Raw genomic sequence first — 55911 nt, 5'->3', positions numbered from 1 at the left:
TGGAACCGCAATACCCGGTGACCATCAACAGCGGTCGCCCAAGCGACATCATCAAGATACAGCAACTCAGGTGGCACGGGTTTGTACACCGTGTCGATCCGGCTCTTCTGGGTCAGTGCATGTTTGCGTGTTTCATATTGATCTACCACCGAATCCCAGCGTGAAAGACGCGCGGCATCTGTCTGATCATCAACGGAAATAACGGCATTCGGCAAGTAATCAAACAGGGTTTCCATCTCGGCATGGAAGAATGGCAACCAATGCTCAACACCTTGATGCTTGCGCCCCGCGCTGACCGCCTCGTAAAGCGGATCGTCGGTGCCCGCCGCGCCAAATTCAATACGATAGTTTTGGCGGAACCGGGTGATAGCGGCCTCGTCCAAGATAATCTCGGATACCGGCGCCAGTTCTATCTCGTCCAACTTTTCCGTGGTGCGCTGGGTGATTGGATCAAACCGCCGCGCCCCATCCAGCACATCCCCAAACAGATCAAGGCGAACGGGACCAGAATCGCCGGGCGGGAAAATGTCGATGATGCCGCCACGGATCGCGTAATCTCCGGGTTCCATCACCGTTGGCGCCTGGGTAAAGCCCATGCGCACCAAAAAGGCACGCAACCCGGCCTCATCGATTTGGTAGCCAACCCGCGCTTTGAAGGCTGCTTCACGCAGCACATCGCGCGCTGGTACGCGCTGGGTGGCGGCATTCAGCGTGGTGAGCAACACAAATTGCTGTGGCATGCCATGCACTAGCCCTGCCAGAGTTGCCATGCGCGTGGCCGAGATGTCCGCATTAGGTGACACCCGGTCATAAGGCAGACAGTCCCAACCGGGAAAACTGATCACAGGCATATCGGGTCGGAAAAACGCCAGTGCTGCACGCAAAGCAGCCAACCGTTTGTCATCGCGCGCAATATGCACCACAGGGCCTGAGGTGCGTGCGACCTCATCCAAAATCAGTCGCGCATCATGGCCCTCGGGCGAACCGCCGACGGAGATGTGAGTCGTCTGTGTCATGCCACTCTAGCCCAGCGGCGAGGTATTGAAATTCTGGTACATACCCCAGAGGGAGGTCACGAAAATGGACACAACTCCAATGACTTGCGTGTAGACTCTGTGGCGGGTCAGCCGCTTGTACAACAAGAGTCCGCTGGCCTGTTCATCCTGAATTCGTGCTGCAGTAGACAGGCTGATCAAGCCGACCAAAGACAAGGGAAACAGCAGCAAGAAAACGGCCTGAGCGAATTCATTTCCGTAAATGAATCCAATCATCACAAGGCCTGTGTGCACGAAGCAGGCAAACCCCACCAGCCATAACCCAGAAACCCGCCCCACATAGAGCAGGCGATTGGTGTTGATCCGGACCATGTCTTCCAAATCAATTTCGCTCTGGCCGCCATTGCGGCGCGCGCGAAGCACCATGTCAAAAGGCACGCCAAGCACCCAGTGACTGGCCGACGACCACATCACCGCCAGCGCAATCCAGAACCAAAGATTCGAAAAGCTGCGCATATCGATGAGTTCAAAGACAGTTTGATGCCAGTCCACGCCCGGGCCCTTTTTGGTGTTTCATCCCACATAGCGCGGCTCTGCGGCAATTCCTAGCCTTGAGATGTGGTTAAATCCGTGGCACCTGAGGGGGGCATGTAAATGAGGTCACACATGAGCCATCAACCCGCTGCCTTTCCTGCCGCCCGTCTGCGTCGCACACGCCAATCCGCCGCCGTGCGCGGTCTTGTGCGCGAGAACACCTTGACCGTTGATGATTTGATCTGGCCGATCTTTGTACGCGACGGTGAAGGCGTCGAAGAGCCCGTGGCCTCGATGCCCGGTGTTGTGCGCCGCTCCGTCGACAAAATCGTCGAGGCAGCACGAGAAGCTCATGATCTCGGCATCCCGGCGATTTGCCTGTTTCCGTATACCGACCCTTTGAAAAAGACCGAGTGTTGTTCCGAAGCGTGGAACCCAAACAACCTCTCGAACACCGCCACCCGTGCGATCAAGGACGCGGTTCCAGAGATTGCGATCATGACCGATGTGGCACTTGATCCCTATAACATCAACGGTCACGATGGGTTCGTGAAAGACGGCAAAATCCTCAACGACGAAACCGTCGAAGCCCTTGTCAAGCAAGCACTTTCTCAGGCCGAGGCAGGCGCCGAAATTATCGGCCCAAGCGACATGATGGATGGACGTATCGGTGCCATTCGCACAGCGCTCGAGGCAAACGGACATTCCGAAGTGATGATCCTGAGCTACGCTGCCAAATATGCCAGCGCCTTTTACGGTCCGTTCCGTGATGCGGTTGGGGCCTCGGGCGCGCTCAAAGGCGACAAGACCACTTATCAGATGGACCCCGGCAACAGCGATGAAGCGTTGCGTCTGGTCGGGCGTGATCTGGATGAAGGCGCCGATATGGTCATGGTAAAACCCGGCATGCCTTATTTGGACATCTGCCGCAGCGTCAAGGATCAGTTTGGCGTGCCGACCTATGCCTACCAGGTCTCAGGTGAATACGCGATGATCATGGGGGCGGCGCAAAGCGGCTGGATTGACGGTGACAAGGCGATGGTTGAAAGCCTCTTGGGCTTTAAACGCGCGGGCTGTGATGGGATTTTGACCTATTTTGCACCCGCCGTAGCACGCAAGCTCTCCGGCGCCTGACCTGCGCGCTAAATTGCCAACAAAACAAAGGGGCTAGTGACAACACACGGCACTGGCCCTATAGTTCGCACAGAACGACCGGAAAACCGGCGGTATCAGAGCAGATAACAACAAACACGGGCACCGATCATGGATATGATGAACAGACGAAATTTCACCTTTGCAGCACTTGCAGGGGCGGGTCTTACTGCAGCATGTGGCAACGGGGTTGGCAGCACAGGCGGCGCGGAAATTGACGCGCGTGTCGATAACACGCTGAATTACCTCTACACGAATTACCCCAACACCATTGACCTTGCGAACAAATCGACCGGCATACTGGTTATGCCTTTGATCACCGAGGCTGGATTTGGATTCGGCGGTGGTTATGGACGTGGTGCGCTGCGGGTGAATGACACGACTGTCGACTACTACTCTGCCGCAATGGGCAGCTTTGGCTTGCAGATCGGCGCCTCACAGCACGCGCATGTTCTGTTTTTCATGACCGAAGGCGCATTGGCGGAGTTCCGCCGTGCAAGTGGATGGGCCGCGGGAGCGGATGTGAAGTACGCTGTTGCTGACGAAGGCGAAACTTTGGCGATCGACACGACCACAACGCTGGCGCCAGTGATTGCAGTGATCTTTGGTCAGGCTGGGTTGCATGTCGGCGCGACGGTTGAAGGTACCAAATACAGCCGGATCATTCCCTAATTGCCAAAAGGCACGGCGCAATTCTTTAAGAAACGCCCGCAAGGTCATGATAAATATGTTTTTTGGGGACAGATCGAATGTCGATCTGCCCCCATTTTTGTTAATCCAAGGCGCGCAATCGCTTGAGCAAGCTGGACGTGTCCCAACGACCTCCCCCCAGTTTTTGCACATCTTTGTAAAACTGATCCACCAGAGCCGTCAGCGGCAGGCTGGCTTGGGTTTCGTCAGCTGCATCAAGGCAGATCCCCAAATCCTTGCGCATCCAATCGACAGCAAAGCCGTGATCAAAGTGATCGTCCAGCATGGTTTCGTAACGATTTGACATCTGCCAGCTGCCCGCGGCCCCCTGGCTGATAACCTCAACAACAGCCCGACCATCCAGACCGGCTTTTTCAGCGAAATGCAGCGCTTCAGAGAGGCCCTGCACCACACCGGCAATCGCGATCTGATTGCACATTTTTGTCAGTTGCCCGGCCCCGCTGTCACCAATCCGGCGGCAAATACGGGCATAAGCATCAATGATCGGCTCGGCGGCGTCATAAGCGGCCTGATCACCGCCACACATAACAGAGAGGACGCCGTTTTCCGCACCTGCCTGCCCGCCCGAGATCGGACCATCGACAAAGGCGATACCCCGTCCCTGCGCATCGGCATATAGTTCCGTCGTGACCTTGGCAGACACCGTGGTGTGATCGACAAAGACTGCGCCAGCTTTCATACCCTGAAAAGCGCCTTCTTCACCGACGCAAACACCCCGCAAGTCATCATCATTGCCAACACAGGCCATAACGAAATCGCACCCCTCAGCGGCCTTTGCCGGTGTGGTGGCCATCGCGCCGCCGTGCTCTTTGACCCAGGCCTCGGCCTTGGCAGCCGTCCGGTTGTAAACCGTGACCTCATGCCCGGCCTTTTGCAGGTGTCCTGCCATCGGATAGCCCATCACACCCAGGCCCAGAAACGCCACTTTTGCCATTGGTTCTTCCCTCTCAGTAAACTGTTAGGGCGTTTGTCCCGTTCCGTGCGGCCCTTGGCAAGGGCTAAAGCTGTTTCTTGCCTTTGCGGATCATGTGGAATGGGGGTACAGGAGGGCGGAAAGATGGTTGTGGGCATTGCCAGAGCAAGCGATGATCCCCCGCAATCGGGACATGTCTTACGCAGGGATTCGGTATGGGGTTCGTCATTCAATGGTTGCTGCGTATTGCAGGCGGTATGCTGTTGGTCGCCGTTTTGGGCGTTCTTCTGGTGTATTTTCTCGCGTCCCGCAGCTTGCCTGACTATGACAAGACTCTGGCCGCTTCTGGCGTAAGCGCACCGGTCGAAATCGTGCGCGACAGTGCCAACGTACCGCATATCTTTGGCACCGCAGATGACGATGTGTTTTTTGCACTTGGCTATGCCCATGCACAGGACCGCCTGTGGCAGATGATCATGTTGCGACGCACCGCGCAGGGCCGCTTGTCCGAAGTCTTTGGCTCAGCCACGCTTGAGATCGACACGCTTTTGCGCAGGCTCGACTTTTATCCGCTCTCGGTTCAATCGGTACAACATCAGGATGCCCGCACTGCCAAGGTGCTGCGCGCCTATGCCAATGGGGTCAACACACGCATTGATGAGATCAATCGCGAGTCCCTCGGCCGTGGGGCACCGGAAATGTTCCTGTTTCCCAATGCGATTTCGCCCTGGCAACCTGCGGATTCTATCGCCATTCAAAAGCTGATGGCCTTGCAACTGTCGGGCCACCTGGAAGAAGAGGTCATACGCGCGCGCACCAGCCTGTTGCTGCCCGATGCGGACCGATTGGCAGACATCCTACCCGATGCGCCGGGCACAGGCGTTGCCGCGCTGCCAGAGTATGCCGCCATTGTCCAAGGCAATCCCCGCTTTGCCCAGGGCCGTGACCTGCCCGCGCACCCCCTGTCCCCTTTCCCGCGCCGTGCATTGGCTGGCGCATCGAATGGCTGGGCCGCCTCTGCCTCTCGTTCGGCTTCAGGGGGCACACTTCTGGCCAATGATCCGCATTTGGGCCTCAGTGCGCCGGCGATCTGGTATCTCGCCCGTCTGGAACTGCAATCCGGGGGGGTCATCGGCGGCACCATTCCCGGGATGCCCGTGGTGCTGACCGGTCGCAGTGACGCGCTTGGTTGGGGGCTGACATCCGCCTATGTCGACGATCAAGACGTATTCATCGAAGAGCTGAACCCCAACAACCCCGAAGAATACCGCACATCCGAAGGTTTCGCGCCATTCATCACTCGCAAGTCCATCGTCAATATCGACGGTCAGGATCCCGTCACGCTGACCCTGCGCTGGACTGAAAACGGGCCGGTCTTGCCGGGCAGTCACTATGACCTGGGCACAGTCACGCCTGAGAACCATGTGGCCGCACTTGGCTGGACCGCGCTGAGCGCGCAGGACACCTCGATGACGGCGGCGGTCAACCTGCTTTATGCCTCTTCCGTGACCGAAGCGATTGACGCTGCCGAAAACTACATCTCACCCGCACAAAACCTGACTTTGGCCGACCAAGATACGATCGCCCTTAAAGTTATTGGGGCAGTGCCGCGCCGTGACCGAAGCCACCAAAGCCAGGGACGTATGCCCACGTTGGGTTGGATGCCGCAAAACCAATGGCAGGGCCGCCTGCCCTATGCGTCTAACCCTGTGTTTCTGACGCCGGTTGGCGGCATCGTAGGCAACACCAACAACAAGACAGTCGAACGCCCCTTTCCGCTGCACGTGTCATACGTCTGGGGCGACACGCAACGGGTGCAACGTTGGCAGCGCCTGATGCAAGGGCGTCAGGTTCACACCCGTGACAGCTTTGTCGAGGCGCAGTTGGATACCGTCAGCTTTACCGCGCGTGCGCTCTTGCCGCTGGTGGGGGCTGATCTTTGGTTTACCGGCGAAGCGGCGCCTGAAGGGTCTCCGGAACGCCTGCGACAGCGCGCTCTGGAGTTGTTGTCAGAATGGAACGGAGAGATGAATGAGCATCTGCCGGAACCTCTGATCTATGCCGCATGGATGCGGGCGCTGCAAGAACGGTTGATCCGGGATGACCTCGGCCCGCTTGCCGATGAGTACACCCATGTTGAACCCTTGTTCATCGAGCGCGTGTTCCGCGATGTGGATGGAGCATCCGCTTGGTGCAACGTCATCCAAAGCGCGCCCGTCGAGACTTGCACGGACATGGCGCGTCTCGCGCTGAACGATGCTTTGCTTTGGATTTCAGAAGCTTACGGCACACAGCTTGAGTCCTTGCGTTGGGGTGATGCGCATCAGGCCACGCATGACCATCAGGTTCTGGGTGACGTGCCATTGCTTCGATACTTCGTTAACATCCGCCAGTCCACAAGCGGCGGCGACAACACTCTGCAGCGCGGACGCACCAGCGGCCAAGACCCGAACCCATTCCGCAACGTGCACGCCGCGGGGTATCGCGGTGTCTATGATTTTGCTGACCCTGACAGCTCGGTCTTTGTGATTTCAACCGGCCAATCAGGGCATTTTCTTTCACGGTATTACGACGACATGTCCCAGCTTTGGCGACGCGGCGAATATGTACCCATGTCACTAGAACCAGACCTTGCCCGCGCAGCCTCGGTCGGCGTAACAACACTGGTTCCGAATTCAGCATCAGAGTAGCCATCCCAGCCCTCTAAATGTGACCCCATTGTCAGCCAAGCCTTAAGTCGCCATGCTGGGAACGGGATTTGATTGGGGTTAAACTTATGAAATTTTTGTCTCTTGTATTTGTTCTATTTGCATTGTCTTCAAACTTATGGGCCGAAACCGCCTCAGACCGCTGGTCGTATTCAGATGGTGAGGCGGGTTGGGACCTCGTGCAGAACGGCGACCTAGTGGCACGGGTTTTCTTGGGCCGAGACTATGACACAGGCGGTTTTTACTATGGCTTTTACCGCGTGTCAGACGATCCGATGATCCATTTCATGGGCGTTTCGGTGGCGCATTCTGACGGCCGTGTTACCGAACTGCCTGCCGAAGGCTGCTACGCCCAAAACTGCATGACCGAGTATCAGGGCGGCGATGGCATCGCCAGCGCACAGGTGCGCATCCCGATTTCACCAAGCCTGCAAGCGGATGTACTGGAAGAGATGAAATCTGGCAAAGACATTACCTTTCGCTACCAATCCGAAGCCAACTATGCCGAAGACAGCTTTAAGCGCATGCGGCTGGGGTTGAAAGGATCACGCAAGGCCATCGAAGCCCTTGAAAGCGCACCAACGCCCGGCAATTGAAAATCCGGGTGATGGACTGGTTGCGTCGCTGGCCGCGTTACTTTTCTTTCCAGTCTTCTTCCATCTTGGCAAACAACTTCTCGAATATCTGTTTGCCGACATCGCTGACCTTGCCGTATTCGATCTGGTCGATGTTAGGTTCTGGCGTGCCCACAACGACCAATGCATACATGCCATGGCGCCCATGCACCTTGCAGCGAAAGCCGTAGATACCGGGTTTATCCAGCACGACTTTGGCTTCCGGTAGATGTTCGATATCGATATAGTCGGCCCCTTCCGGCCACATGCCCTCAAGCGACGTCACCGTGTGATTGCCGGTCGAGTTCAGAAAGCGGATCGAGTCACCCGGTTCGATCCACAGGTAGTCTGGCGCAAAGCGGTAGATTTCTTCCGGTGTCATGGCTGAGAGGTCTATCAACTGATCGATATCATAGGTTTCAGCATGAGACGCGGCCCAAGCGATGTCAGACACAAGGCCGTTAGCGCGGCGCCCAATATGTTGCGTTTCAAAGTCTTCATCCTTTTCGTGTTTCCAGCGCAGCACTGCGCCGGGACTACTGACCGGGGGCCAGCTCAGTCTTTACTTGCGTCATCAGAACGGCTTCGGGGTTGGTCAGGTCCGGGTATTGCTCGCGTACGATATCCGTGACGGCCTGCGGATAGGTGCGGAACATCAGCTTTACATCAACCGCAATCGGAAAGGCGGTGTCAGCCGGCAGTTCAAAGACCTCATCTCGATGCCCGCCTGCCGGTATCTTCGTGTCTTCCGGCATCTTCTCTTAGCGCCAGAATACAAACCCAACAGGGTCGCCGTATTTGTCACCAAAGACCTTGCGGAAGAAACGTGCAGAGGGGTCGAAAATACCTGCGTCACTCATCTTGCCGCTTTCCAGAACCACCGCGCCCGACGCATCGCGCACTGTAATATCCAGCCAGACCTGACGGAAATCGGCCACTCCGGTGGGCAGCGCATGTCCGGGGCCGGTATTGGCCACGCGCACGTTCAGATGGCCCTTGGGCGTAAGGTTGGTTTCAAACTCAGCTGCTGTTTGCAAAAGCTCGATGTTCATCTCTTTCAGCCGTTCGTTGCGTAGCCCGACAAGGTGGTAGTTCGCGCCCGTAAACTGATGGGCCACCATAGCCGTCATCAACATAGTCGATCAGGCCTTCGTCCAGGGGCCATGCGTTTACCTTGCCTTCCCAGTCATCCACGATGGCATTTCCAAAGCGATAGACCTCGGTCTGCTGATAAGGCACGCGTGCTGCGAGCCAGGCCGTCTTTGCCGCTTGCAGGTTGGTCTCGGTTGGCTCTGCAACAAGTGTGTTCACCGCAGCCTGAAGCGCTTTGGCAGTGGTCAGGCTGTCGGCGAACTTAGCCTCGGCAATGTCGGCATAGGTGCTCAAGACATCAGCTTTGGTGCCTGCCATTGCGCTCGTGCCCAAGCCAAGCCCGATGAGCGTGGTTGCGAGGAGTATACGTTTCATGTGTTTTCTGTCCCGTTAGTGTAGGTTTATGACGTTGTTTGTTTTGTGTGTCGTTTTTGGTGTGAGTGTTGTCAGGCGCAAGGCCGCGCCCAGGTTTGCTGCAAGTCCAATCATGCAGGGCGCAAAATCCGGGCGCACAATCAGCATGGCGATTAGCATTGCGTCTTCATGCGCGCCCTCACCTGCCGCGGCGACAAAGTTCGCGAAACAGCTTTCGTCTGCCCCAAGGCATTTGCAGGCTGCATGGTGTCGCGCCAAAGGTCTGCGCCCGTGGCGGAAACACAGATCGCACAGTTGGGCAAGCGTGTCGCCGATGGCCTCGGCGTTGTCCTTGCCAACCTGATACCCTAGGCGGTTCTGGAACGACCGCATGGACTCCGGACCGTCGCACCAGGCCCGCAGTCCTCGGACCGCACTCTCGGCAACCGGGTCGAGCTCGCTGACGAGCCCCACCGGAGCTGCCCCCCTTGTTTGCGCCGGGGATGTCATTTTGTCAGGATCAACTTTCCTGCGCGGGTGATGCGCAAGAAGTATGCCTGATCTCCCAGACGAATTTGGGCGAGGCTCCCGCCTTGGGTTAACTCTTCGGCCATCCAGGCCGGGACACTGCTGATGGTCGGAGTTTGTGCAATTGTCGCGCTCATTGCTGCTTGTCCTCTTGTCGGTTTGCGATCCTGTTGAGAAGCGTCTCAAAGCACCAGTCATTTGGCCAAGGGATCTCGGTCAACACGTCAACGAGGCAAAGCTGGTCCCGATCATTATTGCGGTCTCTACCGTCTAACTGTCTCATCATGCCCTGCGTCCGCCAGAATGGTGAAAATGCGAGTCGTTCTCGAATTCCCATAACCTGAGTTATTTAGTCAGTTATGTAAATCCGATTATTTTTGTCGGGTATTATTTTTTGCGAAGCGATAGGTTCTCATAATGTGAGTGCAGCGTCGTGATCCGAGTGGGGGTATTGCTATTGCCGTTCGACGCGACAGGCGATCCGCCTGATCGGCGGACACCTATCAGATACGCAATTGGGTTGTGTGGGGGGGGGCGCTATTTGGGAGGTCAGATTGAGGGCCAACTCCGGCCCGATTGCCGATAGCTGCTTACAGGCCCTCGAACTTGCGCGCTTGGCGGGCAGTCCAGCGTACCCGCAGGTGAAAGCCCGTCTCGTCCTGGATTTCTTCTTCAACAACGCCTTCCTTGAACAGCCATGCGCGCTGTTTGCCTTGGGCAAAATCGAGATCCAGGACCTCTTCGGTCTTATCCGCCGCCAGAGCCTTGGTAATGGCCTCAAAAAGGGCTTCGAGCCCCTCTCCAGTCACAGCGGACACGGCAAAGATTTCATCATCGCGGTCGGCCCGCGCCCGGATAGCCTCGCCCTGTTCTGGTTCCAAGAGGTCAATCTTGTTCCAAACTTCAATCTTTTTTGCGCTGGATCCAACGCCAAGCGAGTTCAGGATGTCGTGCACATCTTCGGACTGCATTTCTGTGTCCGGATGGGCAATATCGCGCACATGCAGGATCAGATCGGCGGCCAGCACCTCTTCGAGGGTGGCTCGGAACGACGCGACCAGTTCGGTGGGTAGATCGCTGATAAACCCAACCGTGTCTGACAGGATCACTTCGGGGCCGTCCGGCAGCTCGACCGCGCGCATTGTCGGGTCGAGCGTGGCAAACAGCATGTCCTTGGCCATAACGTCTGCGCCTGTGACATGGTTGAACAGTGTGGATTTCCCAGCGTTGGTGTAACCCACCAGAGCCACGATCGGGAACGGCACTTTGGCGCGGGCTTTTCGATGCAGCTCGCGCGTTTTCACGACTTTGGACAATTGCCGGCGCAGGCGTACCAGTTGGTCATCAATGGCGCGGCGGTCGGCCTCGATCTGGGTTTCACCCGGTCCGCCCACAAAGCCCAGACCACCCCTTTGACGTTCAAGGTGGGTCCAAGCCCGCACGAGGCGCGTGCGTTGATAGGACAATGCCGCCATCTCAACCTGCAGCACACCCTCGCGAGTGCGCGCGCGATCCGAGAAAATCTCAAGGATCAGCCCGGTCCGGTCGAGCAGTTTCACTTTCCACGCTTTTTCAAGGTTGCGTTGCTGCACAGGTGTGACGGGACCGTCGATCAGGACAAGTTCAACATCATTGGATTTGAACAATGCGCCCAGTTCTTCGATCTTACCGGATCCAAACAACATGCCCGGATGGGCCTTGGGCAGCTTCACAACCGTGGCGCCCACAACTTCCAGCTGGGCCAGTGCATCGGCAAGCGAAACGGCCTCTTCCAAAGCGAAAGAGGCCTCACGCCGTTGATCGGCGCCGTAAATATCGGGATGCAGAACCCAAGCTCGGGTAACCTGCGCTTCGTGCTCCATCAAGAGGCGTCTTCACCCTCATAAAGGCTGATCGGCTGAGCCGGCATGATGGTTGAAATAGCGTGTTTATAGACCAGCTGGCTTTGACCATCCCGGCGCAAAAGCACACAGAAGTTATCAAACCAGGTAATAACGCCCTGAAGTTTCACACCATTGATCAGAAAAATCGTTACAGGAACCTTCGTCTTACGGACGTGGTTTAGAAATGCGTCTTGGAGATTTTGTCGATCCGAAGCCATCGCGTTTGCCTTTGTTCTTGTTGGGTGCCACGGGTGCAATAGAGGCGATTATGTAATGCGCTCTGCAGAGTTTCCACCCCTAAAAGCGAGATCACGCCGCCGTTACCCCGAAAACCGCATCATTTGAGCAACAAAATTACCTAAACGCGCCGAGCACGACCGCTAAATCAGCCCGATGTGGCGGTTATCTGTTCCACAAATCAGTCGACATCAACGCGATAATGGCCAAGGTCTCTAGCCGCCCCAGAACCATCGCCGCACATAAGACCAGTTTCAGCCCACTGCTCTGTGACACCAGATCAATCGGGGTCTCGGCGGCGACCTCAACCAGCGGGCCCGTGTTGGTCAGGCTGGCAATCGCCATAACCAGCGCATCCTCGAAGCTGGCTCCAAAACCGGCCAGTGCAATGGTGACAAAGGCCAACGACAAGGCAAACAGCATGAAAAACACCCAAGCGATCTGGGCGCCCTTTTGGCGGATGCGGCGCGAGGCCTTGCTTTGGCCCACCACCATCGAGGGGTGCACAAGGCGCTGAATTTCGCCAAGGCCCTGCAAATACAGCACATAAACACGCAAAAGCTTGACCCCACCGGCCGTGGTCGCAACCCCACCTCCGACAATGGCCAGCCCCATCAGGATCAGGCCCGGCGTGTTCAATCCGGACCAGTTTTGCGCCGCTTGCCACTCGGCGCTGGCAAAGCCCGTCGTGCTCAGGAAACTCAAAACTGTAAAAACCGATCCCCAAGCCGCGCGCACAAAACTCGTGGCGTCCTGCAAGTCGTCAATCTCATAAGCTCCGACCCAGTGACGCAGGAACAGGAAGGTCGGAACAGCCACCACAATGACCAATCCCAAGCGAAATTCGTGATCTTTCAGCACTGACTCGCGCCGAACGGCACCGGTGTCTGCGGAAAATGTTGTGCGCGACAGGGCAAACAACATGAACAAGAACAACACCACTTCTCCGCCCGCGCCGGCCTTGGCGTTTTCCAAACCACCCACTGGTGAAATTCCGCTTGTTGCCATCACCGACATGGCGTGCATCAGGCCTGTCAGCCCCTCTTCGCCCAGCACCATCAGCATGATCCAGACCATCGCAGTCAGACCGGTATAGATTGGCACCAAGGCGACACAGCCACGCTGCCACCGCTTCATCGGATGCGCGGCCCCAACGTGCGCTTGCGTGCTTTCGTCAATCCCAGGGTCGGCGCGGGTCGTGACTTCGAAGCCGCCAAGGCTGAGGGGTGCAAAGACCGCCGCCGCCGCAATCCACATCAACAATCCACCCAGCCAGCCGACAAGACCGCGCCACAGCTGCAAAGGCGGTGACAGACGGCCGGGCGTGTCAAACAACGTGGCGCCGGTGGTGGTGAAGGACGACAACATCTCAACATAGGCGTTAAGGTATGTGGTGGTCGCCAGACCCCACCAGAACGGCAAGGCCAGGACAAGAGGCAACACGGCAAAGGCCAAGAACAGAGAGATCAAGAAATCTACGGTGCGCGGGGCGCGGCCCGTATCGCTGATCGCAAGGGCAATAAGCCCAAAGAAGAAGAGAACAAGGATCGCGCTGTATAGAAAGGCTCGCCCTTCATGCGATTCATGCAGCACCCCGGCATAAACAGCCGGGACCAGCATCGCCATACCTGCCAGTCCGAAGAACAGCAAAAACAGGGGCAATCGGGACAGGCGCGCGAACATCAGATCAGAAGAAGTCGATCGAGACCTGCAACAGGCGCTCAACTTCTGGAACGTCCTTGGCCATCGCAAACAGGGCGATGACATCCCCCTCTTCGATGCGTGTGCCGCCCTTGGGTTTCAAAACCTTGTCACCTTTGAGGATGGACCCGATCAGCACACCCTCGGGAAAGTCGACATCGCGAACCTGTTGACCTGCAATGGGGGACGTCGATAGCACTTCGGCTTCGATGATCTCGGCCTCGGCGTCGCCAATTGAATAGACGTCCCGCACCCGACCATGCCGGATGTGACGCAGAATCGAACTGACGGTGGTGGCGCGCGGGTTGATATAGGCATCAATGCCCAATGGCCCCATCAAGGGTACCAGCGTTGGGTCATTGACCAGCGCCACGGCCATCGGACAGCCGCGTGACTTGGCCCGTACGGCCGCCAAGAGGTTGACCTTATCGTCATCCGTGACGGCCAGCACCGCGTCTGTGCGGTCAATTCCAGCCTCAGACAGGATCGCGGCATCCAAACCGTCCCCGTGAAGGACGATGGTGCGTTCCAGTGCTTCGGCAGCGCGCTCGGCCACTTTGCGGCTGCGCTCAATCACCTTGGCTCGGATCCGAGTAGCGCTTGCTTCCAGTTTCTGGGCGACCATCAGACCGACATTCCCGCCCCCAATCAACAAGACTCGATCTTGTTTTTTCTGATCCTTGCCAAAGACTTCCAGTGTACGACTAATGTCTTCTTGGATAGTAAACACGTAGATCTCATCGTCGACAAACAACTGGTCACCCGGCTCGGGCGCAAACAGCGTACCCTTACGCCGCACGCCAACCACAACGGCCTGTAGGGTTGAGAAAAGGTCGGTTAACTGACGCAATGGCGTGTTCACCACAGGACACCCTTCGTCCAGTTTCAGGCCAAGCATCTGAACCCGGCCTTCCAGAAAGGTTTCCGTGTCAAAAGCCGCCGGTGCGGACAGGCGTTTTAACGCCGCCTCTGCAACCTCTTGCTCGGGTGAAATCACCACATCGATGGGCATGTGATCCCGCCGGTAAAGGTCAGAATAGATCGCTTCGAGATAAGACTGACTGCGCAATCGAGCAATTTTACGTGGAATGGCAAAGACCGAGTGCGCGACCTGGCAGGTCACCATATTGACCTCGTCGGAATAGGTCGCGGCAATGATCATGTCGGCATCATTGGCCCCTGCCCGGTCTAGAACATCCGGGTAGCTGGCAAAACCGGCAATCCCCTGTACGTCCAGTGTATCCGTCGCACGGCGCACAAGATCGGGGTTGTTGTCAACAACGGTGACATCGTTGCGCTCGCCCGAAAGGTGGCGCGCAATCTGCCATCCAACCTGACCGGCGCCACAGATAATAACCTTCATGACATGCCTCTTTGGATTGGGCCTCTTCGGGTGTTCCCAAGGCATGACAGAACCCCCCGCCAAGGTCAAACACAACCATTGACCGCACCCCCTGCAATGCGCTTTCATTCCCACAGTTAAAGGAAGTGGTTCATGCGGGTGTATCTGAGGTTTCTGAGTGTTCTAACGGTGTCTGCCCTGATTTTGACGGGCTGTACCAGCAATAGCTATCAAGCGTTTCTTAAGCCGGGCGCAAGTGTCGACCGTGTAAACCGGGACCGTGCGGAATGCGATGTCGAGGCAAATCAACTGTTTCCAGCTGCCAACTGGCCCAACACCTACCCCACTGCGACGGTGGGATACTGGGGCGGCGGCTGGGGTGGCGGTATCGGGATTGTCCATACGTCAGACGTCAATTCGGGGATGCGCAATCAGCATCGCAATCAGTGTATGCGGATCAAGGGCTATGAGCCTAATACATTCCCACGCTGTACGAGTGAGCAACTGGCAAGCGGCTCTTTCGCGCCAATCACGCGTTCTCCGCAACCCTCACCAAGTATTTGCGCTGTGACACTCGAAGGTGGTGGCTGGACGCTGATCGACCTTTCGAAACCTTTGTAAGCCAAGGATCATCTTTATGAAACGACCCCTTTCGATCTTGGCTATCTCGGCAATGCTGACGGGCTGTTTGGAATACACGCCAATGTACAAAGTCGGCGCAACAACACAAGAAACCAACGTAACTCGCGCTCAATGCAATACATTTGCCGCCAACACCGTTCCGGTGATTATCGTCCGCGATTGGATTCCCATCTTTGGCGCAAATGGTAGGGTCGTCGGAGGGTACTATGAGACGTACGATGCAAACGAAGGCCGTCGTTTCAGCGTGCAACGTCAATGCATGGAACAACAAGGCTACGAACGCGTGTCCATTCCTTACTGTAAGGAAGAACAGATCGCCGGGCGCGGCTACAAGCCGCTAACCACCTCACCGCCCATCGGGCCATCGATTTGCGCCGTTAAACAGGACGGTGGCGGCCGCGTACTGATCGACCTGAACCAACCCGCGAGCTAGGCCTGTATTAACTGGCTTCAGCTTCGGCGTCCGCCTCGTCCCCACCTTCGACGTGGGCGACACGCGCACCGGACTTGTTCGACGTCACCACACCCAGCGATTTCAGTTTACGGTGTAGCGCCGAGCGCTCCATGCCGACAAAATTGGCCGTGCGGCTGATATTGCCACCAAAGCGATTGATTTGGGTCAGCAAGTACTCACGCTCGAATGCTTCGCGGGCCTCGCGCAAAGGCAAGGTCGCCAAGGCACCAGACAGCACCACACGCCCCTCTTCGGCGTCGCCCTCGGTGTCACCGGGCAGCTCTCGTGCTTCAATCGGGCCGCTACCGTCGCCCAGGATCAACACGCGCTCAATCAGGTTCTTCAGCTGGCGAACATTGCCCGGCCACAGCATGGTCTGCATCAATGCCTCTGCCTCTTCCGACATCTCTCGCAATGGCAAGCCCTGGCTGGCGTTAAACATCTCGATGAAATGCGACGCGAGGACAGGAATATCTTCGCGGCGCTCCTCCAGAGAGGGTACCGGAATTGGCACGACGTTCAGTCGGTGGAAAAGCTCCTGACGGAAAGTTTCGGCCTCAATTTCGGCCTCAAGGTTGCGCGTGGTCGAAGAGACAACCCGTAGGTCGACGCGCACCTTGTCGCTGCCCCCAACCCTTTGAAATTGTTGATCCACCAGAACACGCAGGATTTTGGATTGCGTAGCCATCGGCATGTCCGCGACCTCGTCAAAATAGATCACACCACCATTGGCCTGTTCCAGCAGTCCCGGCTCGACACCGCGCTCACCGCTCTCACGCCCAAACAACAACTCTTCAACCCGGTCCGGCTCCATCCCGGCGCAGCTCACCGTGACAAAGGGCGCCGACGCCCGGTTTGACTTGGCGTGGATGTAGCGCGCGGCCACTTCTTTTCCGACACCCGCCGGTCCTGTCAGCATCACGCGGCCATTGGATTTGGTCACTTTGTCCAACTGGCTGATCATCGTGCGGAAAGCCGAGCTTTCGCCTATCATCTCAGTCGGGCGCGTGTCCTGACGTTTGAGTTCAAGATTTTCGCGGCGCAGGCGGGACGTCTCCATCGCGCGGCGAATGACCACCAGCAACTGGTCGATGTTAAAGGGCTTTTCGATAAAGTCGTACGCCCCTTGCTTGATCGCAGCGACTGCGATTTCGATATTCCCGTGCCCCGAAATAATCACCACCGGCACATCCGGATAGTCGCGTTTGACCACTTTCAGGATATCGATCCCGTCCATGTTGCTGTCTTTCAGCCAGATATCGAGGATCATCAGCGAAGGCTGTTCCGACGTGACCTCGTGCATGGCCTGATCGGAATTGCCCGCCAGTCGCGTGGAATAGCCCTCATCCTCTAGGATGTCCGAAATCAGTTCTCGGATGTCCCGTTCATCATCGACAATCAGAATATCGCTCATCTCAACACCTCAGTTCTTATTCTTGTTCGTCTGCATCAGGGCTCGCGGCCAGCGGCAAACGAATGACAGCCATCGCTCCGGCATGGGCATTGCCCTCAAACACCGGTGCGTCCTCAAGGATCAGGCTACCGCCATGTTCCTCAATTATTTTCTTCACGATCGGCAGGCCCAGGCCTGTGCCCTTTTCGCGCGTGGTGACATAGGGTTCAAACAGGCGTGCCCGATCCTGCGGCAACCCAATGCCGTTGTCTGCGATGCGGATCACGGCGCGCCCGTCCTCTACGGTACAGGAGACATGTACCATTGGAACGAGCCCGGCTGGCGCGCCCTTTTCCTCTAGGCTTTCAATAGCTTCACCTGCGTTCTTCAACAGGTTCGTCAAGGCCTGAGAGATCATTGTCTCATCCAGATCCGCCATAAGCGGACCATTGCAGATCTCTTTTTTAAACTGCACCTTGGGCTGTCCGGTTTCTTGCAGCAACACGATGCTGGACAGGGTTGGGATCAGATCAATAGTGCGGCGTTCAGGCTCGGGCATACGAGCAAATTTTGAGAACTCATCGACGATGCGGCGTAGATCGTTGGTCTGACGAACGATCACTTCGGTCATCTGCTCCAGCTTGTCACTCTCATCCCCCACACACGAGGCAAATTTGCGCTTGATACGTTCCGCCGACAGCTGGATTGGCGTCAAAGGGTTCTTGATTTCATGGGCAATCCGGCGTGCAACGTCGCCCCACGCGGCCATACGCTGTGCGCTGACGAGATCTGTTACGTCGTCAAAGGCCACAACATAGCCCTCAAGTGCGCCGTCCTGACCGCGGCGTGTGGCCATGCGCACCAACAGGTTTTCCAACCGCCCTGCCCGCGTCACCTTGATCTCGCTCTGAACAACTTCGTCCGTGCCGGTGGACAAACCTTCAAACAGCGCACCAAACTCTGGCACCGCCACACCGATGAACATGTCTTCGTGCGTTTCAGTCCAGTCCAACAGTCGTTCGGCTGAGCGGTTCACAAAGGCCACTCGCCCCTGAGGATCCAGCCCGACCACGCCCGATGTCACCGAACTCAGAACGGAATCAAACAATCGCCGGCGCCGTTCAATCTGGCTGGTGTTCTCCAAGAGCGTCGCGCGCTGTCCTTTGAGTTGACGCGTCATCTGGTTGAAGTAGCGGCCCAGCATGGCGATCTCATCATCACCATCCTCTTCGACCACCTGCACATCGAGATCACCCGATCCAACACGCTGCGCCGCCCCGGCCAAACGCCCGACAGGGCGCGCAAGACGTTCTGCGAACCAAAGCCCCATCCAGATTGCCGCCAGAATCAGGATCACCGCAAAGCCCAGATAGACAAGGCCGAACTCGAACAACAGACGACCGCGCTCACTCTCAAGTTGGTTATAGAGTTGCGCTGTGGCCTTGGTCTCATCCAACAACGCAAAAATCTGCCCGTCGACCGCGCGGCTTACATATAGAAACCGGTCCACAAAGGCATCTAGGCGCACCAACGCTCGTAGCTCATTGGCTTCGAGATCACGTATCACATGGCGTCCACTTTCTGTGGCCAGTGCGATTTCGTCTTCGGTTGGACGCGTGTAGTTGAACAGGTAAGACCGCTCGCCACGCGCCCGCAACTCACCCGTCCCGTCAATGACATAGGCCTCTTTCAGGCCGCGTTGAATTTGTCCCTGTCCAGCCGCCAAAAGCACGCGGAGATCGCCGTCATCCAGAAAGAACGTCTGTCGCCGGTTGCCGTCCAAAAACTGGGCCAACGCGTCGGCATCGGTCTGGAGGTCGCGAACATGCTCTTCTTCATATGCCTCGGCCGCAGAGACCGAGTTGCCAACGGCCAGGCTAACCCGGTCTGAAAACCACCCCTCAAGGCCAGTATTCACAGTCAGCACAGCAAAAATCGCGACCGTTACTGTCGGCAAGAGTGCCAGAATCGCGAAAGCCCCGGTCAGGCGCATGTGCAACCGTGACCCTGCAGAATGCGACCGGCGTGATGCCACGATGCGCACGACCTTTTGCGCCACAAGGGCAGCGACAGCCATCACGTAAACAAAGTCGATCAGCAGAATAAGCCGCAATGACGACGAAGACGGCCCTTGGTTCATCGGCCCCAGAACAAGGAACGTCGCAAGCACCAAAACGGGCCCCAACGCGACCAACGTCCAGGTGGCAATATTTTGCACACGCCGCTGTCTGCGCAGTCTGCGCAAACGGGTCCAATGACTGGTTTTTGCCAGGGTGTTCACCCGACTTCCTCAATCGATTCGCGCCCTCGAAAGAACGCACCGCCAATGTTTTTCGGGCCTTATCCTGCCTCACTGAGGCAAATCGGCCACGCTATGTGGCAGTTTTACATCAACTTGCGGCGCCGTGTCACGTGAATATCCAGATCGGTGATCTTTTTGCGCAAAGTATTGCGGTTGATGCCCAGAAGATCGGCACATTTAGCCTGATTTCCTCCGGTGGCATCCAGTGCAATTTCAATCAACGGCATCTCAATCTCGCGCAGAATACGCTGATACAGACCGGCAGGCGGCAGCATATTGCCATGCAGATCAAAATACCGACGCAAATGGCGCGCCACCGAAGCGGACAGTTTCTCGGTATCCTCTCCCCCCAAGAGCGGCCCAGCTTGTGGCTGCGAGCCCAAAACACCTTCGGCTTCGGGCAGCGAAACCTCTTCGGCGCGCGCGGTCAGCACCAGACGTTTCACTGCGTTTTCCAACTGCCGCACGTTGCCAGGCCAACTATAGGCACGGAACAGCTCAATGGCTTCTGAAGAAAAGACACGCATCGGCGCCCCGTCTCGTTCTGAACGAGACAAGAAATGTGCGACTAAAAGCGGAATATCATCAACCCGCTCACGTAAAGACGGCACATGGATCGTAGCGCCATTCAAACGGTAGAACAGATCTTGCCGCACAGTTCCTTTGTCCATCGCGTCCGCCAGATTGCTCTGGCTGGTCGCAATAAACCGAGGGGCATGTTCACCGGGGCCATCGATCATACGAACAATGCGCGCTTGCACCTCGTCGTCGATGTCACCGATTTCGTCGAACAGGATGGTGCCGCCCTTGGCCTTGGCCAGCACACGAGCAGGTCCTTCGATATCGGTCAAATCCGAAGCAGTCACCACGACAAACGGCAGCGTGCGGCGGTCTGAAAAATCATGAATCTCTTTGGAGATCAATGACTTACCTGTGCCACTTTCACCAGAGATCAACACGGGCAAGTCGGTATTCATCACCCGGGCAACCAGCCGGTAAAGCGCCTGCATGACCGGCGTGCGCCCAACCAAAGGCAACTCGTCCGGACGATCCCCATCCGCCTGTGGCGTCGTGGGTACACGCCGTTTAACCTCGAGCGCCTTGGACGTGCGTTTCATCAAGTCGGGCAGGTCAAAGGGTTTCGGCAGGTAGTCATAGGCTTCGGCCTCGGCCGCTTGAATGGCGGTCATGATGGTGTTTTGTGCCGAAATCACGATCACCGGCAGTCCCGGGCGGTCCTCGGAGATCTTGGGCAACATTTCCAAACCATTGCCATCCGGCATCATCACGTCGGTGATCACCACATCGCCTTTTCCCTCGTTCACCCATCGCATCAGCGTTGTCAGGGATGATGTGGCATGCACCTTGCAGCCGGCGCGCGTCAGCGCCTGCGTTAAAACTGTGCGGATCGTGCGGTCATCATCCGCAACAAGAACGGTGCCATCCATCAGAGGCTCTCCTTCGTGGGAAGTTCTGCCTCGCGAGGCAGACGTGGTAGGGAAATGCGGAACACGGTGCGGCCGGGCGCGGAATCCACCGTAATCAACCCGTCATGATCCGAGATAATTTTGCTGACCAAAGCCAGGCCTAATCCGGTGCCGTTCTCACGACCGGACACAAACGGGTCGAACACGTCGCCCCTGATGTCCTGTGGCAAGCCGGGACCGTCATCGATCACCTCGATCTGCAAGGGCAAGGCCTGCCCACTGCCATCCGATCGGCGCAGGCGAAACGAGTGTTCGTAGTAGGTTTTAAGCCTAATTAACCCTTTATCCCCAGCGGCTTCCGATGCGTTCTTCAACAGGTTCAAGATCACCTGCAGCAGTTGATCCGCATCGCCTTGCGCCAAGGGTAGCGAGGGGTCGTATTCTTCGACGATGGTCATATGCGCGCCAAACCCGACAACGGCCGAACGCCGCGCGCGATCCAGCACGTCGTGGATGTTCACCGCCTGTTTTTGCGGTGGCGACAGATTGCCGAACTGCTCAACCTGTTCCAGCAGTTTTACGATGCGCCGGCTTTCTTCAACAATCAGATCCGTCAGTTCAAGGTCTTCCGGCGAAAGGTTCATCGACAAAAGCTGCGCCGCGCCAGTGATCCCCGCCAGCGGATTCTTGATCTCGTGGGCCAGCATCTCTGCCATGCCGATGGCCGATTTGGCAGATGACTTCACCCCTTGTGAGCGCGTCAGACGCCCGGCCAATTCGCGCGAGGTGATCAGGATCAACATATGCCCTGCTTCGCCAGACACCGGGGCAATCTGCAAATTGCCCTGTACGGGCGGCCCTTCTCCTGTGCCGATATCTGCGTCATTGACAAAGATCGGGGTGCCGTGGTCGCGGGCGCGTTCCAAGGCCTCTTCCAACGGTGCATCTACGGTGATCTTGTCCCAGACCGGAACTCCACGCATAGATTTGGCTGAGGCGTTGAGAAAGCTTTCTGCCGCTGGATTGATTTCGGCAATCAGATCGTTCTCATCAACCAGCACCGCCGGGACTGGCAGTGAGTTCCAAATGGCTGGGGCGTCACTCATGCGGCATCCTTTCGGTCGTCATCACCGAACAGTGCATCGGGCAAAAGGGCCAGAACCTCCTTGGGTGAGCGCGACGTCTGAACCCTTCGACGCAACTCTTTCGGGGTTCGCGCATCATCCATGTACCATCCCAAATGTTTCCGCGCGACGCGGCTACCAAGGTCTACTCCGTAGAAGCTCAACATCGCTTCGTAGTGGCCTGAAACCATGTCCACGAAGTGATTTCCAATTGGAATGTCAGGGGCTTGCGTGCCAAAAACCTGATGCGCCACGTCAGCCAGCAACCACGGGCGGCCTTGAGCACCGCGTCCGATCATGACCCCGTCCGAACCCGATTGCGCCAAAGCTTTGCGCGCCGTGTCGACGCCCAGAATGTCGCCATTGGCAATCACAGGCACTGAAACAGCCTCTTTGACCTCGCGAATTGCAGACCAATCGGCGGTGCCTTTGTAAAACTGACAGCGGGTGCGGCCATGAATGGTCACCATCTGGACGCCCGCCAGTTCGGCCCGACGTGCGAGTTCGGCTGCATTGCGCATGTGATCGTCCCAGCCAAGTCGGGTTTTCAGAGTGACCGGGATTGAGATCGCCTGCACCACCGCCTCAATCAGGCTTATCGCGTGGTCGAGATCTTTCATCAGAGCTGAGCCTGAGGCCCCTGCGCCAGAGCTTGAGGTCACCTTTTTCGCAGGGCACCCCATGTTGATATCAATGAGCCGCGCGCCGTTGGCTTCGATCTGGCGGGCGGCTTCGGCCATCCAATAAGCCTCGCGCCCGGCAATCTGCACCGAGGTGTTGGCCTTGTCATATCCCAGTTCGGCACGCTCGCGCACACCGGGCTTTGACTGCACCATTTCCTGACTGGCGACCATTTCCGACACCACCAGACCCGCCCCAAAGGACGAAACCAACTCGCGGAACGGCAAGTCAGTGATTCCGGCCAACGGGGCCAGAAGGACCGGCAGGTCCAATTCTATGTTCGCAAGACTCAAGGTCACCTGCTCAATCCTTGTGCAATGCCCCTGTGCTAGCCGGAAACCAGACGAGCCTCAATGAATACTCGCCCCATTTTGTGGCAAATTTCCACCATTGCCTAATTTTTAATCAATTACCAAGGGTCGATTGCCTCTCAGACACGCAGGATTTAGATAGACCCCATGACTGAAACGCCCAGAAAAATCGCCGCGCTGCTTGTGGCCGCAGGCAGGGGAACGCGCGCTGGCTCGGGTGCGCCGAAACAATGGCGCCTTTTGACGGGGCGACGTGTTGCGGATTGGACCATTCAAGCTTTTGAGGACCACCCTCAGGTGGATGAGATTCTTGCCGTCACCCACGCCGATGATGAGGCTGAGGCACTCTCTCTAGACGTGCCTTACGTGCATGGCGGCGCGACACGAGATGCGTCAGTGCGCGCCGGGCTTGAGGCGCTAGAAGGCCGTGGCATCACCCACGTTCTGATTCACGATATGGCCCGCGCGGGCGTCACGTCTGCAATCATCTCCGATGTAATCACAGCGCTGGACACTACGCCCGGAGCAGCCCCGGCTTTAGGCGTCACTGACGCGCTTTGGCATGGTGAGAATGACCACGTGACCGGCACCCAAGACCGCACGGGCCTGTTTCGCGCCCAAACGCCACAAGGCTTTCATTTCAATGAGATACGCGCCGCACATGCGGCCTATACCGGCATGCCGGCCGACGATGTTGAAGTGGCGCGTGCAGCGGGTCTGCAGGTCAGCATCGTATCCGGTGATGAGGCCAACTTCAAAATCACAACGCCCGGCGATTTCGCCCGGATGCAACGCATTTTGCGAGGAACTATGGATATACGGCTAGGCAACGGCTTTGACGTGCACGCCTTTACGGATGGAGATCACGTGACGCTGTGCGGCGTTCAGGTTCCGCATACGCGTGCACTCAAGGGCCATTCGGATGCGGATGTTGGCATGCACGCGGTGACAGATGCGATTTATGGCGCCCTGGCCGAAGGTGACATCGGTCGGCACTTCCCCCCGTCCGAGATGCAGTGGAAAGATGCCGACAGCGCGATCTTCCTGCGCCACGCGGTTCAGTTGGCGTCGGATAAGGGCTATGCCATCTCTAACATCGACTGCACATTGATCTGCGAACAGCCCAAGATCGGACCGCATGCCGCTGCGATGATGGCGCGCATGGCAGACGTCATGGGTCTGCGACCGGATCAGGTCTCGGTCAAGGCAACCACAAGCGAGCGGCTGGGCTTTACGGGCCGCGAAGAAGGGATTGCGGCGATTGCCACCGCGACATTGGTGAAAACATGAGCAAACTGATCGCAACCGTCTTTGGTGTTGGCCATATCCGCCCTGCCCCCGGTACCTGGGGTTCAGGTGTCGGCGTTTTGATGGCGCTGGCGTTGCATTACATCGGCGGCTTTCCCTTGCTTGCCATTGCCACGGTACTGGTCTTTTTAATCGGGTGGTGGGCCACCGCCGAAGCAACGCGTGGCGCTGAAGATCACGACCCCAGCGAGATTGTCATAGACGAGGTTGCGGGCCAGTGGATTGCCCTGTTGCTGGTCAGCTACGGCGCCTGGCATGCAGGATTGGATCCGCTCAAACTCTATCCCGGGTGGATCGCCGGCTTTGCCTTGTTTCGCTATTTCGACATCACCAAGCCATGGCTTGTTGGCTGGGCTGATCGGCGTGGCGACGCGCTGGGTGTGATGCTGGACGATGTCATCGCGGGCATCATGGCGGCGATCTGTACCGGGTTATTGGCCTTTCTGTGGCACGGAGTCTTTGGTGTATGAGCCTTGCGCGCGACGTTCTAACCGCTTGTGAGGCCAAGGGCTTGCGCGTGACGGCTGCTGAAAGCTGCACAGGCGGCATGGTCATGGCTGCGCTCACGGACGTCGCCGGATCGTCTGCCGTGGTGGACCGTGGCTTTGTCACCTACACGAATACCGCCAAAACCGAGATGTTGGGCGTGCGTGAGGCAACCTTGGCCGCCGTAGGTGCCGTTTCCGAAGAAGTGGCCCGCGAGATGGCGCTTGGCGCGCTGGTCAACAGTGATGCTGACCTCGCCGTGTCCGTTACGGGCATTGCCGGACCCGGTGGGTCCGAGTTCAAACCCGAGGGGCGCGTGTGCTTCGGGATCGCGACACGCAACAGCTGCGAGGTCGAAACCGTCGAGTTCGGCGCGCCGGGGCGTGACAAGGTGCGCGAGGCCGCACGGAATCACGCATTGAAGCTTCTTCTCAGTGCCGCATCCGCCTAGCGGCGCGAAATCAAGCACTGCCCAAGCTTAGGCGCCCATTTTTTGGGCACTTTGCAAAACGCCCATGTTTCAGGCGCACTCAAAGCCGTTTGCATTTTTAATTCGCCATCCTTTTGCGCTTTGTGACGCTCAAATCATCACAAATACGGAAAGGAAGGGACAATGAACGGAGCGGACACCGCCTGGATCATCGTGGCGACAGCCTTGGTCCTGTTCATGACACTCCCAGGTCTGGCACTGTTTTACGGCGGGCTTGTACGAGCGCGCAACGTGCTCAGCGTCTTTATGCAAACCTATGCCATCGCCTGTTTGATGAGCATTCTGTGGCTGGCCTTTGGCTACACAATCGCCTTTGGCAGCGGTGAAACCGGCCTTTGGGGCGGCCTTGGCAAGATGTTCCTGATAGGTGTCACAGCTGACAGTCTGTCGGGCACCTTGCCCGAGGTTTTGTTCTTTGCCTTTCAAATGACCTTCGCGATCATCACACCTGCGCTGATCGTTGGTGCTTATGTTGAGCGCATCGGTTTTGGCTTCGTGCTGTTGTTCTCTGGGCTCTGGATGCTCTTGTGCTATGCCCCCGTGGTGCACTGGATCTGGGGCGGCGGAATGCTGGCTGATGGCGGTATCTTTGGCGAGATCGGCGTGCGCGACTTTGCAGGCGGCATTGTGGTGCATGAGACTGCAGGGATCGCGGCATTGATCGTGGCCGTGTTCCTTGGACCGCGCAAGCATCGCACGACACCGCCGCACGCGCCTTGGATGGTGATGATCGGCGCAGCCATGCTGTGGGTCGGTTGGTTCGGCTTCAATGGCGGCTCGCAACTGGCAGCCGATGGTGGCGCGGCAATGGCGCTGACCGTCACACATATCTCGGCCGCGACAGCCTCGCTGTCATGGGCGCTCTGGGAGCGTATCAAGTACGGCAAAGCCTCGCTAGTAGGTCTGGTCACCGGCACCATCGCGGGTCTGGCCTCGATCACCCCGGCGTCAGGCTTTGTTGGCCCGGTCGAAGCCCTGGTAATTGGTGCCGTCGCTGGCATTCTCTGCCAAGAGGCCGTCAACGTGATCCGCAACATGCTGAAAATTGACGACACGCTGGATGTCTTCGCGGTCCACGGTGTCGGCGGCATCTTTGGCACAATCATGATCGCGGTGTTTGGCCAAGGCACATGGGCCGCACAACTGGGCGGTCTGGCCGTGGTTGGCGCATTTACGGTGGTTGTGACCGTGGTGCTGGTCAAAGTCGTGGCCCTGATCACGCCGCTGCGCGTCGACGCCGAGACCGAGGTAAATGGTCTCGACCTCAGTGCCCACGGCGAACGGGCTTACGACTGGAATTCCTGACGCGCGAAACTCAGGACGGACAGAAGGCGGACCTTGCGGGGTCCGCCCTTTTTTGTGTCTGCGCGCGAGCCATCAATCCTGGGATTGCAGAACTTCCATAAATCGTCTGGCGCTGGGCAGGTTTGGGCTTGTGATCTCTTCCCACAGAGCATCCGACAGGTCCGCACCTATCAAGGCATGGGATTTTTCGCGCACGCGGGCTTTGCGAGTGGCAAAATCCGCCACATCGGCCAGATCATGGTGCGCTGTCTCGACCTTACCACCGGTCTGAACCTGAACCACCGCTGCCGTATCCGCCAGCTCAGAGTCTCCAACCACGGTGATCTTGTCGCGAAGCTCTACCACCTCGGCACTGAGGATGACATTTTCTTCAAAGCTCTGATCCGTGGTCAGTGGCAAGCCAAGCAACGACATAGCCCCCGTCAGGGTCAAGCTGAACTTGGCCTCAAGCCGGGTTTGGGGTGCCGGGATATTGCACACATCCAGCCAGCGCGGATGCACGGCAATCTCAACCGCCTCGACCGCTTGTCCCTGAAAGCCACGCAACGCCTCGATCGCGGCGTGCGTGCCGTGGCAACAGGCATGCAGCTTGTGCGATACCGCAGGCCACAGGTAACCCTTTGCGTCAAAAGCGGTGGCATCGCAGATACCGCCATGCATCACGCCATAGCCCAGAGGACCGTCCAGCGCCGCCGGGTTAGCCTCGACCCCGTAAGACACCGCCATCAGCGACTCAACAGCCCCGGCTGCCGCCATGCCCGCATGATAGGGTTTGGCCATCGTGCCAAAATGCGCCTTGAGGCCCCCGGCCCGGCTGCCTGCAAGGGCCACGGCCTGAGCGACTTCGGTGGAACTCAGATCTCGCATCAACGCAGCGGCGCCGGCGGTGGCGCCAAATATCCCTGCCGTGGCAGTTTGGTGGAACCCGGCCTCGTAATGTGGACGCCCCAGCCACAGACCGGTGCGAATGGCCGCCTCTGCCCCGACCACAGTCGCCCTGAGAGCCGCATCAAGGCTTTCCTCCTGATCTTCGGCCACCGCCAGCACGGCGGGCAAGACAACGGCGCTGACATGTCCGATGTGGGCAAAATGCGTATCGTCGTAATCCAGCGCATGACCCAACACGCCATTGACCATTGCCGCACCACGCATGGGCAGCTGGATCTTACGGTCGATCACGCTGGCCACGCCATATCCACCGTTGCTGTGCTCCATTGCCCAGGCTGCGATCGCGACTGGTTCCGCCACTGCGGCGCGGGCCACGCTCGCCCAGTCCAACAAAGACAGGCGCATGACGTCCAACACGTTGTCCGTTAAGGCATCTTCGTAAGTCTGAAAGGCATATCTGGCGATCTTCTCGGCTGTGTGCATGGCTCACCTCTGGTTTTGAGGCGACTGTGCACCCCTGCGCCTAGCCGTACAAGTCCTTGGCCCGTTTTTCAAAGGCCGCCACGATCCGGTGCATCGCCTCGTTAAAGACCAGCCCAATCGCCTTTTGCAGGATCACGTTGCGAAATTCAAAATCCACAAAAAAGGACACATCGCATCCGCCTTCAACATCCTTGAAATCCCACGTGGATTTCAGAAACTTGAACGGACCATCCAGATACTCTGTATCCACAGACCGCGCGGCGTCGTGCAACAGCACCCGGCTGCCAAATTTTTCCCGGAACACTTTGAACGAGATCACAAGGTCAGCCAGCATCTCTCGCGAGTTTTCTTTGGGCGTCACAGAACGAATACGCGCGGCGGCACACCACGGCAAAAACTGTGGATATAACGCGACATCCGCCACCAGATCATACATCTGTTGGGCGGTATACGGCAGGGTGCGGGTTTCAGAATGGGTTGGCATGGCCTGATTTCACATGGACAGTGGCCCCGCATTTCGTATGCTGCGCTCGGAAAATCAAGGGGGTGTCATGCCAGAGCGTCCATATGTCATCGATCAAATGATCTCGGCCAAGTCCATTGCAGCGCGCATTGAAGAGCTTTGCGAAGAGATCGCAACCGAGTTCGAAGGCACGAACAAGCTGGTGGTCGTGGGGCTTTTGCGAGGTTCTTTCGTCTTCATCGCCGATCTCGTTCGCGAACTTGAACTGCCTGTTGAGGTCGATTTTCTCGAGGCGTCCTCCTACGGAAACTCGATGGAGAGCAGCAGGGAAGTCCGCATTCTCAAGGACATAAGAGGCGAAATTGAAGGGCGCGACGTGCTGGTTGTCGAAGATATCGTCGATACCGGTCACACGCTGACCCACGTGGTGCATATTCTTGAATCACGCAAACCTGCGCGACTTAAAACCATCGCGCTCTTGGACAAACCCTCACGACGCGAAGCCGACATCCGGGCCGATTGGATCGGATTTTCGATTCCCGATGAATTTGTTGTGGGCTATGGCATCGACTTTGCCCAACGCAATCGCAACCTGCCCTACATCGGCAAGGTGCGGTTCACCGAATGAACCTGCGCCATCTCATGCGCATGAAACGATTTGCGCAGAGTCCGCCCTCGGCAGCGCGGGTAAAGCTGTTTGCGGCAATCATCTTGTTATGCCTGATTCTTGGCTTGATCGAATACCTAGGTTTCTGGCCCGATTGGGCACGTGTCGAAAAAAGCCGCTTCTAAAGATGTTGCCGATTTATGACGGCGGCACGTTTTCCCAATTGAAGATTTGTCTTGGTCCACCCGATCACAGAAGAAAGGATCGGGACAAGCGGACAGGACTAGCATGAAACGTCTTGGTACAACCATTGCAGCAGGGCTTTTGGCTGCAACGTCGGCACAGGCGCAGTTTTTTTCGGACGGAGAGATTGCGTTTCATTTCCTTGAAAGTGACGGCACCGATTGGCACGCCCTGAGCGGTGATTTCACGCTGGGTTATCGCTTTGACGATATCTGGTCCTTTGAGATCGGGCTCGACGGCTCACGCACCCGATTTGATTCAGGGTTTTATGACAGCACCTACATGGCCTTTGCGACAATCACCGCCACCACTGATATCGGCCGGTTCCAGATTGGTCGCCCCCGGCTGGTGATCGAAGACTACTTTGAGGCCGCAGATTTTGTTTCGGATTACGCCACAAAGTATTACTTCCCGACGTTTTTTCATTCGATGGCTTTTGAAGACATTTATCTGGATGCCAACAATTTCCACGGGCTGCGCTATGACGGTCAATGGGGGAACACACGTGTCGGTGCATCGGTTACGCAAGAAACAGACGGCACCACCGACACCTATCTTCAATTTGCGCTGACCCATCAAATCGATGTCTACACGCTGGGCGTTGGTCTGGAACGAGAAACCACAGACGACGAGACCTCGGCCTATTTCTCGGCGGTCGGAGACTGGGGACGTTTTGGCGGCAGCTTGCTGTATCGCACTTATGACGACGGCAGCGGGTTCAGGGGTGAGTTTTACAACGCCGGAATGGATTTCGACATTACAGAACGGCTGAATATCGAGTTGATGTACAGCACTCTGGCCAGCTTTGGGGACACGTGGAAAAGCGCCACACTCACCTATGACATTACCGACAACGCCTATGTTGCCCTGTCGGGAGGCGACTTTAACCTTATCGATGACCCGCTTTACTCGCTGACTTTTGGCTGGCGCCTCGATTACTGACACCAGCCCTCCGCGTTAGAGCGGCACAGATGCGTTCGGGCTTTACCCTTCGGCGAACTGGGCCTCACGATTGGCGCGCAGTCGGGCGAAATCGTCACCGGCGTGATAAGACGAACGGGTAAGCGGTGTCGCAGACACCATCAGGAACCCCTTGCCATAGGCGGCTGTCTCATAGGCTTTGAACTCTTCCGGGGTCACAAATCGATCCACACCGTGGTGTTTCGGGGTTGGCTGCAGGTACTGGCCGATCGTCAGGAAATCGATATCTGCCGCACGCATGTCATCCATGACTTGCTGAACGCCCAGTTTGTCCTCACCCAGGCCAACCATAATGCCGGATTTGGTGAAAATTGAGGGATCCATCTCTTTCACCCGCTGCAACAGCCGCAGAGAATGGAAATACCGCGCACCGGGGCGCACCTTGGGATAGAGCCCGGGAACGGTTTCGAGATTGTGGTTGAACACATCCGGTCGCGCTGCGACGACAACTTCGAGAACTTCCGGGGCGCACTTTAGAAAGTCGGGTGTCAGAATCTCAATCGTCGTCGCCGGGCTACGGTGCCGAATGGCACGGATGGTCTGTGCAAAATGCTCTGCCCCACCATCCGTCAGATCGTCCCGATCGACCGAAGTGATCACCACGTGGTTCAGACCCAGTTTCTTAACGGCTTCAGCCACCCGGCCCGGTTCAAACGTGTCCAGAGCGTTGGGCTTACCTGTCGCGATGTTGCAGAAAGTACAGCCGCGGGTACAAATCTCGCCCATAATCATCATGGTGGCGTGGCCCTGTGACCAGCATTCGCCAGCGTTTGGACAGGCTGCCTCTTCACAGACCGTCGCCAGATTGTTCTCACGCATGATTTTACGAGTGGCGTTATAGCCCTCGCCCGTCGGCGCTTTGACACGAATCCACTTGGGTTTGCGCGGCTGCGCATTGTCAGGGCGATGCGCCTTTTCGGGGTGGCGCTGTTCAGGAATTTTCAGGTCACGCAAAGCTCTTGCCCTCGGGTCAATTCAGGTTTCACGCTGCATACCATAGTTTGCGCCCCAAGAAACCACCAGAGACGCATGGCTGATATGCGGGACGAGACAACCTATGACTAAAGCGGTCAGCCGCTTTCCGCCGTGGCCCCCGTCTAAGCCATGACTTGCTCGTGCGCTTTATTGACTTTGCCATAGGATGCTCGATCATTTGAGAAAGACATTGATCGGGAGAGAACGATGACCATTTCTGGAATTATCAAAGCGGCTGCGCGGACCAGCATTGCGCTCGTCGCGTCTGTTTCAGTGGCCTGGGCCTGCACCGGCATTATGCTGAGCGGAAAGGATGGCAGCATCATTCGCGCACGCACTGCCGAATGGGGGCCATTCGACCTTGAAACCAAGATCAATATTATTCCCAGAGACTTCACCTACTCTGCCGGAGAAATGCCGGACGGTCAGGAGGGCGCGGCCTGGACCGGGCGCTTTGGTATGGTTGGCATCAGCATGCTCGATCACGGTGCGCCCGCCGATGGCATCAACGAAGCCGGGTTGACGGCGGGGTTGTTTTACCTCCCGGGGTTCACTGAGTATCAAGAATACCTGCCAGAGCTCGCAGACAATACGATTCCCGGCGACCTGTTGGCTTCTTATGTGCTTTCGCAATTTGAAACAGTAGAGGAAGCACAAGCTGGTCTGGAAAATGTGCGTGTCGTCGGCGTTGTGGATGAAACGCTCGGGTTTCCATTTCCTTTTCACATGTTGGTGGCCGACCGGTTCGGAGGACGTATTGTCATTGAGTACATCGACGGTGAACTCACCGTCTTTGACGCGCCGCTTGGCGTTATCACCAATTCGCCGAACTACGACTGGCACATGACCAATCTCAATAACTTTGTGAACTTGTCGGCCTTGGGCGTGCCATCCGTAGAAGCAAGCGGTGTGACTTTTGCCCCTTTGGGTGCCGGAAGTGGCATGATCGGACTGCCGGGTGACTTTACTCCGCCATCGCGCTTTGTCCGTGCTGTTGCCTTTTCACAAACCGCACGAAAGACCACAGACGGCTATGACACCGTGCGCGAGGCGTTTCGTATTCTCGACAATTTCAACATTCCCGCCGATGCCGCCGAGGGTGCACAGGATGATGTTCAGTCCGACGACTTGCTGTACAGCGCCACACAGATCACCACCGCAAGTGACAGCCTAAACCTCGTTTTCTACTACCACACGATGTATGACCGGACGGTTCACATGGTGGATATGAAGAAAATCGATTTTGCGAACATGGGCAACGAGATGATTGTCTTTGAGACGAGCGGTGATCGGGAGCCGACCATTGTGGATATGACACCGGGCAATTAACGCGCGGCCCTTACACTAACGACCGCACGTAAATGCTTTGAAGAGCTGGATAATCTGCAGCGCTTCAACAGCAGATTTCCGCGCAAAGCATGCTGTTGTGCTAAGAATGCGCACCAAATTTTTCAAGAGGCGCGATGCCACATTGAACCCGGTTTAGAATCATTTTAAGTGACGCTTCGAACACTCAATACGGTATCAGGAGTATCCCCATGCAAGCAGGCGTCAAAGTTCCCGCAGTCACCTTTAAAACCCGCGTTCGCGACGAAGCTGTGGGCGGTCCAAACCCGTTCCGCTGGCAGGACATGACCTCGGACGACTACTTTGCAGGCAAGCGCGTGATCCTGTTCTCGCTGCCCGGCGCCTTCACCCCAACCTGCTCGACCTACCAATTGCCCGGCTTTGAAAAAATGGCTGCGGAGTTCGGTGAACTGGGCATCGACGACATTTACTGCATGTCCGTCAACGACAGCTTTGTCATGAACAAATGGGCCGAGAGCCAAAATCTGGACAACGTAAAGGTCATCCCCGATGGCTCGGGTGAGTTTACGCGCAAGATCGGCATGCTGGTCGCCAAGGACAACCTGGGCTTTGGCGCGCGCTCGTGGCGCTATGCTGCCATCGTGAACGACGGCACCATCGAAGCATGGTTCGAAGAGCCCGGCCTTGCAGACAACCACGGCGAAGACCCCTATGGCGTCTCTTCTCCGGAAACGTTGATGGAGTATCTCAAGTCGGCAAAAGCCAACGTTGCCTGATATTCGTATAAGATGAACGAAACGCGGCCTGTGCGATCTCACACGGGCCGTTTTTTTTGGTCTTATGTCAGACAAAGGAACGGCGCGCTCAGTTTTTGAACGCGCCGTCCTTTCGCTCGCTGTTGGCTCAAAACTTCAAGCGAAACACCCCGGAGGGTATTATCCGATCATACGCCCTGCACCCCCAGCTTGTGAACGATAATATTCACTCAACCGAATTAGCGCGATTCTGAGCACAATTTTGCCGGAACGGGCTGACCAGCCCAGGCGCTTTTCCGCGCTTTCCAGACCTTCCAGGAAACAACAGCAGCGCAACGCCACATCCGCCAACCCATCACCCAACTCGCGGACAGCTTGGGCCACACGCTCCCGCGCCATCGCCGGAGCCCCGGTGACCCCTTGGTCCGCCACATATCCAAACCGGTTTTCACCGCTGAGAAAGCGCTTCCAGTTGGACGCATCTCGCGGTCCCATCTGAGCCAGCTCAAAATCTTCTCGCAGCCGCTCGCCGGCCGCAACAAGGGTTTCGTGCAAAAACGGACTGCCGTCGCGATCCCGGCGCCGAGCCAAGGCGGTTAACGGAGAATCCGCCACGGAAAACCGCATGCCTTGTGCGATCGGTGCGGCCCCCTCAAACCCGACTTGTGCCTCGGCGAAACCCTGAGCCTGGTTTTCTGCTTCGGCCAGCATAGTGTTCAAGGCCGACCGCCCTGCTGCGGTGATGTGATAGCGTGAAATCCGCCCCGGTGATCTGCATGATATCCAGTCTTTCAGCACCATCGCCTGAGCCACCGCCCGGTCTACGACGCCAGTCCGCGCCGTCGCCCCCTCAGCTTCCCTAACGATTACGGCCTTTTCCATGTCCTTGGCGACCGCCAGAACGGCCCCGGTTTCGCACAGCCGGCGCAGAACCCGCAGCCCTTCGCGCTTTAGGGTTTCGGCATCTGGTAAGCGATCAATGTTCAGTGTCTCAGTTTCGGTCATGGCTGCGCGCTCCTGCAAGTTCTCGGGTCCCTCAGGACGAACAAATGTCGACGCATTCGCCAACGCTTCGTCCATTAAAGGGTCATCGCGCAATGTTTCGAACTTCCGGATTTGCCGTAGAACAGTCGAGGGATGACAGTCTTGAGACCGCGCAATTTCGCGGATCGAAAGCCCGTGTTCTGTGTGCAAAAGATACCGTGTTGCCGCGTCGGGCAACCAATTCTCTGCACTCGAGATCTGTCCAATTAAGCCCATTTCCATCCCATACAGGTCAGTTAGGTTCACCTGTTTTCCCACAGGTTTTCCCTAAAATTATCCACAAACTAGGCGCGATTTGTTACCCAGCTGTTAATATCTTGGTCATTTCAGATGATTGTTTCCAAATGATAAACAGTGGCAAAACCTGCCGTTCGCCGAAATCCCGCGCAACGCAACACCCGCATAGGTTGTGTTTCTTTGATGGCAATCCAAAGAAAGGACTCTGCCATGAAAGACCTGTTGAGCATGCTGAACGACCTCCGTCGCCCGCGCCTTTTGATACGGGCAGCACGACTGGGTGTTGACGAGTATCAGCGCGAACTGCACCTGAGGCCACACTTGGGGTACGGTGCTCTACCCCGCAATGCAGCGGCGCTCATGCAGTTAATGGAACAGGAAAGTGTCGTGAATGATGCCCGCCAACAAGGGGATGCAGGCTATTCCATTGCCCATCACGTCGATCTGTTGATTGCTTTGATGGGCGAAGCCCGGCTCTACCGGGCCTCGCATCAGACCGTGCAGTCCTAGCGCTTACATGAACGCGTCTGGCATCGCTTCTTTTTTCTGGGCGACATAGGCGTTCAAGGCCTCTTCGATGCCAGCGTCCAGGGCCGGTTTCTGGTAGTCGCCCAACAGTTTTTCAACTCGGTTCGAGGCTAGCGTACGGGTGTCACGCGCGCCCTCTTCTTCCCAGGTCTCAAACGGCTTGTAATCCAGAAGATCCGATTTCCAGAAGGCCGATTTGAAGTGTGCCTGTGTATGAGCGCAACCGAGATAGTGCCCCCCTGGGCCGACTTCACGAATGGCGTCCATGGCCTGCGCTTCTTCGCCGGCCGAAACGCCACCAGCCAACCCATGCAATGTGCCCAGCTGGTCAGCGTCCATGACGAACTTTTCAAAGTCCGCAACCAGACCGCCTTCGAGCCAACCGCAGGCATGCAGCATAAAGTTTACACCTGCGAGCAGCCCCATGTTGAGAGAGTTCGCAGTTTCATAAGCCGCTTGAGCGTCAGGCAGTTTCGACCCGCAGAACGACCCGGCAGAGCGGTATGGCAGGTTAAGGCGACGGGCCAGTTGCCCTGCCCCGTAGGTCACGAGCGAAGCTTCGGGAGTGCCAAAGGTCGGTGCACCCGAGTTCATGTCGATCGACGACACAAAGGCACCAAAGATAGCCGGCGCGCCGGGACGCACCAATTGGTTATAGGCCACACCGGCCAGAACTTCGGCCAGAACCTGTGTCAGTGTCCCAGCAACCGACACCGGCGCCATCGCGCCACCCACGATAAAGGGCGAGATGATGCAGGCTTGATTGTTCGCTGCATATACCTCGAGCGAGCCCATCATCACGTCGTCAAAGGTCATTGGCGAGTTGATATTGGTCAGCGAAGTCATGACAGTGTTTTGCTGGACGAACTCTTCCCCAAAGAGAATGCCGCACATGTCTACCGAATCCTGCGCCCGGCTGGGTTCCGTCACCGATCCCATGAACGGCTTATCCGACAGCGTCATGTGCGCCATCAGCATGTCCAAATGCCGTTTGTTCACTGGAATATCTGTAGGCTCACAAACTGTACCACCGGAGTGGTGAAGCCACTTTGACATATAGGCCAGTTTCACGAACTTGTTGAAATCATCCATTGTGGCGTAACGGCGACCACCAGATACGTCGCGTACGAAGGGCGGACCATAGACAGGTGCCAACACCAAGTTCTTGCCACCAACGACCACGGACTTCTCTGGATTGCGGGCATGCTGGGTGAACTCAGATGGCGCCGTCGAACAGAGTTTCCGCGCCAGACCGCGTGGAATGCGAACCCGCTCGCCATCAACATCTGCCCCAGCTTCGCGCCAGCGCTCCAATGCGGCCGGATTATCGACGAAATTCACGCCAATTTCTTCCAGCACCGTGTCGGCATTGTATTCGATGATCTCGAGTGCTTCTTCGTTCAACACCTCGAAGTTCGGGATGTTGCGCTTAATGAATTTTGCGGTCTCAAACGATACGGCACCTCGCTCTGCACGACGTGCGGCTCCTCCGCCTCCACGGCCTCGACGACGGTTTCTCGCTTCTGACATGATCTATCCTCACCCCAAGGTGTTGCATTTCCTGTCTATCTCTAGACCGATGAAACGCGACCTCGCCGAAGAATTGCGGCCATTGAGGTTTAAAAGCGACATTGTTGGCGCACATGGACCACAGCGTGATCAGGACTCGGGCGCTGCGTCCCAGTTAACGGTGCCAATACGGCCGTCGATCAACAAAGGCGACACGATTTGGTCGATCGTGCCCTCGATCAAGTCATTTACCGCGACCATGATCTCCAACTCGGCATCTTCACCTTTTTTGTCATGTCGAAGCCAACGACCCGCACACCGCGTTGCGACAATGACTGAATGGCGGTGGCACGCACTTTTGGAGCGTTCTTGTCTGAGCAACGCAGGCTGACTCGATACTCCTGTTCCAGCGAAACTCCAGCCCGTGTTCTTTTCTTTAGCCACTTGACCAATGGGCGCAGCCCCAAATTAACAAAGATAACAGCGCTTGTGGCCAACACAGCAACAGCAAACGCGCCGGATCCGGCAATCAGACTAACGGCAGCCGAGCACCAGAGCGTGGCAGCCGTGTTCAAGCCATGCACGGCAAAGCCATGGCGAAAGATGATACCGGCCCCAAGAAACCCGATGCCAGAAACGACTTGCGCCCCAACCCGGGTCGGGCTGAGTTCTTCAGGAAACAACGAAGAGAAGACCACGAAGCAAGCAGCCCCCAACGCCACAAGAGCGTTTGTTCGCAAGCCTGCCATGCGCTGACGCACCTGCCTTTCTGAGCCGATCAATGCACCACACGTTAGGGCCAAAGCCAAGTTGGCCGCGACAGCTGCCAATTGAAGGGCAGTTAAGTCCTGCATTTAGCCGCCCTCCCCTTAGGACTATTTGGCTGCGCCTGGCAATGTATATACAATAGATATACATTTGCAATTTTTTTCCAGAGCCCAAAAGTTGGCGGCACCCCTCCTCAGGCAACGAAAATACCGGCGCAAACCCGTTCTGTGGCGATCTGCGCACCCTTATCTCTTGCGAATTTTCCGAGGGTCATCTATGGCGCTGTCATGAGTGATACATCCCACGCCCGCCTTCTCATCATCGACTTTGGCAGCCAAGTGACGCAGCTCATCGCGCGTCGTCTTCGCGAGTTGAATGTCTACTGCGAAATCCACCCTTATCAGAACGTCACGATGGACATGGTCCGCGCGATGGAGCCCAAGGCGATCATCTTTTCCGGTGGCCCAGACAGCGTGACACGCGAAGGCTCACCCCGCGCCCCGCAAGAGATTTTTGACTATGGTGTCCCGATCCTTGGCATCTGTTATGGCCAGCAGGTGATGATGCAGCAATTGGGTGGTAAAGTCGAAAGCGGCCACGGCACCGCCGAGTTCGGACGCGCCTATGTCACTCCACAGAACACCGTTGATATTCTGGACGGTTGGTTTGCCGATGGCGACGAACAGGTCTGGATGTCTCACGGCGACCATGTGTCTGAAATTGCGCCGGGATTCGATGTCTATGGCACTTCGCCGAATGCGCCTTATGCGATCACCGCGGATACCAAACGTCATTTCTATGCTGTTCAGTTTCACCCCGAGGTGCATCACACCCCGAACGGTGCAAAGCTTTATGAAAACTTCGTGCGCCTTGCGGGGTTCTCTGGCGATTGGACAATGGGTGCCTATCGCGACGAGATGATCGCCAAGATCCGCGAACAGGTCGGCGACAAAAAGGTCATCTGCGGCCTCTCTGGCGGCGTTGATTCCTCGGTCGCGGCGATTTTGATCCATGAAGCGATTGGCGATCAGCTCACGTGCGTCTTTGTAGATCATGGGCTTTTGCGCAAGAACGAAGCCGAAGAAGTCATCTCGATGTTCCGCGACAACTACAACATCCAGTTGATTGCCGCTGATGAAGCCGATTTGTTCCTTGGCGAACTCGATGGGCAATCGGACCCAGAGACCAAGCGCAAGATCATCGGCAAGCTGTTTATCGATGTTTTCCAGAAGCATGCCGACACGATCGACGGCGCCGAATTCCTGGCCCAAGGCACGCTTTATCCGGATGTGATCGAGTCGGTCTCATTCTCTGGCGGTCCGTCTGTCACAATCAAATCTCACCACAATGTTGGCGGCCTGCCGGAAAAGATGGGCCTGAAACTGGTCGAACCCCTGCGCGAGTTGTTCAAGGACGAAGTCCGCGCCTTGGGTCGTGAACTGGGTCTGCCGCAATCCTTCATCGGGCGCCACCCGTTCCCCGGACCCGGTCTTGCCATTCGTTGCCCCGGCGAGATCACCATCGAGAAACTGGACATCCTGCGCGAAGCGGACGCGGTTTATATCGATCAAATCCGCAAACATGGATTGTATGATGAGATCTGGCAGGCTTTTGTCGCAATCCTTCCTGTACGCACAGTGGGCGTGATGGGCGACGGACGCACCTATGATTTCGCATGTGCACTGCGCGCGGTAACCTCAGTCGATGGGATGACAGCGGATTACTATCCTTTCAGCCATGAATTCCTTGGTGAAACGGCAACCCGCATCATCAATGAAGTCAAAGGTATCAACCGAGTGACTTATGACGTCACCTCAAAACCTCCGGGCACCATTGAGTGGGAATAAGCGCCCGCAGCGTTATACATCCCAAAACTTTGGCACGGCGTACTCTGGCAACCAAGTCACATTGGGCTGATCCAATGGATGTGGCAACGTCACGGGCTGTGGTTGATCCGGCAAGCGATCGCGGCGGTAAAATGTGACTTCGAACACCCGCGGGAAACGCATCCCTTGCTGGTCCAGCAGGGCTGCATGATTATTTGGATGCAAATGCACGGGTGCAAAGTGGCGTACAAGTTTTTCAAGTCCCGGCAATACTTTGGCCCGCCATTCGAGGCAAAACACATGTTGGAACTGGTGAAACTCAACAACAATTGTCCTGAAACGGCGCAGCACGTCGTCACTCACGCTATTCAAGACCTCAAATTCCGCCCCTTCGATATCCATTTGCAAGATCAAGTCGCCCGCGGATGGTGCTGAGCACGACACCCAATCGTCCAGAGACGTGACGCCATCGCCGCTCAATGCGCCGAGGTTGAGCTGTTCAAAGGTCAATAACGGGTGGTCTTGCGGTAACCCCTGAACGGACCCGTCGATCAAGAAACACGCTATTCCGCGGGCAGCCATGTCGAGATCAAAGTCGATCGTGGTCGCCACCCCGGGCGAAAAGCAGGCCGAGACGTCTTTAAAGTCGTCCGGCAATAGGTAACCACCGTCGTTGTTACCACCCAAGCGAACCATCTCCCGCCCGGCGCTTGTTGGTTCAAATAGCCGAAAGATCTGTTTTGCGGTGGCCAGATTCTGATCCGAGACCGGACCGATTTCTTTTCGAAACCTCTTGTTCTGTCTCCGGTGGCGCCGTGCGGCGCGGCGGCGTGCCTGAAATGCGCGCCAAAGGCTACCGCTGGCACTGGGCAAAAAGTAATCGAGAGACATGAAAACTATCCAGAAGGGTTGCGCCTGCGGTCGTCTCGGTAGAGTGTTCCGAGACAGTTAACCCGTCAACCAGATAATTCGCAAAGCCGCTGGGTCCAAGGACACGTATGAGACCTCTTTCATTGATCGCCTGCCTGATCTGTTTGGCAACGCCCGCTCTGTCCGACCTTCCTCTTGCCTGTGATGGTGAGGCACCCGAGTGGCACCTGACATTGGCCGGACCCGTGGCACAATTCGACTTTGTACGCAAAAACGACTTTGAGGTTCCGCAATCCAATACGGCCGAGGGCCGCGATTGGCCCAAGGCCTATACGCTGATCAGCGAGTTTGACACGGCTATCGTGTTGATTGACGAAGCAAGCTGCGAAGTAGGCGGGCAAACTTGGCCAATTACAGCCCATATCCTTACGCAACGAGGACAGCAGCCGATCCTGCTGACCGGTTGCTGCACGGTGGCGGAATGACCATGCCGAGAATTCAACTAAGGGGGACGCTGACCGTTCCTGCAGACCGCATAGAGGCCGTAGCCAAGGCACTGCCATTGCATATCCAACTGACACGGGCCGAGCCTGGCTGCCTGCATTTCGACGTTACAGAAGATCCAAGCAATCCTGGACTTTTTTCCGTCGACGAATTGTTCGTCGATCAATCCGCCTTTGACGCCCACCAATTGCGCGCGGGCCAATCCGACTGGGCAAGTGTTACGCAGGGCCTGCCACGAGACTATACGATCACTGAGATTTCCACATGAGCGACACGTTCAAAGCCGCGCTCTGGATGAGCGGTGCGATTGTGTCCTTCTCAGCGATGGCGATCGCCGGGCGCGCTGTCGCGTTTGAGTTGGATACCTTTGAGATCATGATGTACCGCAGCTTTGTCGGGGTTGTGATTGTGGTGATCGTGTCGGCGATGGCGCGAACCCAACATCAGATCACACGTCGATCGTTGGGTTTGCATTTCTTCCGGAACGCCGCCCATTTCACAGGTCAAAACCTATGGTTCTATGCCATCACGGTTATCCCACTGGCGCAGGTCTTTGCCCTTGAGTTCACGTCACCCTTGTGGGTTTTGGTCCTGTCTCCACTAGTGTTGGGAGAGCGTCTGACCCGTAGCCGCGCCATAGCCGCAATCATTGGCTTCATTGGGATCTTGATTGTCACACGTCCCGGTGCAACGCCGCTCAATGCCGGGTTGGTCACCGCGGCCCTTTCTGCCGTTGGATTCGCGTTTTCAATCATGTTGACCAAACGCCTGACACGGACTGAAACCATCACCTGTATCCTTTTCTACCTGACAACGATGCAGGCCGTGTTCGGTATCGTGTTCGCCGGATGGGATTTGGACATAGCAGCGCCATCGGCACAAAGCGTTCCCTGGCTGGTGTTGATCGGCTGCGCAGGCTTGCTGGCACACTTTTGTCTGACGACAGCTCTGACACTTGCACCCGCCTCGGTCGTCGTACCGATCGATTTTATCCGCCTGCCCGCTATCGCGGTGATCGGAATGCTGCTCTACAATGAATCGCTGGATATCTACGTCTTCATCGGCGCATTGCTGATCTTTGGAGGCAACTACTACAACATCCTGACCGAGACCCGTAAAAAAGCCTAAAGCGCAAGAAACGGGTCGCGTGGCTTGGGCGTCATCTCCTATTCTCGTCCCATGACAAACGCTCAAAAATCTCTCTCGTCGCGGGCCTGGATCGAGTTGCTGATGCTCGGGATTGTCTGGGGTGGCGTGTTTCTGGCAGCCCGTCTGGCGTTAAACGAAGTCGGCGTGTTGACAGCAGTTGCACATCGCACCTTTTGGGCTGCGATCGTCTTGTGGATTGCGGTGTTGGCGATGCGATTGCCCGTGCCACGCGATCCAAAGGTCTGGGCGGCCTTTGCCGTCATGGGGCTCTTGAACAATGTTGTCCCCTTTACCCTGCTGAACTGGAGCCAGCTTTACATTGAAAGCGGACTTGCCTCGATTTTCAACGCGACGACAGCGGTGTTTGGCGTGGTTGTGGCGGCGATCTTCTTTGCGGATGAGAGTCTGACGGCGCGCAAAGCCTTTGGGGTCAGCGTTGGTTTTTTGGGTGTTGCTGTCGCAATCGGACTGGAAAGCTTTCGGAGTTTTGACGTCACCAGCGTGGCGCAACTGGCCGCTCTTGGCGCAACACTGTCTTACGCCTTTGCCGGAGCTTGGGCCCGAAAACGGCTGTCGGGGCTTGCGCCTCAGGTTAACGCAGCCGGCATGGTGACATGTGCGGCTTTGTTCATCCTGCCTGCCGCTTGGATGATGGATGGCCCATTTCAGCTGACCCTGGCACCGGTGACTTGGGGGGCGTTGATATACCTCTCTGTCGTCGCCACGGCAGGCGCCTATTTGCTCTATTACCGTGTGCTGGATATGGCAGGCAGCGGCAACCTGATGCTGGTCACATTGCTGATCCCGCCACTGGCCATCGTCCTTGGCACACTCGTACTGGACGAGGCATTACCTCCCAATGCCTTCCTGGGCTTCGGTCTCCTTGCGCTAGGTTTATTAATCCTCGATGGGCGCATCTTCCGGCTTCGTATTGCCAGAAATACTCCGGGGTGAATTGGCCCAAAAGGGCCAAGAGGGGCAGCGCCCCTGCCCCCTGCCCCCAGCAAACCGTTTGACCCAAAGCCCTGACCCCGTTACCAAAACGCCGTAACACCAAAGGTCCGGGTCATGATCTATTCCTCTGCACAAGACTGGCGAAATGCGCCGCGCAAAAAGGTTCTGCTGTTTGGCATGTCAGGCCTGGGCAAGACCCATGTCTCAAACCTGCTGCGTGATCACGGCGACTGGTTCCATTACTCGATCGACTACCGGATTGGCACGCGCTACATGGGCGAATACATCGCCGACAATGCCAAGCGCGAAGCCATGAAGAACCCGTTCCTGCGGGACTTGTTGCGGTCGGACTCGATCTTTATCGGCTCGAATATCACTTTCAACAATCTTGCGCCCCTGTCGACCTATCTGGGCAAACCCGGCAATCCGGCCAAAGGCGGCGTGCCCTTTGCCGAGTATATGCGCCGTCAGGAACAGCACCGCGAAGCCGAAATCGCGTCGCTTTTGGATACCGAACGCTTTATCGGGCGTGCAGACGAGCTGTATGAGTACCCGCATTTTGTCTGTGACACGGGTGGTTCAATCTGCGAAGTGGTGGACCCGAACAATCCTGACGATCCTGTCCTGACATCCTTGTCGCGCAATACGTTGATGGTCTGGATCAAAGGCTCGGATACCCATTCCGCGGAACTCGCACGCCGCTTCGACAAAGCCCCTAAGCCGATGTATTACCAAGCAGACTTCCTCAAAAGTCGCTGGTCAGAGTACCTTGCGCAGAACGATCTGACCGAAGATCAGGTCGATCCTGATGCCTTTGTGCGCTGGGCCTATGCCTCGGCCCTCGCCCACCGACAGCCGCTGTATGAAGGCATGGCCAAATGGGGTGTGACTGTCACTGCAGAAGAGGTGGCAGATGTCACTTCAACCCAAGGGTTCGATGACCTGATCGCCATGGCCCTTGAGCGTCGCTGAGACTGCCCCTAAAGTCCCCCACCCAACTAAACTAAAACTGGAAAGATCTGGCTATGCCCATCAAACTTCCCTCCGACCTGCCTGCCTTTGACGTGCTCTCGCGCGAAGGCGTGATGGTGATGTCGGAAAGTCAGGCGATGCGGCAGGACATCCGCCCATTGCGCATCGGGTTGTTGAACCTAATGCCCAAGAAGATCCAGACCGAGAACCAGTTCGCCCGATTGATCGGCGCGACGGCCTTGCAGATTGAGCTATCGTTGATCCGCATGAGCGAGCACAAGACACGCAACACGGCTGCCGAGCATATGGCCGAGTTCTATCGCCCTTTCTCTGAGGTTAAGGCCTCGGGTGAGAAGTTTGACGGTATCATCATCACCGGTGCGCCGATTGAGCATATGCCGTTCAACGATGTGACGTATTGGCAAGAGTTGTGCGAAGTCTTTGAATGGACCCAGACCCATGTGCATTCCACCTTTGGTGTGTGCTGGGGCGGTATGGCGATGATCAACTATTTCCATGGGGTCAAGAAGCACATTCTCGACCACAAGGCTTTTGGCTGTTTCCGCCACCGCAATATGGCACCGGCTTCGCAATACCTGCGCGGATTTTCGGATGATTGTGTGATTCCAGTCAGCCGCTGGACCGAGATGAAACAAGATGAGATCGCCGCCGCAGACGGGCTGAAAACCTTACTTTACAGTGACGATGTTGGCCCCTGTCTGGTCGAAGATCAAAGCCACCGAGCGCTCTATATCTTCAATCACTTTGAGTATGACAGTGACACGCTCAAGCAAGAGTATGATCGCGATGTCGCCGAAGGCACGCCGATCAATGTGCCGATGAACTATTACCCCAACGATGATCCGGCCCAACCGCCGATGAACCGCTGGCGCAGTCACGCACATCTTTTGTACGGCAACTGGATCACAGGCATCTACGAAAGCACGCCTTACGATATGACCAAGATTGGCTCTTAACCTCCTGATATCTCTCGGACTATGCTTGGCGGCTTTCTGGGGCATTGTGCTTTGGAAGGCCCTCCGGCACGAGCGCCATGCCGAAGCCGACTATCCACCAGAGGGCCAATTCCTTGAGGTGGATGGCCATCGCGTCCATGTCCTGGTGCGCGGCCAAGGCCCCGATCTGGTTCTGCTACACGGTGCCAGCGGATCAACCCGCGACATGACGTTCGAGTTGGCCGCGCATCTGGAAGATCGCTATCGCGTGTTGATCTTTGATCGTCCGGGTTTGGGCTATTCCGACCGCATTAATAGAAGCGGGGCAACTTTGGTCGAACAGGCCGAGCTACTCAGTCGAGCCGCTGCACTTTTGGGTGCTGACAAACCGATTGTTGCCGGACAAAGCTATGGCGGCGCCGTGGCCCTCGCTTGGGCCGTTCACTTTCCTGAGCGCCTGTCGGCTCTGGTCCCAATTGCCGCCGTCTCGAGCATCTGGGCCTCTCCGATGGATCTGTATTATCGCCTTGTCTCGCACCGTTGGTTGGGTCCCCTGTTGATCCCGACCCTGACGGCCTTTGTCAGCGACGCCTATGTCGACAAGGTCATGGCCACCGTGTTTGAACCACAAGACGCGCCCAAGGGGTATGGCGCGCATTTCGGTCCCGGCCTGACTTTGCGGCGGAAAACCTTGCGGGCCAACGCGTTGCAACGCGCGAACCTGCTCGAAGAAATCCGAGCGCTCTATCCCCGATACGGCCAGATCCAAGTGCCCACAGAGATTGTGCATGGCGATGAGGACATAACCGTCCCTGCTTGGAACCACTCAGAGCGCCTTGCGACGCGCATTCCGGGCGCGACGCTGACGTTGTTGCCGGGCGTTGGTCACATGCCGCAGCATGTCGCCGCTCCAGACTGCGCAGCGGCCATTGATCGCGCTGCCAAACGCGCCGGATTGCACTAGGCGCCCGAGGCGTCCATATTAAGAAAAAACGGAGAGGTTTCATGGAGCTGCCCTTTGATGGTGCGATCAGCACCTATTACGAGAATGAGGCGCCAGACAGCATTCGTCAGGCGATCCGCTTTGCCGAAAAGGGCGATATTCTCGATGCCAGCTTCCCCCATTCTGAACGACTAAACCGCAAAGCCTATGACGCCGAGATGGCTGCTCTGCAGGTTGAACTGGTTAAGCTGCAACGATGGGCCAAGGACAGTGGTGCACGGATTGCCATTGTATTCGAAGGGCGTGACGCCGCCGGAAAAGGCGGCACAATCAAACGCTTCCGAGAAAATCTTAATCCACGCGGCGCGCGAGTCGTGGCGCTGTCAAAGCCCACGGAAACCGAACAAACCCAGTGGTACTTTCAGCGCTATATTGACCATCTGCCGGCGGGCGGCGAAATGGTTTGTTTTGACCGATCCTGGTACAATCGCGGCGTCGTCGAGAAGGTCTTTGACTTTTGCACCGACGCTCAGCGGGCGCATTTCTTTACGCAGGTGCCCGACTTTGAGAAAATGCTGGTGGATGAAGGCATCCACGTTTTCAAGTTCTGGCTGAACGTCGGACGCGCTGAACAATTGCGGCGATTCCTCAAGCGTGAGTCCGATCCGCTGAAACAGTGGAAACTCAGCTGGATCGACGTCGAAGGGCTGAAGCGTTGGGATGCCTATACCTCCGCCATTGGCGAAACCCTGAAACACAGCCATACCGAGCACGCGCCCTGGACCGTGATCCGCTCAGACGACAAGCGCCGCGCCCGTCTGGAAGCGGTCCGGCACGTATTGCACAACATTGACTATGACCGCAAAGACCTGAAATCACTGAGAAAAGCGGACGCGACGGTTTGCGGCGGACCGGACATCTGGAATGCGTAAGCGCGGTTATCACCACGGCAATTTACGACAGGCCTTGGTCGAAGCCGCGTTGATGCTGATCGAGGCCAAAGGCCCCACGGGCTTTACCCTGTCCGAGGCGGCCAAGCAGGCCGGTGTTACCCCTGCGGCGGTCTATCGTCACTTTGAAGGCCGCGAGGACTTGATTGCCGAAGCTGCGCGCCAAGGATACGAGATTTTTGCGGACCTGATGCAGTATGCCTATGACAAGGGACAACCGTCAGCGCTGGCGTCCTTCGAGGCAACAGGCCGGGCCTATCTGGCCTTTGCTCGCAAGTACCCAGGCCACTACATCGCGATGTTCGAAAGCGGGATTTCGGTCAATCGCACGCCCGAACTGGCCGAAGTTGCGGCCCGCGCCCGTGGCGTGATGGAACGCGCCGCAAGTGACCTCAGCCAGCATATCCCTCCTGAGAAACGCCCCCCCGCCAGCATGTTCTCGGCCCATATCTGGGCGATGAGTCACGGCGTTGTCGAGCTTTACGCACGAAACTCCCCCGGCACGCAAAGCCCCTTTCCTCCCGAAGATCTGCTGGAGTCGGGGATCGGCGTCTATTTGCGTGGCTTGGGGCTGATCGATCCGGACACAAAATGATCAAGCAGGTTTTCCCGGTTCTGATTGTCCTGCTGGCAACAGCCTGCGGCGAGAAACAGTACAACGAAATCAACCTGATGCCGTCACCGGTTGCCTATACGACCGGAACACTTGATCCGTTCAAGAACCGGAGCGTTAACGAATTTCATGCTCAAAACACCCTATTCTACGCCACCGATCGCGCGCCAATTGGTCCTGAGGATAAGGCTGAATTCTACGCCAATCGACGTGGTGTGACCCTGCGCGTAGGCACGGCCAACGTGAGCATGGATCCCCCGGTCGAAAGCTGGGAAGAGTTGCAGGATCTAACATCCTCGCCAGAGCGCGATCAAAAACGGACGCTGACGGTTGATGGTGTGACCGAAATTGGTCCGCTTGCGCTTACGGCACCCAATCCAATTGTAGCGCAACCTTCAGACGCTGAATTTGCTCAGGCCAGCGCCGAGTTTCGCCGCCAGATCAACCAGCAATTGGCGCACTCAGGTGGTCGCGATGCCTATATCTATATTCATGGCTACAATGTAGATTTCGCCTATCCGACGCTGGCTTCAAAGGAGCTCCAACACTACCTCGGATATCGGGGCGCTTTCATTAGCTACAACTGGCCCGCCACGCCGAACAGGCTGGCCTATTTCCGCGATCTTGAAACCGCAGACTCCACGCGGCGCAACCTGCGGGGGTTGATCGAGTTTCTCTCTAAGGAAACCAATGTCAGGCGGGTGCACCTGATTGGCTATAGCGCTGGATCGCGGCTGACATTTGAAACGGCTTATCAAATCGCGCTTTTGTCCAGGTCCGGAAAGAGCCGTGCCAAACTGGGACAAGTCATTCTGGTTGGGAGTGACTTGGATCGTCACTATTTCACCGAAGCCATCGCGGATGGATTGCTCGACAGCTTGGATCAGATGTCGATCTACATGTCAGCCAGCGACAGCGCTCTGGCCATGTCCCGGGTCGTCTTTGGTAAAAACCGACTGGGACAGTTCACCGAAGTGACCGAAGAAACCCGACCTATTGCGAACCGATTGGCCAGCATCGACAAGCTCGCACTGATTGACGTCACAGACGCAGAGGGTGCTGCGTTGGGCAATGGTCATTGGTATTTTCGCTCGTCCCCCTGGGCCAGCAGCGATATTTTTCTGACGCTTCTGAATGGGCAAAAGCCACAAGACCGCGGATTGGTGCGCCTTGAAGGAGACGCCACCTGGCATTTTCCCGAGGATTACCCAGAGCGGCTGCAACACCTCAAATAACCTTCACTCAGATACCCTTGGGCAGAAGAGAATTTGCCCCTGTTCTCAGGTCTCTACCTCTTCGTCGTTCCTTGATGAACTGGCCGCTATTTCCTCAAGTTCAGCCAAGATTTCCATCGTCGGGCAATCTAACAAGAGAGGGGCCGCCTTTTGTATCTTGGATTCTTCCCAAGTCCACCACTGCAAAGCCTGCAGGCGTTTTTCAATGTCTTCATCAAACCGACGTTTGACCAGTTTCGCCGGGTTTCCTCCCCAGACTTCATAGGCCCCGACATCTTTGACAACGGTCGAATTCGCCGCGATCACAGCCCCGTCACCCACCTGAACACCTGAAACAAACGTGGAATTCCGCCCAATCCAAACATCGTTGCCGATGACAACATCACCATTGGACTTGGGATGACCTACGATGTCGTTCGAACCGAGCTGGTTTTTGAAAATATGCCGAAATGGAAATGTAGTGGCCCAGTCAACTCTATGATTGCCCCCCAACAACACAACCACACCATCGGCAATCGAACAGAAGGCCCCTATCTTCAAGTCAGCGCCTTCGCCCACTGGCGAACAGACATTTTTTGATAGCCATAGGTATACCGCCCGATTTCAATTTTCGAGGCACCCTTCATGTAGGTTTTGACGGTGCTCGGATCGCCCTTCTTCATAGTGTTTTGCCTATACTTTTGGATCAATCGCATTCACAGGACTCTTTCTTTGTATGTGTGTCCCACACTCATCAAAAAATGACCACAAATACACACTCGACCTCAACACGTAACTCTTGGGCTCAAGCCATCAGGTTTATGACTACAGACCTTTCCAATCTGTAGCAAACGGGCATGAAAAAAGGGCCGCGAAACCGCAGCCCTTTTCGTATTCTTGTAAGCTCGTTCGGCGTTAGCGCTTCGAGAACTGGAACGAACGACGCGCTTTGCGCTTACCGTATTTCTTACGTTCCACAACGCGGCTGTCGCGTGTCAGGAAGCCAGCGGCTTTCAGCGGGGCGCGCAAGGAGGGTTCGTAAAGCTGCAGAGCTTTCGAGATACCATGCTTAACCGCACCGGCCTGACCGGTCAGACCGCCGCCTTTAACGGTGGCGTAAACATCGAATTCACCTTCGACACCAGCAACCTGCATCGGCTGACGCAGGATCAGCTGCAGAACGGGACGTGCAAAATACTTGTCCTGATCCTTGCCGTTTACGATCACTTTGCCGGAACCTGGTTTGATCCAAACACGGGCAACAGCGTCTTTACGTTTGCCGGTGGCATAGGCACGACCCAGCTCGTCACGGACGGGCTCGCGGGGTGCTGCGACTTCGACAACAGCTTCTTCACCTGCAACGGCGTTCAGCTCTTCAAGCGAGTTGATTTGATCAGCCATTGATTAGCTCCGAGTATTCTTAGAGTTCATGGATTTCACATCCAGCACTTCGGGGCTTTGCGCCTCGTGAGGATGCTCGGCGCCTGCATAAACGCGCAGGTTGGTCATAACCTTGCGCGACAGACGGTTGCCCGGCAGCATGCGCTGAACGGCTTTGGTCACCACGCGTTCGGGGTGATCGCCTTCCAGCAGTTCACCCGCGGTGCGCGACTTGATGCCGCCCGGGTGGCCAGTGTGCCAGTAATAGTTTTTGTCCGTGCGTTTTTTGCCGGTCAGTTGGACTTTGTCCGCATTGATCACGATGACGTTGTCACCCATGTCCATGTGCGGTGTGAAAGACGCCTTGTGCTTGCCGCGCAGGCGCATGGCAACGATCGATGCGAGACGGCCCAGCACCACGCCTTCGGCGTCGATGATGATCCATTTCTTTTCGATGTCTGCCGGAGTCGCAGAAAAGGTTTTCATGGTTGGTCTACCTGAGATTTGGTTGACGGATGCACCAGTGACGATGCACCGGAATTCGATGGGCGGGTTATAAAGGCATGGCGCGCACGGTCAAGCGCATAAGCCCTCAAATAAAAGCGCTAAATCAACAACTTATAAAATAGGTATTATTTTACCCCACAAAAATCAATCAGGAACACAGATCTGGTCACGTAGCGCGGCCTGTATTGTCCGAAAGAACAGCGCGACCATGATAACGCACAGCAAAACCAGCAGGCCTGTTCCAATCACACTGTGGGCCACGGACCCGGTGGCCTCGGCAAACCCGAACGATGCTGCGGTTAAAGCGGCGACCGGAAAGCTTAACGCCCACCAGGAGAGTGCAAAGGGCAATTTGACCAGTTTTGGCGACTGAACCAGGACCAAAATGGTAAAGATGTAACCTGAATTCAAAAGGATGCGCGCAAAGGCGTCCACCTGCCCTGACAGCGCAACGTAGCCCAAATAACCGACAGATGGGGGCGCAATAAGAATGACCAACGTCGGCAGGAGTTTTGCGGGCATCGGATTGTGAAAGATCAACCGGTTGAACACCAGTGTCAGAAGAACCAACCAGAACAGAATGCCTGCGGAAAAGAACAGCCAACTCAGCTCAACATATCCGAGCCGAGCGCCAGCGATGGGTGCAATCACGTTGCCAACCGCCGGAATGAACCAGGCCGGTGTCAAATGCCCAACTTCAAAAGCACGGTGGCTGATCCAGCCCGAAATCACCGCGATGGTCAAAATACCCTGAAGCCCTGCCCCAACCAGCCACACGCCGCGCGCAGCCTCATAGCCAGAAAGCAAAAGGGCGATGGCCATCAAGAGCAGCGAGATAGAGATCGCGGGAAAAAACGCCAGTTTGACCGGATGGTTCCACTCAAGCTTGACCGCGTCTGAATACCGTAGACATTTTGCGATGTAGGTCGCAGCAAGACCGGCAAACAGAATGATGGCGCCCCACATGACCACCGCGCCAACGCCGTACAAGAAAGGCCAGATGGTCGCGCCGCTCATCAAGGCGACGCTAAACCCCAAGCTGCCCATCACCATTGCAAACAGTGGCACAGGAAAATGCATCAACCGCGAAGGCCTGACGGTGCTGGACACGGGCTGTCTCCTTACATTGCTTGGGGCACTTGGTTACGCAAGACACATATCAATAACAGAATATAATGACTATCCCCTGCCCTCAGGTTTTTCGGGGTGGAATAGAATAGGTCATGGATGCGCGCGCGACCGGTGCAGCTTGGCCTTCTGAATACAGCAGAATGTCCGTAACCGACAGTGTCCTACCCATCTTAAGCAAGGTGGCATGGGCGACCATGTCTCGGCCTGCTTCGGGTTTGCGCATAAAATCCAAAGAACAGCTGGTGGTAACCGCAAGCGCTTCGCGCCCAATCTGTCCCATCGTTGCGACATAAGCCGCCACATCCGCCAGACCAAACATGGATGGACCAGATACTGTGCCGCCAGGGCGCAAGTGCGCATCCGTCACCGGCATGCGCATCACACAACCACTTTCAGTCAATTCTTCGACAACAAATGTACCTTTGACCTGAGGAAATATCTCATCAAGAAAGTAATTCATTTCCTGTGGCGTGAACTTGACACTCATGCTTTCCTCCCCTGAAGCGCTTCGCTAGGGTTGCCGCAAAGCACATGGAGAGCAAGATGGCAATTCTGGAACGCCGCGACGTTAATTCGGTCGCCTATCTGCATATGAATGCACCTGAACGGTTGAATGCCCTGTCAGACGAAATGCTGGCCGCACTGCAAATTGAGTTTGACGCCCTCAAGACCGATACCTCTGCGCGCGCCGTGGTCTTGTCTGGAGAAGGCAAGGCGTTTTGCGCAGGCCATGACTTGAAACAGATGACCGCAGGCCGTCAGGCAGAAGATGGCGGCAAGGCCTATTTCAAGGACCTGTTTGACCGCTGCGCCCGGATGATGCTGACCGTGCAGTCCCTGCCCCAACCGGTCATTGCTCAGGTGCATGGCATCGCCACCGCTGCCGGATGCCAGTTGGTGGCGACTTGTGACATGGCGGTCGCTGCCGAAGGCACGCGGTTTGGCGTGAACGGCGTTAACATCGGCCTGTTCTGCTCAACCCCTATGGTCGCCCTCAGCCGCAACATTCAGCGCAAAAAAGCGTTTGAAATGCTGACCACCGGCAGTTTCATTCCCGCCGATGAGGCCGAAGCCTTGGGACTGATCAATCATGTCGTGCCGCAGGATCAATTGGCGGCGAAGTCCACAGAACTTGCAGAAACCGTCGCGCGCAAACTGGGTGCGGCCGTTAAGATCGGCAAACAGGCCTTCTATCAACAAGCCACGATGACCACGGCCGAGGCCTATGCCTATACCGGAGATGTCATGGTGGAAAACATGCTCTACCGCGACACCGAAGAAGGCATCAGCGCCTTTCTGGAGAAACGTGACCCCGACTGGACGCAATAAACGTTTCCTTAAGCGCAACGGTGTTTTTCCTTATTTCCCGGTTATTTAACCCAACGGAATCGGGCATTCTGACGGCTTATCGGCTGTCCGCGTTGCCCTATTGGGTTGCGTAGATCGCGCCGAAATGGGGGACCACCCCACAAGATCGGTCCCCCGCATATCAACGCTATGCACCCCGTTTGCCCGATGGGTTGCGGATCGGCGCGGCGGGCCTCTGGGACGAACTGCTTACCTCTCTCCAATTGGATCCCGCCGCGACGTTTCTTTCGGGCACAGAGCCCAAGCTCTTTCAGACCCCCTTTTCAAAACAGGTTGTCTGCCCTATGTGGCGAGCCATGACCCAAGAATTACATATCGTCGGCGGCGGCATGGCAGGCTCAGAAGCCGCATGGCAAGCGGCCCATATGGGCGTGAACGTGGTGATCCACGAGATGCGCCCAAAGGTGGAAACATTTGCCCATCGCACCGGCAATCTGGCCGAGATGGTCTGTTCAAACTCGTTCCGCTCGGATGACGACGAACAAAATGCTGTGGGCTTGTTACATTGGGAGATGCGCGCTGCCAACGGGTTGATCATGGCGATGGCCGACAAGCACCGCTTGCCCGCTGGTGGCGCCTTGGCCGTCGACCGTGACCCTTTTTCCGAAAGTGTAACAGCCGAACTGACCGCATTGCCCAACGTGCGCGTCGACTATGGTGAAATCACCGAACTGCCCACTGAGGGCCATTGGATATTCGCTACGGGCCCGCTAACCTCAGCAGGGTTAGGCGCTGCTATTCAGGCCGAAACTGGCGCTGACCGGCTGGCGTTCTTTGATGCCATCGCCCCGATTGTCTATGCAGACACGATCAATATGGACGTGGCCTGGCTGCAATCTCGCTATGACAAGGGCGAGACTGAGGCAGAGCAAAAGGCCTATCTCAATTGTCCGATGAACCGCGACCAATACGAGGCGTTCATTGACGCGCTCTTGGCCGCCGACAAAACCGAGTTTCACGAAGGCGAAACCGCCACCTATTTTGATGGCTGCTTGCCGATCGAAGTGATGGCGGAACGTGGCCGTGAAACTTTGCGGTTTGGGCCGATGAAACCCGTTGGGCTGACCAACGCCAATGACCCCGAAAACAAGCCCTATGCCGTGGTGCAGCTGCGCCGTGATAACGCTTTAGGAACGCTTTATAACATCGTGGGTTTCCAGACAAAAATGAAGTACGGTGCGCAGGCCGAAGTGTTCAAAACCATCCCCGGTCTTGAAGACGCCTCTTTTGCCCGGCTAGGCGGCATTCACCGCAATACGTTTATCAACTCCCCTTCGCTTCTGGATGATCAGATGCGTCTGAAGTCTCGCCCCAACATCCGTTTTGCCGGGCAGGTCACTGGGGTTGAGGGTTATGTCGAAAGTGCCGCAATGGGGTTGCTGGCCGGACGTCTGGCTGCTGCGGAGATCCTTGGTCAAAAACTGGACACCGCCCCTCAGAACACGGCGATGGGCGCTTTGGTCCATCACATCACCGGAGGCGCCGAGGCCAAAACGTTCCAGCCAATGAATGTAAATTTTGGCCTGTTCCAGCCGGTGGAAGGCCTGAAAGGTGGGCGGCGTGGCCGCAAAGATCGCTACAAAGCCTACACGGATCGCGCCAAGGCGGACTGGCAGGGCTGGCTGGCGGCACAAAGCTGACTGGACGCAGCGCGGCGAAAACGGTTTAGTCAGTGCATGAGCAAATCGTTTCTCGAAGACATCTATGATCGCGACAACGTCCCGGACGTGACAGCACTTTATGATGAATGGGCCGCCACCTACGAGGCAGAAATCTTGGAAAACGGCTATGCCACACCGCGTCGCTGCGCCGAAGCCTTGGCGCGCGTGGCACCGGACCTGTCCCAACCGGTATTGGATTTTGGCTGTGGAACAGGTCTGTCCGGCATTGCCCTGCGTTTGGCCGGATTTGAGACGCTGGATGGTCGGGATCTTTCAGCCGAAATGCTGGCCAAAGCCCGGTCCAAAGGTATTTACCGCGACCTCAAGCACGTCAGCGCCGAGACCGGAACCGATGGGATCAAGGAACGCTATTCCTTGATCGCGGCCATTGGCGTCATCGGGGTCGGGGCCGGACCGCCCTCGTTGGTCCAAGGCTTGCTAAAAGCGCTGCCAAAGGGCGGTCTGCTGGTGTTCTCTTACAACGATCACGTGATACAGGACGGCGACTATGCCGAGGCACGCGACGCGGCACTTAACAGCGGCCTCGCGATTGAACGGTTGCGAGAGTTTGGACCGCATTTGCCCGGCCAAGGGTTAAACTCCGACGTCTATGTATATGAAAAAACGTAATGTTCCGTACACGATTTGCCCCATCCCCAACTGGTCCCCTGCACCTGGGTCACGCCTATTCTGCGCTCTTGGCGCAAGACATGGCGCGGGATCAAGGAGGTGAGTTCCTCTTGCGAATCGATGATTTGGACCAATCCCGCGCGCGCATGCAATGGGAAGAGCAAATCTATGACGACCTGACTTGGTTGGGCATCACGTGGGACGGGCCCGCTCGGCGCCAATCTGAACACTTCGACGGCTACGCCAAGACGTTGGACTTACTGCGCGACCAAGGTCTCACGTTCGAATGCGGCTGCACCAGACGAGACATCGAGGCCGCAGCCAATGCCCCGCAAGAAGGTGCGCCTCTGTTCGGCCCAGATGGACGCATTTACCCCGGAACCTGCCGAAGTCAGGGACTGCAATACAGTCAAAGCACCTGCACGCGCTTGGACATGGCCAAGGCCTGCACCATTGGCTTGCCTGCCAGATTTGATGAGTCCGGACCTGCCAACAACGGTGCGCATGCTCTGGACGCCCAAACGATGATCGACAACATCGGTGACGTTGTGCTGGCCCGGCGCAACATGGCGGCGTCCTATCATCTCTCGGTCGTTCTGGACGATGCCGCAACAGGGGTCACGCATGTGATCCGAGGAGAGGACCTGTTCGAGGCCACGCCGATCCACATTCTTTTGCAAAACGTGCTTAGGCTGCCGCGCCCGCAGTATCATCACCACGCCCTGATCCGTGACGACGCTGGAAAACGACTTGCCAAACGCGACGATGCCCGTGCCATCGCAAAATACCGCGCCGAAGGCGCAACGC

The 55911-nt window shown here is 56.7% G+C and carries 60 protein-coding genes and 1 pseudogene (2 of these 61 running past the window's edge); 30 read left to right on the top strand and 31 right to left on the bottom strand.

The window, feature by feature from the left end; all coding sequences use genetic code 11:
• Window positions 1–1016, bottom strand: partial view of a transcription-repair coupling factor gene (gene mfd, locus Q0932_RS06035; RefSeq protein WP_299350535.1) — the beginning only. Its footprint begins 2446 nt before the window's first position; the window shows 1016 of its 3462 coding nt (coding positions 1–1016); its start codon is at window positions 1014–1016; its stop codon lies beyond the left edge, outside the window.
• 6 nt (window positions 1017–1022) lie between these two features.
• Window positions 1023–1547, bottom strand: coding sequence for a component of SufBCD complex (locus Q0932_RS06030; RefSeq protein WP_299350534.1), 525 nt, complete (start codon window positions 1545–1547; stop codon window positions 1023–1025).
• Between the two features lie 114 nt (window positions 1548–1661).
• On the opposite strand from Q0932_RS06030, the gene hemB reads away from it, so the two are divergent.
• Together hemB and Q0932_RS06020 are read left to right on the top strand one after the other, a co-directional pair.
• Complete coding sequence (hemB, locus tag Q0932_RS06025; protein WP_299350532.1) at window positions 1662–2663, top strand: porphobilinogen synthase; 1002 nt, start codon at window positions 1662–1664, stop codon at window positions 2661–2663.
• 129 nt (window positions 2664–2792) lie between these two features.
• The gene (locus tag Q0932_RS06020; RefSeq protein ID WP_299350530.1) at window positions 2793–3353 is read left to right on the top strand and encodes a YSC84-related protein; all 561 of its coding nucleotides are present in this window, start codon (window positions 2793–2795) and stop codon (window positions 3351–3353) included.
• Between the two features lie 100 nt (window positions 3354–3453).
• Here the strand turns inward: Q0932_RS06020 and Q0932_RS06015 are convergent, their stop codons facing one another.
• On the bottom strand, window positions 3454–4326 hold the full coding sequence (locus Q0932_RS06015; RefSeq protein WP_299350529.1) for an NAD(P)-dependent oxidoreductase: 873 nt from the start codon (window positions 4324–4326) through the stop codon (window positions 3454–3456).
• Window positions 4327–4520: 194 nt separating this feature from the next.
• Here Q0932_RS06015 and Q0932_RS06010 point away from each other — a divergent pair, with 194 nt between their 5' ends.
• On the top strand, window positions 4521–6995 hold the full coding sequence (locus Q0932_RS06010; protein WP_299350528.1) for a penicillin acylase family protein: 2475 nt from the start codon (window positions 4521–4523) through the stop codon (window positions 6993–6995).
• 86 nt (window positions 6996–7081) lie between these two features.
• Window positions 7082–7609 (top strand): hypothetical protein, encoded by a 528-nt coding sequence (locus Q0932_RS06005; RefSeq protein ID WP_299350526.1) that lies wholly within the window; start codon window positions 7082–7084, stop codon window positions 7607–7609.
• Window positions 7610–7646: 37 nt separating this feature from the next.
• On the opposite strand, the gene Q0932_RS06000 is transcribed toward Q0932_RS06005, so the two are convergent.
• From Q0932_RS06000 to trkA, 10 genes and pseudogenes are all read right to left on the bottom strand, one after another.
• On the bottom strand, window positions 7647–8153 hold the full coding sequence (locus Q0932_RS06000) for a plastocyanin/azurin family copper-binding protein (RefSeq protein ID WP_299350524.1): 507 nt from the start codon (window positions 8151–8153) through the stop codon (window positions 7647–7649).
• Between the two features lie 10 nt (window positions 8154–8163).
• Window positions 8164–8382, bottom strand: a complete 219-nt coding sequence (locus Q0932_RS05995; RefSeq protein ID WP_299350522.1) for a hypothetical protein — start codon at window positions 8380–8382, stop codon at window positions 8164–8166.
• 6 nt (window positions 8383–8388) lie between these two features.
• Entirely contained in the window at window positions 8389–8679 is a 291-nt protein-coding gene (locus Q0932_RS05990) for a hypothetical protein (protein ID WP_299350520.1), read from the bottom strand.
• A 55-nt stretch (window positions 8680–8734) separates the two neighbouring features.
• A pseudogene (locus Q0932_RS05985) lies at window positions 8735–9094 on the bottom strand (imelysin family protein); the annotation flags it as partial.
• A gap of 15 nt (window positions 9095–9109) precedes the next feature.
• Entirely contained in the window at window positions 9110–9547 is a 438-nt protein-coding gene (locus Q0932_RS05980; protein WP_299350519.1) for a hypothetical protein, read from the bottom strand.
• A 32-nt stretch (window positions 9548–9579) separates the two neighbouring features.
• Entirely contained in the window at window positions 9580–9738 is a 159-nt protein-coding gene (locus tag Q0932_RS05975; protein WP_299350517.1) for a hemin uptake protein HemP, read from the bottom strand.
• Between the two features lie 453 nt (window positions 9739–10191).
• Window positions 10192–11463: a GTPase HflX gene (gene hflX / locus Q0932_RS05970; RefSeq protein WP_299350516.1), complete on the bottom strand. Its 1272-nt coding sequence runs from the start codon at window positions 11461–11463 to the stop codon at window positions 10192–10194.
• Window positions 11463–11702, bottom strand: coding sequence for an RNA chaperone Hfq (hfq, locus tag Q0932_RS05965; RefSeq protein ID WP_008204623.1), 240 nt, complete (start codon window positions 11700–11702; stop codon window positions 11463–11465). The genes hflX and hfq overlap by 1 nt, the downstream gene beginning before the upstream one ends.
• 184 nt (window positions 11703–11886) lie before the next feature.
• Window positions 11887–13347, bottom strand: a complete 1461-nt coding sequence (locus tag Q0932_RS05960) for a potassium transporter TrkG (RefSeq protein ID WP_299350513.1) — start codon at window positions 13345–13347, stop codon at window positions 11887–11889.
• 61 nt (window positions 13348–13408) lie between these two features.
• Window positions 13409–14785 carry a Trk system potassium transporter TrkA gene (trkA, locus tag Q0932_RS05955; protein WP_299350512.1) on the bottom strand — a complete coding sequence of 459 codons (1377 nt, stop codon included), beginning with the start codon at window positions 14783–14785 and terminating at the stop codon, window positions 13409–13411.
• A 132-nt stretch (window positions 14786–14917) separates the two neighbouring features.
• On the opposite strand from trkA, the gene Q0932_RS05950 reads away from it, so the two are divergent.
• Together Q0932_RS05950 and Q0932_RS05945 are read left to right on the top strand one after the other, a co-directional pair.
• Complete coding sequence (locus tag Q0932_RS05950; protein ID WP_299350511.1) at window positions 14918–15385, top strand: hypothetical protein; 468 nt, start codon at window positions 14918–14920, stop codon at window positions 15383–15385.
• A gap of 16 nt (window positions 15386–15401) precedes the next feature.
• Window positions 15402–15839: a hypothetical protein gene (locus tag Q0932_RS05945; RefSeq protein WP_299350509.1), complete on the top strand. Its 438-nt coding sequence runs from the start codon at window positions 15402–15404 to the stop codon at window positions 15837–15839.
• A gap of 7 nt (window positions 15840–15846) precedes the next feature.
• Here the strand turns inward: Q0932_RS05945 and Q0932_RS05940 are convergent, their stop codons facing one another.
• From Q0932_RS05940 to dusB, 5 genes are all read right to left on the bottom strand, one after another.
• On the bottom strand, window positions 15847–17274 hold the full coding sequence (locus Q0932_RS05940; RefSeq protein ID WP_299350507.1) for a sigma-54 dependent transcriptional regulator: 1428 nt from the start codon (window positions 17272–17274) through the stop codon (window positions 15847–15849).
• A 16-nt stretch (window positions 17275–17290) separates the two neighbouring features.
• Window positions 17291–19534, bottom strand: a complete 2244-nt coding sequence (locus Q0932_RS05935) for a PAS domain-containing sensor histidine kinase (RefSeq protein WP_299350506.1) — start codon at window positions 19532–19534, stop codon at window positions 17291–17293.
• A 104-nt stretch (window positions 19535–19638) separates the two neighbouring features.
• The gene (locus tag Q0932_RS05930) at window positions 19639–21003 is read right to left on the bottom strand and encodes a response regulator (protein ID WP_299350505.1); all 1365 of its coding nucleotides are present in this window, start codon (window positions 21001–21003) and stop codon (window positions 19639–19641) included.
• Window positions 21003–22088, bottom strand: coding sequence for an ATP-binding protein (locus tag Q0932_RS05925; protein WP_299350504.1), 1086 nt, complete (start codon window positions 22086–22088; stop codon window positions 21003–21005). The genes Q0932_RS05930 and Q0932_RS05925 overlap by 1 nt, the downstream gene beginning before the upstream one ends.
• Complete coding sequence (gene dusB / locus Q0932_RS05920; RefSeq protein ID WP_299350503.1) at window positions 22085–23086, bottom strand: tRNA dihydrouridine synthase DusB; 1002 nt, start codon at window positions 23084–23086, stop codon at window positions 22085–22087. Before dusB ends, Q0932_RS05925 begins: the two co-directional genes overlap by 4 nt.
• 159 nt (window positions 23087–23245) lie before the next feature.
• On the opposite strand from dusB, the gene Q0932_RS05915 reads away from it, so the two are divergent.
• The 4 genes from Q0932_RS05915 to Q0932_RS05900 all read left to right on the top strand — a co-directional run bounded on the left by Q0932_RS05915 (window position 23246) and on the right by Q0932_RS05900 (window position 26687).
• Window positions 23246–24388: a bifunctional 2-C-methyl-D-erythritol 4-phosphate cytidylyltransferase/2-C-methyl-D-erythritol 2,4-cyclodiphosphate synthase gene (locus Q0932_RS05915; protein WP_299350502.1), complete on the top strand. Its 1143-nt coding sequence runs from the start codon at window positions 23246–23248 to the stop codon at window positions 24386–24388.
• Window positions 24385–24876 (top strand): phosphatidylglycerophosphatase A, encoded by a 492-nt coding sequence (locus Q0932_RS05910; RefSeq protein WP_299350500.1) that lies wholly within the window; start codon window positions 24385–24387, stop codon window positions 24874–24876. The genes Q0932_RS05915 and Q0932_RS05910 overlap by 4 nt, the downstream gene beginning before the upstream one ends.
• Complete coding sequence (locus Q0932_RS05905; RefSeq protein WP_299350499.1) at window positions 24873–25343, top strand: CinA family protein; 471 nt, start codon at window positions 24873–24875, stop codon at window positions 25341–25343. Before Q0932_RS05910 ends, Q0932_RS05905 begins: the two co-directional genes overlap by 4 nt.
• 162 nt (window positions 25344–25505) lie before the next feature.
• Complete coding sequence (locus tag Q0932_RS05900; RefSeq protein WP_299350498.1) at window positions 25506–26687, top strand: ammonium transporter; 1182 nt, start codon at window positions 25506–25508, stop codon at window positions 26685–26687.
• 72 nt (window positions 26688–26759) lie between these two features.
• Here the strand turns inward: Q0932_RS05900 and Q0932_RS05895 are convergent, their stop codons facing one another.
• Both Q0932_RS05895 and Q0932_RS05890 read right to left on the bottom strand, forming a co-directional pair.
• On the bottom strand, window positions 26760–28058 hold the full coding sequence (locus Q0932_RS05895; RefSeq protein ID WP_299350496.1) for an MmgE/PrpD family protein: 1299 nt from the start codon (window positions 28056–28058) through the stop codon (window positions 26760–26762).
• A gap of 40 nt (window positions 28059–28098) precedes the next feature.
• Window positions 28099–28542, bottom strand: coding sequence for a type II toxin-antitoxin system RatA family toxin (locus Q0932_RS05890; protein WP_299350495.1), 444 nt, complete (start codon window positions 28540–28542; stop codon window positions 28099–28101).
• 67 nt (window positions 28543–28609) lie between these two features.
• Here Q0932_RS05890 and hpt point away from each other — a divergent pair, with 67 nt between their 5' ends.
• Window positions 28610–29149: a hypoxanthine phosphoribosyltransferase gene (gene hpt, locus Q0932_RS05885; protein WP_299350493.1), complete on the top strand. Its 540-nt coding sequence runs from the start codon at window positions 28610–28612 to the stop codon at window positions 29147–29149.
• A 267-nt stretch (window positions 29150–29416) separates the two neighbouring features.
• Window positions 29417–30313: a hypothetical protein gene (locus tag Q0932_RS05880; RefSeq protein WP_299350491.1), complete on the top strand. Its 897-nt coding sequence runs from the start codon at window positions 29417–29419 to the stop codon at window positions 30311–30313.
• 42 nt (window positions 30314–30355) lie between these two features.
• Here the strand turns inward: Q0932_RS05880 and lipA are convergent, their stop codons facing one another.
• Window positions 30356–31306 (bottom strand): lipoyl synthase, encoded by a 951-nt coding sequence (lipA, locus tag Q0932_RS05875; RefSeq protein ID WP_299350489.1) that lies wholly within the window; start codon window positions 31304–31306, stop codon window positions 30356–30358.
• Between the two features lie 228 nt (window positions 31307–31534).
• Here lipA and Q0932_RS05870 point away from each other — a divergent pair, with 228 nt between their 5' ends.
• Window positions 31535–32656 carry a linear amide C-N hydrolase gene (locus Q0932_RS05870; protein ID WP_299350488.1) on the top strand — a complete coding sequence of 374 codons (1122 nt, stop codon included), beginning with the start codon at window positions 31535–31537 and terminating at the stop codon, window positions 32654–32656.
• A gap of 209 nt (window positions 32657–32865) precedes the next feature.
• Window positions 32866–33411 carry a peroxiredoxin gene (locus Q0932_RS05865; RefSeq protein ID WP_299350486.1) on the top strand — a complete coding sequence of 182 codons (546 nt, stop codon included), beginning with the start codon at window positions 32866–32868 and terminating at the stop codon, window positions 33409–33411.
• A gap of 159 nt (window positions 33412–33570) precedes the next feature.
• On the opposite strand, the gene Q0932_RS05860 is transcribed toward Q0932_RS05865, so the two are convergent.
• On the bottom strand, window positions 33571–34680 hold the full coding sequence (locus tag Q0932_RS05860; protein WP_366141390.1) for a DUF6456 domain-containing protein: 1110 nt from the start codon (window positions 34678–34680) through the stop codon (window positions 33571–33573).
• A gap of 201 nt (window positions 34681–34881) precedes the next feature.
• Here Q0932_RS05860 and Q0932_RS05855 point away from each other — a divergent pair, with 201 nt between their 5' ends.
• Entirely contained in the window at window positions 34882–35181 is a 300-nt protein-coding gene (locus tag Q0932_RS05855; protein ID WP_299350485.1) for a DUF6477 family protein, read from the top strand.
• A gap of 3 nt (window positions 35182–35184) precedes the next feature.
• On the opposite strand, the gene Q0932_RS05850 is transcribed toward Q0932_RS05855, so the two are convergent.
• A complete protein-coding gene (locus Q0932_RS05850) occupies window positions 35185–36729 on the bottom strand; it encodes a trimethylamine methyltransferase family protein (protein ID WP_299350483.1) in 1545 nt (514 codons plus the stop codon).
• Between the two features lie 227 nt (window positions 36730–36956).
• Window positions 36957–37562: an MgtC/SapB family protein gene (locus Q0932_RS05845; protein ID WP_299350481.1), complete on the bottom strand. Its 606-nt coding sequence runs from the start codon at window positions 37560–37562 to the stop codon at window positions 36957–36959.
• Between the two features lie 201 nt (window positions 37563–37763).
• Here Q0932_RS05845 and guaA point away from each other — a divergent pair, with 201 nt between their 5' ends.
• The gene (guaA, locus tag Q0932_RS05840; RefSeq protein WP_299350480.1) at window positions 37764–39323 is read left to right on the top strand and encodes a glutamine-hydrolyzing GMP synthase; all 1560 of its coding nucleotides are present in this window, start codon (window positions 37764–37766) and stop codon (window positions 39321–39323) included.
• 12 nt (window positions 39324–39335) lie between these two features.
• On the opposite strand, the gene Q0932_RS05835 is transcribed toward guaA, so the two are convergent.
• A complete protein-coding gene (locus tag Q0932_RS05835) occupies window positions 39336–40193 on the bottom strand; it encodes an FkbM family methyltransferase (RefSeq protein ID WP_299350479.1) in 858 nt (285 codons plus the stop codon).
• Between the two features lie 107 nt (window positions 40194–40300).
• Here Q0932_RS05835 and Q0932_RS05830 point away from each other — a divergent pair, with 107 nt between their 5' ends.
• From Q0932_RS05830 to Q0932_RS05785, 10 genes are all read left to right on the top strand, one after another.
• Window positions 40301–40657: a hypothetical protein gene (locus Q0932_RS05830; RefSeq protein ID WP_299350477.1), complete on the top strand. Its 357-nt coding sequence runs from the start codon at window positions 40301–40303 to the stop codon at window positions 40655–40657.
• A 2-nt stretch (window positions 40658–40659) separates the two neighbouring features.
• Window positions 40660–40944: a putative quinol monooxygenase gene (locus Q0932_RS05825; RefSeq protein WP_299350475.1), complete on the top strand. Its 285-nt coding sequence runs from the start codon at window positions 40660–40662 to the stop codon at window positions 40942–40944.
• Window positions 40941–41804, top strand: a complete 864-nt coding sequence (locus tag Q0932_RS05820; protein WP_299350473.1) for a DMT family transporter — start codon at window positions 40941–40943, stop codon at window positions 41802–41804. Before Q0932_RS05825 ends, Q0932_RS05820 begins: the two co-directional genes overlap by 4 nt.
• A gap of 51 nt (window positions 41805–41855) precedes the next feature.
• Window positions 41856–42779: a DMT family transporter gene (locus Q0932_RS05815; RefSeq protein ID WP_299350471.1), complete on the top strand. Its 924-nt coding sequence runs from the start codon at window positions 41856–41858 to the stop codon at window positions 42777–42779.
• A gap of 114 nt (window positions 42780–42893) precedes the next feature.
• Window positions 42894–43751: an ATPase gene (locus Q0932_RS05810; RefSeq protein WP_299350469.1), complete on the top strand. Its 858-nt coding sequence runs from the start codon at window positions 42894–42896 to the stop codon at window positions 43749–43751.
• Between the two features lie 53 nt (window positions 43752–43804).
• Window positions 43805–44728 carry a homoserine O-succinyltransferase gene (gene metA / locus Q0932_RS05805; protein ID WP_299350467.1) on the top strand — a complete coding sequence of 308 codons (924 nt, stop codon included), beginning with the start codon at window positions 43805–43807 and terminating at the stop codon, window positions 44726–44728.
• 25 nt (window positions 44729–44753) lie between these two features.
• Complete coding sequence (locus tag Q0932_RS05800; RefSeq protein WP_299350466.1) at window positions 44754–45671, top strand: alpha/beta hydrolase; 918 nt, start codon at window positions 44754–44756, stop codon at window positions 45669–45671.
• Between the two features lie 41 nt (window positions 45672–45712).
• Window positions 45713–46582, top strand: coding sequence for a polyphosphate kinase 2 (gene ppk2, locus Q0932_RS05795; protein WP_299350464.1), 870 nt, complete (start codon window positions 45713–45715; stop codon window positions 46580–46582).
• Window positions 46575–47195: a TetR/AcrR family transcriptional regulator gene (locus tag Q0932_RS05790; protein WP_299350462.1), complete on the top strand. Its 621-nt coding sequence runs from the start codon at window positions 46575–46577 to the stop codon at window positions 47193–47195. Before ppk2 ends, Q0932_RS05790 begins: the two co-directional genes overlap by 8 nt.
• Window positions 47192–48448: an alpha/beta hydrolase gene (locus Q0932_RS05785; RefSeq protein ID WP_299350460.1), complete on the top strand. Its 1257-nt coding sequence runs from the start codon at window positions 47192–47194 to the stop codon at window positions 48446–48448. Before Q0932_RS05790 ends, Q0932_RS05785 begins: the two co-directional genes overlap by 4 nt.
• A gap of 45 nt (window positions 48449–48493) precedes the next feature.
• Here Q0932_RS05785 and Q0932_RS05780 read toward each other — a convergent pair whose 3' ends face one another.
• From Q0932_RS05780 to Q0932_RS05755, 6 genes are all read right to left on the bottom strand, one after another.
• Entirely contained in the window at window positions 48494–48988 is a 495-nt protein-coding gene (locus Q0932_RS05780) for a CatB-related O-acetyltransferase (protein WP_299350458.1), read from the bottom strand.
• Window positions 48985–49110 carry a hypothetical protein gene (locus Q0932_RS05775; RefSeq protein ID WP_299350457.1) on the bottom strand — a complete coding sequence of 42 codons (126 nt, stop codon included), beginning with the start codon at window positions 49108–49110 and terminating at the stop codon, window positions 48985–48987. The genes Q0932_RS05780 and Q0932_RS05775 overlap by 4 nt, the downstream gene beginning before the upstream one ends.
• A gap of 232 nt (window positions 49111–49342) precedes the next feature.
• A complete protein-coding gene (gene rpsI / locus Q0932_RS05770) occupies window positions 49343–49828 on the bottom strand; it encodes a 30S ribosomal protein S9 (protein WP_299350456.1) in 486 nt (161 codons plus the stop codon).
• Window positions 49829–49831: 3 nt separating this feature from the next.
• On the bottom strand, window positions 49832–50293 hold the full coding sequence (rplM, locus tag Q0932_RS05765) for a 50S ribosomal protein L13 (RefSeq protein ID WP_299350455.1): 462 nt from the start codon (window positions 50291–50293) through the stop codon (window positions 49832–49834).
• A 165-nt stretch (window positions 50294–50458) separates the two neighbouring features.
• A complete protein-coding gene (locus Q0932_RS05760) occupies window positions 50459–51424 on the bottom strand; it encodes an SLAC1 anion channel family protein (protein ID WP_299350453.1) in 966 nt (321 codons plus the stop codon).
• A gap of 82 nt (window positions 51425–51506) precedes the next feature.
• Window positions 51507–51932 carry a PaaI family thioesterase gene (locus tag Q0932_RS05755; RefSeq protein ID WP_299350451.1) on the bottom strand — a complete coding sequence of 142 codons (426 nt, stop codon included), beginning with the start codon at window positions 51930–51932 and terminating at the stop codon, window positions 51507–51509.
• A gap of 44 nt (window positions 51933–51976) precedes the next feature.
• Here Q0932_RS05755 and Q0932_RS05750 point away from each other — a divergent pair, with 44 nt between their 5' ends.
• The 4 genes from Q0932_RS05750 to gluQRS form a co-directional block, all read left to right on the top strand.
• Window positions 51977–52774, top strand: a complete 798-nt coding sequence (locus tag Q0932_RS05750; RefSeq protein WP_299350449.1) for an enoyl-CoA hydratase — start codon at window positions 51977–51979, stop codon at window positions 52772–52774.
• Window positions 52775–53109: 335 nt separating this feature from the next.
• Complete coding sequence (gene trmFO / locus Q0932_RS05745; protein WP_299350447.1) at window positions 53110–54453, top strand: methylenetetrahydrofolate--tRNA-(uracil(54)-C(5))-methyltransferase (FADH(2)-oxidizing) TrmFO; 1344 nt, start codon at window positions 53110–53112, stop codon at window positions 54451–54453.
• A 36-nt stretch (window positions 54454–54489) separates the two neighbouring features.
• Window positions 54490–55104 (top strand): methyltransferase domain-containing protein, encoded by a 615-nt coding sequence (locus Q0932_RS05740; RefSeq protein ID WP_299350445.1) that lies wholly within the window; start codon window positions 54490–54492, stop codon window positions 55102–55104.
• Window positions 55104–55911, top strand: partial view of a tRNA glutamyl-Q(34) synthetase GluQRS gene (gene gluQRS, locus Q0932_RS05735; protein ID WP_299350443.1) — the 5' portion only. The gene runs 32 nt beyond the window's last position; 808 of the gene's 840 nt are visible here — the first part of the coding sequence; it begins with the start codon at window positions 55104–55106; the stop codon falls past the right edge of the window. The genes Q0932_RS05740 and gluQRS overlap by 1 nt, the downstream gene beginning before the upstream one ends.

It is taken from the genome of uncultured Shimia sp. (assembly GCF_947498095.1).
Classification (GTDB): Bacteria; Pseudomonadota; Alphaproteobacteria; order Rhodobacterales; family Rhodobacteraceae; genus Shimia.
Note: the sequence above shows the minus strand (reverse complement) of the source record. Positions and strands in the feature narration are given on the sequence as shown.

Excerpts from the sequence above, each read along its gene's own strand:
- rplM (WP_299350455.1), bottom strand. The coding sequence starts at position 50,293 with ATGAAAACCTTTTCTGCGACTCCGGCAGACATCGAAAAGAAATGGATC.
- Q0932_RS05850 (WP_299350483.1), bottom strand. The coding sequence starts at position 36,729 with ATGTCAGAAGCGAGAAACCGTCGTCGAGGCCGTGGAGGCGGAGGAGCC.
- metA (WP_299350467.1), top strand. The coding sequence starts at position 43,805 with ATGCCCATCAAACTTCCCTCCGACCTGCCTGCCTTTGACGTGCTCTCG.
- Q0932_RS05890 (WP_299350495.1), bottom strand. The coding sequence starts at position 28,542 with ATGCCAACCCATTCTGAAACCCGCACCCTGCCGTATACCGCCCAACAG.
- Q0932_RS05830 (WP_299350477.1), top strand. The coding sequence starts at position 40,301 with ATGAGACCTCTTTCATTGATCGCCTGCCTGATCTGTTTGGCAACGCCC.
- Q0932_RS05910 (WP_299350500.1), top strand. The coding sequence starts at position 24,385 with ATGAGCAAACTGATCGCAACCGTCTTTGGTGTTGGCCATATCCGCCCT.
- trmFO (WP_299350447.1), top strand. The coding sequence starts at position 53,110 with ATGACCCAAGAATTACATATCGTCGGCGGCGGCATGGCAGGCTCAGAA.
- Q0932_RS05990 (WP_299350520.1), bottom strand. The coding sequence starts at position 8,679 with ATGAACATCGAGCTTTTGCAAACAGCAGCTGAGTTTGAAACCAACCTT.
- Q0932_RS05905 (WP_299350499.1), top strand. The coding sequence starts at position 24,873 with ATGAGCCTTGCGCGCGACGTTCTAACCGCTTGTGAGGCCAAGGGCTTG.
- Q0932_RS05880 (WP_299350491.1), top strand. The coding sequence starts at position 29,417 with ATGAAACGTCTTGGTACAACCATTGCAGCAGGGCTTTTGGCTGCAACG.
- ppk2 (WP_299350464.1), top strand. The coding sequence starts at position 45,713 with ATGGAGCTGCCCTTTGATGGTGCGATCAGCACCTATTACGAGAATGAG.
- Q0932_RS05835 (WP_299350479.1), bottom strand. The coding sequence starts at position 40,193 with ATGTCTCTCGATTACTTTTTGCCCAGTGCCAGCGGTAGCCTTTGGCGC.
- Q0932_RS05930 (WP_299350505.1), bottom strand. The coding sequence starts at position 21,003 with ATGGATGGCACCGTTCTTGTTGCGGATGATGACCGCACGATCCGCACA.
- Q0932_RS05900 (WP_299350498.1), top strand. The coding sequence starts at position 25,506 with ATGAACGGAGCGGACACCGCCTGGATCATCGTGGCGACAGCCTTGGTC.
- Q0932_RS05750 (WP_299350449.1), top strand. The coding sequence starts at position 51,977 with ATGGAGAGCAAGATGGCAATTCTGGAACGCCGCGACGTTAATTCGGTC.
- Q0932_RS05810 (WP_299350469.1), top strand. The coding sequence starts at position 42,894 with ATGATCTATTCCTCTGCACAAGACTGGCGAAATGCGCCGCGCAAAAAG.
- Q0932_RS05915 (WP_299350502.1), top strand. The coding sequence starts at position 23,246 with ATGACTGAAACGCCCAGAAAAATCGCCGCGCTGCTTGTGGCCGCAGGC.
- Q0932_RS05995 (WP_299350522.1), bottom strand. The coding sequence starts at position 8,382 with ATGCCGGAAGACACGAAGATACCGGCAGGCGGGCATCGAGATGAGGTC.
- hemB (WP_299350532.1), top strand. The coding sequence starts at position 1,662 with ATGAGCCATCAACCCGCTGCCTTTCCTGCCGCCCGTCTGCGTCGCACA.
- Q0932_RS05775 (WP_299350457.1), bottom strand. The coding sequence starts at position 49,110 with ATGAAGAAGGGCGATCCGAGCACCGTCAAAACCTACATGAAGGGTGCC.
- Q0932_RS05925 (WP_299350504.1), bottom strand. The coding sequence starts at position 22,088 with ATGAGTGACGCCCCAGCCATTTGGAACTCACTGCCAGTCCCGGCGGTG.
- Q0932_RS06005 (WP_299350526.1), top strand. The coding sequence starts at position 7,082 with ATGAAATTTTTGTCTCTTGTATTTGTTCTATTTGCATTGTCTTCAAAC.
- hflX (WP_299350516.1), bottom strand. The coding sequence starts at position 11,463 with ATGGAGCACGAAGCGCAGGTTACCCGAGCTTGGGTTCTGCATCCCGAT.
- Q0932_RS05870 (WP_299350488.1), top strand. The coding sequence starts at position 31,535 with ATGACCATTTCTGGAATTATCAAAGCGGCTGCGCGGACCAGCATTGCG.
- Q0932_RS05785 (WP_299350460.1), top strand. The coding sequence starts at position 47,192 with ATGATCAAGCAGGTTTTCCCGGTTCTGATTGTCCTGCTGGCAACAGCC.
- guaA (WP_299350480.1), top strand. The coding sequence starts at position 37,764 with ATGAGTGATACATCCCACGCCCGCCTTCTCATCATCGACTTTGGCAGC.
- Q0932_RS05865 (WP_299350486.1), top strand. The coding sequence starts at position 32,866 with ATGCAAGCAGGCGTCAAAGTTCCCGCAGTCACCTTTAAAACCCGCGTT.
- Q0932_RS05975 (WP_299350517.1), bottom strand. The coding sequence starts at position 9,738 with ATGAGCGCGACAATTGCACAAACTCCGACCATCAGCAGTGTCCCGGCC.
- Q0932_RS05790 (WP_299350462.1), top strand. The coding sequence starts at position 46,575 with ATGCGTAAGCGCGGTTATCACCACGGCAATTTACGACAGGCCTTGGTC.
- Q0932_RS05945 (WP_299350509.1), top strand. The coding sequence starts at position 15,402 with ATGAAACGACCCCTTTCGATCTTGGCTATCTCGGCAATGCTGACGGGC.
- Q0932_RS05940 (WP_299350507.1), bottom strand. The coding sequence starts at position 17,274 with ATGAGCGATATTCTGATTGTCGATGATGAACGGGACATCCGAGAACTG.
- Q0932_RS05755 (WP_299350451.1), bottom strand. The coding sequence starts at position 51,932 with ATGAGTGTCAAGTTCACGCCACAGGAAATGAATTACTTTCTTGATGAG.
- Q0932_RS05820 (WP_299350473.1), top strand. The coding sequence starts at position 40,941 with ATGAGCGACACGTTCAAAGCCGCGCTCTGGATGAGCGGTGCGATTGTG.
- Q0932_RS06015 (WP_299350529.1), bottom strand. The coding sequence starts at position 4,326 with ATGGCAAAAGTGGCGTTTCTGGGCCTGGGTGTGATGGGCTATCCGATG.
- Q0932_RS05815 (WP_299350471.1), top strand. The coding sequence starts at position 41,856 with ATGACAAACGCTCAAAAATCTCTCTCGTCGCGGGCCTGGATCGAGTTG.
- Q0932_RS05740 (WP_299350445.1), top strand. The coding sequence starts at position 54,490 with ATGAGCAAATCGTTTCTCGAAGACATCTATGATCGCGACAACGTCCCG.
- Q0932_RS05845 (WP_299350481.1), bottom strand. The coding sequence starts at position 37,562 with ATGCAGGACTTAACTGCCCTTCAATTGGCAGCTGTCGCGGCCAACTTG.
- rpsI (WP_299350456.1), bottom strand. The coding sequence starts at position 49,828 with ATGGCTGATCAAATCAACTCGCTTGAAGAGCTGAACGCCGTTGCAGGT.
- hfq (WP_008204623.1), bottom strand. The coding sequence starts at position 11,702 with ATGGCTTCGGATCGACAAAATCTCCAAGACGCATTTCTAAACCACGTC.
- trkA (WP_299350512.1), bottom strand. The coding sequence starts at position 14,785 with ATGAAGGTTATTATCTGTGGCGCCGGTCAGGTTGGATGGCAGATTGCG.
- Q0932_RS05950 (WP_299350511.1), top strand. The coding sequence starts at position 14,918 with ATGCGGGTGTATCTGAGGTTTCTGAGTGTTCTAACGGTGTCTGCCCTG.
- Q0932_RS06020 (WP_299350530.1), top strand. The coding sequence starts at position 2,793 with ATGGATATGATGAACAGACGAAATTTCACCTTTGCAGCACTTGCAGGG.
- hpt (WP_299350493.1), top strand. The coding sequence starts at position 28,610 with ATGCCAGAGCGTCCATATGTCATCGATCAAATGATCTCGGCCAAGTCC.
- Q0932_RS06010 (WP_299350528.1), top strand. The coding sequence starts at position 4,521 with ATGGGGTTCGTCATTCAATGGTTGCTGCGTATTGCAGGCGGTATGCTG.
- Q0932_RS05960 (WP_299350513.1), bottom strand. The coding sequence starts at position 13,347 with ATGGCGATGCTGGTCCCGGCTGTTTATGCCGGGGTGCTGCATGAATCG.
- Q0932_RS05895 (WP_299350496.1), bottom strand. The coding sequence starts at position 28,058 with ATGCACACAGCCGAGAAGATCGCCAGATATGCCTTTCAGACTTACGAA.
- Q0932_RS05825 (WP_299350475.1), top strand. The coding sequence starts at position 40,660 with ATGCCGAGAATTCAACTAAGGGGGACGCTGACCGTTCCTGCAGACCGC.
- Q0932_RS05855 (WP_299350485.1), top strand. The coding sequence starts at position 34,882 with ATGAAAGACCTGTTGAGCATGCTGAACGACCTCCGTCGCCCGCGCCTT.